A 55,262-nucleotide genomic window follows, 5' to 3' on the forward strand; every position below is an offset into this window, starting at 1 on the left:
GGCACCAGGCGATGGCGCCTGCTGCAGCCAGATCTCACCCGGCTGCGGCGGCGATTCGCGCGTGCGCGGCGGCGGTTGCCAGACCGGCTGACGGCGTGCGGAGACCGCCTCGAAACTCTTGTGGCGCTGCGTCGGTTCGTTCCAGCCCGGCGCGCGATCTGCCGCCGACGGCACATAGCCGCCCGCATTGCCGGACTCGCGGTAGTCCGGCTCGCGCGGCGCGGGCCCCGGCCGTTCGTCCGGCTCGGCCCGCGCGGGCCTGGGCTGGCGCAGGAACAGGCTGCGCCAGCTTTCGCCGAACACCATCGGCGCGGCCAGCGCCAGCACACCGAGCATCAGCAGCAGCGCGCCGGTCCAGCCAACCGCATGGCTGGCCAGCCCTGCCAGCGCGTGGCCGGCGGCGCCACCGCCGGTCTCGCTGCCCTGCGCCGCCGTCAGCGCTTCGAGCGAAGCGCTGGCGCACAGCACGATCGAGGTACCGACGGCCACGCGCAGCGAACCGGGACCGAACACGCGCTCACGCGCCAGTGCGCGGGCGCCCAGGCGCCAGAGCAGCGGCAGCAGCCACAGGATGGAGAATCCGAACCAGCCTAACACCATCGTTACCTTGTCTTCTTCAGAACTACGGGCAGCGATTGTAGCGGGTATAGGCAGGCGGCTGCCCGGACCTCGCCTATGCTGGGTATGAAATATCGCAGAATAGAGGCTACGACAACGCCGCCGGGGGGTACCCCGCCCCGCGCCGCCGGCCCATCCCTTCCCCATGCCGAACCCCTACGCCACCCTTGCCGTCCTCGTCGTCGACGACCACCCCTTCCAGCGCGCCGCAGCCGAGCTCCTGCTGCAGCGCCTCGGCGTTACCGACGTCCGCTGTGCCGCGGACGGCCGCGAAGCCGTCGACCTGCTGGCCACCCTGCCCTTCGACCTGGTGCTGTGCGACATCGACATGCCTCGCCTCAACGGGCCGCAGTTGATGAGCGAACTGAGCCGGCGCGGGGCGCAGGCCTTCGCCGGACGGGCGCCGGCCTGGTCGTGGATGAGCGCCGTCGACGAGGGCATCCTGGCTTCGCATGCCGACCTGGCAGGCGCGATCGGGCTGCCGCGCGTGCATGCCCTGCGCAAGCCCTTGTGCGCGGAATCGCTCGACGGCATCCTGCAGGATGCCGTGGCGCTGCGCAGCCAGGATGCGTCCGGCGCACCGCCTGAGCTGCCGGACGACCGGCAATTGCTGGACGCTCTGCGCACGCGAAGCGGCTTCTTCATCCTGCTGCAGCCCCAGGTCAGGATCGACACAGGCACCCTGGCCGGCGCGGAAGCTCTGTGCCGCTGGCAGCACCCGGACTTCGGGCTGGTCCCGCCCGACCACTTCATCGCGCGGCTCGAAGCGCTTGGCGAGACCGACGCCATCTTCTCGCTGGTCACCGAGCGCTGCCTGGCGGTGCAGGCCCGCCTGCAAGCCGGCGGCGCCAGCGTGCCGCTCAGCATCAATGCCTCGGCACAGACGCTATGCAGCAGCGGCATGCTTGAACGCTTCGATGCCCAGGTCGCCGCCAGCGGCATCCCGCGCGGGCTGCTCACCGTCGAACTGACCGAGACCTTCCCCGTGCACGACGCCGTCACGCTGTCGGTGGCGCTCAACCGGCTGCGCCTGATGGGTTATGGCGTGGCCATGGACGATTTCGGCGTCGGCATCACCACCCTCAAGCTGCTTGCCGACCTGCCTTTCACGCAGATCAAGCTGGACCGCTCGTTCGTCGGCAACGTCGATGGCAACAGCCAGCGGGCGCTGATCTGCCGCAGCATGATCGCGCTGGCGCGCGAATTGAACCTCGAGTGCGTCGCGGAAGGCGTGGAAACCGAGGCCCAGCGGGAAGCGCTGCTGGCGCTTGGCTGTCCTGTCGGCCAAGGCTACCTGTGGTCGCGGCCGCTGTCGGAGGATGCCTTCGTCGGTGACGTCCTGAGCAGACGCTGATCCACCGCCTCATGCGAAAGTCCCCCGATCGACAGCGCCTTCGGGCCGCAGGCGACGTTGCCAAGGCTCGCCATCGCAGTGCGATGGCTGCGCGTTGCGCCTGACCCGCGGCCTTGAGGCACCGCCGCTCGGGGACGGTTTCTCTGACGCAATCGCCTGGCGTCTCGATAAGACCAAGGCAGCGGTCGACTAACACGAAGTGCCAATGGGCGCTGACGACAGCGCCCATTATGCTCGCTCCAGGTTGCCATCCGGACGAAGACACCGATCGTCGGCCCCTGTTCCGGGCCGCCCCGACACGGCGCTGCCGTAACAGCTCGTGCCGGCAGCAACCCTATTCTCGTCCGCAACAGGAGCCATTCCATGTCGAACCCGAAGCTTGAAGTCCTGACCCCGCAGAACAGCCAGCTGATCTTCATCGACCAGCAGCCCCAGATGGCGTTCGGCGTCCAGTCGATCGACCGCCAGACCTTGAAGAACAATGTGGTGGGCCTGGCCAAGGCAGGCAAGATCTTCAACATCCCGACCACCATCACCACGGTCGAGAGCGAGTCCTTCTCCGGCTTCACCTACCCGGAACTGCTCGATGTCTTCCCCGGCCAGAAGACCCTGGAACGCAGCTCGATGAACTCCTGGGACGACCAGAAGGTGCGCGATGCCCTGGCCGCCAACGGCCGCAAGAAGATCGTCGTCTCCGGCCTGTGGACCGAGGTCTGCAACCTCACCTTCGCCCTGTCGGCCATGCATGACACCGACTACGAGATCTACATGGTGGCCGACGCCTCCGGCGGCACCAGCAAGGAAGCCCACGACTACGCCATGCAGCGCATGATCCAGGCCGGCGTGGTGCCCGTGACCTGGCAGCAGGTACTGCTCGAATGGCAGCGCGACTGGGCGCACCGCGACACCTACGACGCCGTGATGCAGCTGGTCAAGGAGCACTCCGGCGCCTACGGCATGGGCGTGGACTATGCCTACACCATGGTGCACAAGGCACCCCAGCGTACCGCCACCACCCACGAGTCCATCGCGCCGGTGCCGGCACGCTGATCGCCGCGCCGCCGGCAGCCCACGTCTCAACGGCGTGGTGCCGGTGTCCAGCCATCTCATCCATCTCATTCATCCAGGATTTCGAGCCAACCTACAGGTGGCCCTGACCATGCAAAAAGAAGACACCCAGGACTCAGTTCAACACATCCATACCTCGCGCCGGCAGCTGCTGGTCGGCAGCACCGTCGGCGTCGCGGCCGCGTCAGTGGCTTCTATTGCCGCCCTGACGCCCACCGCCGCGGAATCCGCGCCAGCCGGCAGCCGTGCCACGAAGCAGGGCCACTACGTTGCGGCCAAAGACGGCACGCGCATCTTCTACAAGGACTGGGGTGCAGGCCGCCCGGTGGTGTTCTCGCACGGCTGGCCGCTCAATGCCGACGCCTGGGACGCCCAGATGCTGTTCCTGGCGCAGAAGGGCTTTCGCGTGATCGCCCATGACCGTCGCGGCCATGGACGTTCGGACCAGCCCGCGCAGGGCAACAACATGGACACCTACGCCGACGACCTGGCCGCGCTGCTGGATGCGCTCGACGTCAAGGACGCAACGCTGGTCGGCCACTCCACCGGCGGTGGTGAAGTGGCGCACTACATCGGCCGTCATGGCACGAAACGTGTGGCGAAGGCGGTTCTGATCGGCGCGGTGCCGCCGATCATGCTCAAGACCGCGGCCTATCCGAACGGCCTGGCGATGGAAGTATTCGATGGTATCCGCAAGGGCGTGGCGGAAAACCGCTCGCAGTTCTATAGAGACCTGGCCACGCCATTCTTCGGCTTTAATCGGCCCGGCGCGAAGGTCTCGCAAGCCACCATCGATGCCTTCTGGGCGCAGGGCATGACCGGTGGCATCCTGGGCCAGTACGCCTGCATCAAGGAGTTCTCGGAAGTGGACTACACCGAGGACTTGAAGAGAATCACCGTGCCGACGCTGGTCCTGCACGGTGACGACGACCAGATCGTGCCCATCGACAATTCGGCCCGCCTCTCGGCCAAGATCCTCAAGAATGGCACGCTCAAGGTCTATCCGGGAGCGTCGCACGGCATGTGCGTGGTCAACGCCGATCAGGTCAATGTCGACCTGCTCGCCTTCCTGAACGCCTAAGCTGCCATTTTCGGTCCTTTGGCCGTGCTGGCAGTACAGGTGAAGGCCGGTTTCGTCCTCGCCGCTACGGCGGCGGATGGCCGGCTTTCCTCGCAGCTTCGGCCAGCCTAGTGGCCCCGGCAGCGGCGCCACTCCCCGGGACTCGTGCCCACGAGCCTGGTGAACGTCCGGGTGAAGTGGCTTTGATCCGCGAATCCGCATAGCAGGGCGATCTGGCCGAGCCGGAACGCCGGCTTCTCGAGAAGTTGTTTTGCCCGCTCCACGCGCTGGAGCACCAACCATCGGTGGGGCGGCATGCCGGTAGAACTGCGGAAAGCCCGAGCAAAATGCGCGCGCGACAAGTTGCACGCTTCTGCCAGCAGCTGAAGCGAGATGTCGCCTTCCAGGTTATTCATGATCATCTCCTTCGCTCGAGCCTCCTGCCACGGCGCCAGGCGCGTATGCACCTTCCGGCTGGCGACGTGCACCCCCCCGTAGTAATGGACGAGATGGACCCGCAAGGCCAAGGCCATGTGGTCCACGAAAAGCGTCGATGCCCGCTCGGGATGTTCAAGGGCAGGAAGCAGCGCGAGGCTCAGCTGATGGACAACGGGGTCTGCGACACTCAAGTGCGGCGGGCAGCGGAGGTGCTCCACCTCCTTGATACCCAGATCCGCGGAAGTCTCTCGAAGAGCGCTCTGCGGTATATAGAACTGCATGCAGTCATAGGGACCGATCAGATCCGCCATCCACAGGCGTTCGAGGTCATGGATGGCCAGGTATCCTGCGCCATATTCGATATACGGGGCCTCCTTGCCAGCCACCCAAAGCCGCTGCTCACCAAATGGACGAAGCTGGAGAACCGCAAGGTAAGCATGCTCATGTTCGTAGCGGTCAGTGAGGCCGGAATTACGGTGATCACTGCGGACCCTGGAGATTCCGATCGGCGTGTAGCGCAGTGAGCGGGTGACGATCGATTGCTTGGTCTCCCCCGGCATGTACTCGGAATGCCTCCAGCCGGAACCGTGCTCTTCGGTGTGCATCTCTCGTTGCAAAAAAAGCAGCAGATTTTGCCATATTGCCGGAAGCTGCCACGTCTCGGAATGCTGGCGAAAGAATGCTCCCTGCACGCTCGACCTGCCCGCGGAGAGCCGCCGGGTCGGCTGCGGCATACGGTACCCGCATTTTCCAAGCGCTACCCTGGCGTGGGCCGCATCTGGTACAGGCCTCCCCATCGGAAATGGCACACTTGGTAACCGCCGGAGGGGTGAACCTCGGGCTTGCCACTGCCCTCAGTTCCTGCAACCGGACGCTCGCCAAGGCGGCGCAAGCGCGCGGCGTCGTACAGGTCACCGCGCCGGCGCCGACCGCCGACCGCCGATTGCCGATGACCTGGCGCACAACCTTGCGAAACCCGTGCGCCGGCACGAGACGATGCTGCTGGCGATCGCCTGCGATAGGCGCCTGGCGGTGGAAATGCCGCCTGGGGACGCACTGGCGCGGCTGGGGCGGCCGCTGTTTCCGAATGCCGTGTCGATGAGCCAGACCCACCCCGACAGTGTGCGAATCCTGGTCATGCGGGAAACGTGAGGGGGTGCTTGGCACCGCGACACAGGCACGGGACCGGTTCCACAAAACGATCTGCCGTTCGATCAGGGAGGCGCCCGAGCATGCGCGGAAGGTCCTAGTCGATGGGCGGCTCGATGGGCGGCCCGATCGGCGGCTCGATGGCCGGGCGGGCAGGCCCGGTCAGAGCACCCGCACAAGCTGTGCGCGCAACGGCCCGGCCGCCAGCGCGCACTAGTTCCAGCGCCCCGCGGCCCCGCCGAAGCTGAAACGGCCGGCGCCCAGCAGCAGCACGGCCACTCCGCCGGCAAGGTACAGCGCCTGCAGTTCGAGCGCCCAGCCGCCGGTGGGCGACATCTCGCCGAACTGCTTCATGTGCACGAGGCCCAGCGCGAACAGCATGTTGATCACCACGACCAGGCCCGCCAGGCGGGTCCAGATGCCAAGGATCAGCAGGATCGGCGCCACCACCTCGCCGATATAGACCAGGTAGGCCACCGCTTGCGGCAAACCCGCCTGCTGCACCATCTGCACGACGAAGCCAGGCCCGCTGATCAGCTTGCTGATGCCGTGGCAAAGGATCAGCGCGCCCAGCACGATGCGCAGCACCGCCTTGCCAAGATCCTGGGAAGCTTGCGAACTGCTCATGGCCTGCTCTCCTTGCCCGCTCAGGGCGGCGATGGACCGGTTGGCGCCGGCCGGCGTGCGCTCGCGGGCGCACGCTGACAGACGCCCTTGTACCTTAATGCGGCATGGCGTGAAGGTAAAGACGCCAGGCGCCCACGCCGGCGTCGCAGCGTGGTGGCGGCGCCACGTCTCAGGTATCGATGGGGCGGTGCATGCCCGGCGGCCCGCCGATCGGCTGCATGCCGGCCCGGTATGCGGTCTCCGGCAGGATTTCGGCCAGAAAATCCAGGAAACGGCGCAGCGCGGGAGTCATGCCCTTGCGTGAAGAGAATACCGCGTGCAGGGTGCCGACCGGCATCGCCCACTGCGGCAGCAGCAGTTCCAGATCGCCGTGCTCGATCGCTTCGCGGCAGAACATGCGCGGCAGCATGGCGACGCCGACACCGGCGATGGCCGCCTCGCGCAGTACCGCGAACTCGTCGGTGACCAGGCGCGGATCGTAGCTGATCTGGATCGACTGGCCGTCGGCGCAGGACAGCGTCCATACATGCTTGCCGTCATGCGGCTGCTGCCCCACTCCCGGCACGCCATTGAGCGCCTGCGGGGTGCGCGGCCGCCCGATCCCGTCGAGCAGGCGCGGGCTGGCCACCAGCATCACCGGGCTCTCGCCGAAGGTGCGCACCACCAGGCTGGAATCATCGATCACCTCGCGCACCCGCAGCGCCAGGTCGAAGCCTTCGCCGATCACGTCGACGCGGCGGTTGGTGGCCTCCAGTTCGATGCGCACCGCCGGATTGGCCTGCATGAAACGGCCGATGGCCGGCGCCAGCAGGCTCTGTGCGATCGGCACCGGGCAACTGACGCGCAAGGTCCCGCCAGGCTGCTCCCGTGCCAGCTCGATCACCTCGCGTGCTGCCTCCGCCTCTTTCAGCATGGCATTGCAGCGCTCGTAGTAGGCCTCGCCCACTGGCGTCACGCGGACCTGGCGGGTGGTACGGCGCAGCAGCTGCATCCCCAGTTCCTTCTCCAGTTGCGCGATGCGCCGGCTCAGGCGCGATTTCGGCACGCCCGTAGCCCGGCTGGCCGCGGAAAAGCTGCCATGGCGCACCACCTGCGCGAACAGCGACAGGTCGTTCAGGTCCTGCATTGGTCGGTTCCTCGTCGGCTCATGCCTCGTCTCTCCCCGGTCAGCCTGGCTTCCCGTTCCATTGATAGAACAATAATTTCCATTTTGCCTCACTACCGGCATCAATGGCGAGGCTCTATCTTTCCTACATCCAACCCCGACCACCTTGTGGAGCCAAATCATGAACATCCTGCAAATCGATTCCAGCGTCCTCGGCGACCATTCCGTTTCGCGCAGCCTGACCGCCAAGGTGGTGGCCGACCTGCGTGCCAGCCACCCGGACGCCAAGCTGACCGTGCGCGACCTGGATCAGGACGCACCCGCGCACTTGTCCGGCAACCTGCTGCCCGTGCTGGGCGGCCCCAAGGACGGCCTCAACGCGGTGCAACAAGCCGAACTCGAACGTACCGAAACCTGGCTGGCTGAATTCCTCGCCGCCGACGTACTGGTGATCGGCGTGCCGCAGTACAACTTCAGCATCCCGAGCCAGCTCAAGGCCTGGATCGACCGCATCGCGCAGGCCGGCCGCACCTTCCGCTACACCGAGAACGGCCCTGTCGGCCTGGCCGGCGGCAAGCGCGTGATCGTAGTGTCCTCGCGCGGCGGCGTGCGCCAGGACGATTCGAAGCTCGACCTGCACGAACAGACCGTCGACGTGGTCCTGCGCTTCCTCGGCATCACCGACATCACCTTCGTCCGCGCCCACGGCCTGGCCTTCGGCCCGGAAGCCCGCGAGGCCAGCATCGCCGCCGCCCGCACCGAAGTGCAGGCCCTGAACGACGGCGCCGCGCTGGCTGCCTGACGCCAGCAGCTGCCGCCCGGCCGGCACGCGCCGGCCCTCTCCGGGCAGCCGCACCCCTCTCCGATCCCCCGCCACCGCGGCTCGCGGTCGCGGGGGATCGCGTCTATGATGGAGCCAAGAGACGGCGGCGCGCCTGCTGCTGCGCCGCCGGCATCACGGGCGGGGCCTGCCGCGGCGCACCCCAGCAGGCAATCCAGCGTCCGTTCCAGGCACGGCGCCCGCACGCGGCGGGCGCTGCGCGCCTTCGTTACAGCGGCCTGGCCGTGGCGGCCATCGCTTCTGCCGCTGGCCCTCAGCCAAGTCCGAGTCCGGGAGCCCGCATGCCATCCGCCCTGTTGCCTGCCAGCGCCATCCCTCCGCCGCACGAAGCGCACTTGCTGGCGCGCTATCGGCATATCCGCGCCGCCACCGAGACGCTCGCCGCCGACCTCAGCGATGCCGACGCGACCGTGCAGTCGATGGAGGATGCCAGCCCGGCCAAATGGCACCTGGCCCACACCACATGGTTCTTCGAGGAATTCGTGCTGGCCGCGCGCCTGCCTGGCTACGCGCCCTACGACGAGCGCTTCCGCTACCTGTTCAACTCCTATTACGAGGCGGTCGGCGCGCGCCATCCGCGCCCGCGCCGCGGGCTGCTGACACGCCCCACGCTGGATGAAGTCCTGGCCTACCGCGAAGCGGTCGATGACGCCATGACGGCCTTGCTGGCGACGGCGCAGACCGATGCCGAGGCGGCGCTGATCGAACTGGGCCTGCATCATGAACAACAGCACCAGGAACTGCTGCTGACCGACATCCTGCACCTGTTCGCGCAGAATCCGCTGCGCCCGGCCTATGCGCACGAACTGGCAGCGGCGGTGGTCGCGGATCCGCGCCCGGCCCCCGAGTGGATCGCCTTCGAAGGGGGCGTGGCGTCGATCGGCCATGCCGGCGACGACTTCGCCTTCGACTGCGAGGGACCGCGCCACAGCGTGCTGCTGGTGCCTTACCAGCTCTGCTCCCATCCGGTCAGCAACCAGCAATGGTGCGAGTTCATCGACGATGGCGGCTACCAGAGCGCCGGCCTGTGGCTGTCGGACGGCTGGCGCTGGGTCGGCGAACAGGGCGTGCAGGCACCCCTGTACTGGGAGGAACGGGACGGCGCCTGGTGGCAGATGAGCCTGCGCGGCATGCATCCGGTGGACCCCGACAGCCCGGTCACCCACATCAGCTTCTACGAGGCCGAGGCTTTCGCCCGCTGGGCCGGCCGGCGCCTGCCGACCGAGGCCGAATGGGAACACGCGGCGCAGAAGCTGCCGGCCACCGGCAACTTCGCGGAAAGCCATGCGCTGCGGCCGCTGCCCGATCGCCAGAATACCTCGGGCGTGCTGCGGCAGATGTTCGGCGACGTGTGGGAATGGACCGGCAGCGCCTACCTGCCCTACCCGGGTTTCCGGCCCCAGGCCGGCGCGGTGGGCGAATACAACGGCAAGTTCATGAGCGGCCAGATGGTGCTGCGCGGCGGGTCCTGCGTCACGCCGGAATCGCACATCCGCGCCAGCTACCGCAACTTCTTCTACCCGCACCAGCGCTGGCAGTTCACGGGACTGCGCCTGGCCGACGACCTGTGAGCCGCCGGCCGGGCGGCACCATGCCTTACTTGCCGGCGCCCGCCTTGGCAGGGGCCGCCATCGGCAGGTCCGGATATAGCTTCTGCCAGCGCGACTTCAGGCCCGCGGCGATCTCGTCCTGATGGTAGCGCTCGGCAAAATCGATCACCGTCATGCCCTGCTGGTTGCGCAGGCGCATGTCGGCGCCCTCGTCGAGCAGCAGCTTGACCGTCTCGATATGGCCGCCGCGCGCCGCCATCATCAGCGGCGTGGTGGCATTCGGGCTCTCGGCGTCGATGTAGGCCGAATGGTCGAGCAGGTACTTGACAATCCCGGTGTTGCCATTGGTCGCCGCGTAGTGCAGCGGTGTCCAGCCGGTCTTGTTGATCTCGACCTCGTACTGCTCCACCAGCAGCTTGACCACGTCCGGCTCGTTGAGCAGGCAGGCCATCATCAGCGGCGTCTCGCCGGCGGCATTGGCCTTGTCGAAGTCGATGGTCTTGGCGGCCGACAGCGTCTTGATCACCTTGGCCGACTTCTCGCGCACCGCCACCACCAGCATCGGATCGCCCTTGGCATCCACCTGGTTGGGGTCCATGCCGCGCGCCAGCAGCTTCTGCACCGCGTTGACGTCGTCGAAGACCACGGCCTTGCGCATGTCGTCGACCGGCGTGGCGGTGGCGCAGGCCACCAGGGAGCCGGTCAGCAGCATGGCGCCGACGGCGCGCCGGAATATCTTCAGGTCAGGCATCGGGATTCCTTTTAGTGTGCTTGAAGAGGCGGAAGAAATTATCGCTGGTCTGCGCCGCCACCTCTTCCACCGGCACGCCGCGCAGCTTGGCGATGAACTCGCCCACGTGGCGCACCCAGGCCGGTTCATTGGTCTTGCCGCGGTAGGGCACCGGCGCCAGGTAAGGCGAATCGGTCTCGATCAGCATGCGGTCCAGCGGCACCTTGCGCGCGGTCTCCTGCAGATCGGCCGCGCTCTTGAAGGTAACGATGCCGGAGAAGGAGATATAGAAGCCCTCGTCCAGCGCCTGGCGAGCGATGTCCCAGGTCTCGGTGAAGCAGTGCATCACGCCGCCGGCCTCGCGCGCGCCCTCTTCGCGCATCACGCGCAGGGTGTCGTCGGCCGAGGAGCGGGTATGGATGATCAGCGGCTTGCCGGTCTGGCGCGCGGCGCGGATATGGGTGCGGAAACGCTCGCGTTGCCATTCCATGTCGGCAATGCTGCGGCCGTTGAGCCGGTAGTAATCCAGCCCGGTCTCGCCGGTGCCGACCACGCGCGGGTGCGCCGACAGCGCGAGCAGGCGCTCCAGCGTGGGCTCCTCGCCTTCCTCGTAGTCGGGGTGCACGCCGACCGAGGCGTACAGGTTGGGATGCTGCTCGGCCAGCGCGAGCACACGCGGGAAATCCTCCAGCGTGACGGCAATGCACAGGGCATGCGACACCTGGTTGGCGCGCATGTTCTCCAGCAGCTCGGGCAGGCGCGCAGACAGGTCGGGGAAATCGATGTGACAGTGGGAATCGACGAACATGATGAACAGGCGCTGGTCAGTCCGCCATCAGGCGGTGGCCGGGGATAAGAAGGTCGCGCTCGACACTGCCGGGCAGCGCGGCGCGCGGCAGCTGCGCTTCGCACCAGGCCTGGCGCGAAGCCGCGCTGACCGGTTCGGTGCCGGCGGTCACCATGCGCGCGGGCACGGTGCCGTTGTGGATCTCGGCGATGGCGGCCGGGTCGTCCTGTCGCGCCATACGCACGGTAAGCATGGTAAAGCCGGCTTGCGTCATAGAAAGCAAAGGTGAGGCGGTGAGGCGGCGGGCCGCCATCGTGGCGGCCCGCTGACAAGCTTACAAGGTCTGCGAGGGCCGCCCCGACACGATCGCCTTGCCGAGGATTTCCTCGATGGCCCGGCGCAGATTGCGGCCGTTGTCGTCGTCGGGGAAATGGATGCCGACCCCCGGGGTCTTCATCGGCGTGCCCGGCGGCGTGACCCATGCCACCTGCCCGGCGATCTGGAAACGCTGCGGCCGGTCCAGCAGCGACAGCACCAGGAACACCGTCTCCCCCAGCCGGAAGGCACGGTTGGCGGGCACGAAGATGCCGCCGCGCGCCAGGAACGGCATGTAGGCGGCATACAGGCCCGCCTGGTCCTTGATCGACAGGGACAGCACGTTCGGGCGTCCTTGGGGACTGCCTTGCGTCCCTCCTGCCGCCCCGGCCGTCGTCCCTCCTGTCGCCCTGATTCCGGTGGGCGCGCCTTCCGGCGCGGCCGCCGCGGCAGCCACGTTCATGTTTGACCCCTTGTTCATCGCGGCCCCTTTTTGCTGCAGGCCTTATTGAAAGAGCTGGCGGTAGTCCAGGAATACCGCTTCCATCACCAGCCGTGCCGCCAGCGGATGGTTCTCGCTGCGGCGGTGGGCGGCCAGGTGCCCCAGGAAACCCTGCAGGCGATGCGCATCGGTTGCCGCCGCGCAGCGGGCCAGCGCAGCAACTTCCTTCGGGAAGTAGCGCGGCACGCCCTGCGCCAGCCGCAGATTCAGCAGATCGTACGTCCAGCGCTGCACGATGCCAAGCATGGCCGGCACCGGCAGTTTCTGCAGGTGCTCGGCGGCGGCCAGCGCGTCGAAGCCAGCGCCCGCCCCGAGCTGGCCGACCAGCCAGCGCTGCAACGGCATCTCCTCCGCCTCGGCGGCGTGCAGCGCCGTCAGCGGCGCGCCGCCGGCCAGCGCCAACTGCGCCTGGGCGTCCGGCACGCCTTGCGCTTCCAGCCAGGCCAGCGCCTGGGCCGGCGCCGGCCGGTGCGCGGCGAACTGGCGGCAGCGCGACAGGATGGTCGGCAGCACGCGGTCGAGGCGGTCGGTGACCAGCAGGAACAGGGTCGACGGCGGCGGTTCTTCCAGCGTCTTGAGCAGGGCATTGGCGCCTTCGGTCTGCAGCGCGTCGAGCGGATAGACCAGAGCGACCCGCATGCCGGCGCGGTGGGTGCCGACGCCGACCGCCTCGATCAGCGCGCGCACCTGCTCCATGCGGATGATCTTGCTGGGCGCCTTCTTGCGGCCGCCCTCCTCGCCATCACCCTCGGCGCCGCCTTCCAGCGCCTCCGGCCGCACCACGCTGAAGTCGGGGTGGTTGCCCTGGCTGAACCAATGGCACGCCGGACAGCTGCCGCAGGGCTGGCCGTCGGCGCGCGGCGTCTCGCACAGCAGGCCCTGGGCGAAATGCAAGGCGAGATCGCGCTTGCCGATGCCCTGCTGGCCGTGGATCAGCAGGGCCTGGGGCAGCCGCCCGCGCAACGCGGCCAGCTGTTTCCAGTCTTCGGTCTGCCAGGGATAAAGCATGTGAATCAAGCCCTTGGAGGAGAAATCTCAGGTGAAGTCCCGGCCAGGTCCGCCGGGAAGGATGGCGCGCGGCCGGCTGGGCGGAGCGCCAACCTTACCATGGACTGCACCCCGTACCGGGCTGGCCGTTGCCATCGTTTTCCTTTGGCAATCAAAGCGTTGCCAGGATCTGTTCAAGCTCCGCGCGAATCGCTTCGATACTGCGCGTGGCGTCGACGATGCGGAAACGTGCCGGCGACTGGTGCGCCCGGCGCAGGTACTCGTCACGCGTGCGCGCGAAGAAGGCCCGCGACTCGGCCTCGAACTTGTCGGGCTCGCGCGCGCCGGCCAGGCGCTCCGCCGCGGTCTCCAGCGGCACATCGAACAACAGGGTCAGGTCGGGCTGCAGGCCGGCCTGCACCCAGGCCTCCAGGACTTCGAGGCGCGCCGTGGGCAGGCCGCGGCCGCCGCCCTGGTAGGCGAAGGTGGCGTCGGTGAAGCGGTCGGACAGCACCCAGTCGCCGCGCGCCAGGGCTGGCTCGATCACCTCGGCGATATGCTCGCGGCGCGCCGCGAACATCAGCAGCGCCTCGGTCTCCAGGTGCATCTTGCGATGCAGCAGCAGCTGGCGCAGGTCCTCGCCCAGCGGCGTGCCGCCTGGCTCGCGGGTGCTGACCACCTTCGCGCCCGCCGGCAGGCGCGCTGCGATACGTTCGGCCAGCCAGGGAATATGGGTGCTCTTGCCGGCACCGTCGATGCCTTCGAAAGTAATGAATTTTCCGCGCATGAATGCGATATCAGCGAGTCTTGCCGCGCTGGTACTGGTCGACCGCGCGGTTGTGTTCGGGAAGCGAGTTGGAGAACTGGCTGCTGCCGTCGCCGCGCGCGACGAAGTAGAGCGCATCGGATTGCGCCGGCGTCATCGCGGCCGCCAGCGAGGCCAGGCTGGGCAGGGCGATCGGCGTGGGCGGCAGGCCGCTCCGCGTGTACGTATTGTACGGGGTGTCTGCCTGCAGGTCGCGCTTGCGCAGGTTGCCGTCGAAGCGCTCGCCCAGGCCGTAGATCACGGTCGGGTCGGTCTGCAGCAGCATGTTCTTGCGCAGGCGGTTGATGAAGACCGCCGCGATCATCGACCGGTCGGCCGCCTGGCCGGTCTCCTTCTCGACGATGGAAGCCATGATCAGTGCATCGTAGGGGCTCTTGTAAGGCAGGCCGGACGCGCGCGCCGCCCAGGCGTCGGCGAGCCGCCGCTGCATGGCACGGTAGGCGTGCTTGTACAGTTCCAGATCGCTGCTGCCGCGGGTGAACAGGTAGGTATCCGGGAAGAACAGGCCTTCAGGCGCACTTTCCGGCGCGCCGATCGCGCGCATCAAGTCCGCATCGGACATGCCGCGCGTGTCGTGCTTCAGTGCCGGGCTGGCATCGATGGCGGCCCGCATCTTGCGGAATTCCCAGCCCTCGATCACCGTCACCACGTAGTGCGTGACGTCCCCGCGGGCGATTTTCTCCAGCACCGACAGCGGCGTGGCGCCCTGCTCGAAGGTGTAGCCGCCCGCCTTCAGTTCGCCGCCCTTGCCGGTCAGGCGCGCCAGCAGCAAGAACAGGCGCGGGTCCATGCCGACACCGCCGCGCGCGATCTGGCGGCCGACGCTGGCTACGCTGGAATTGGGCTGGATGATCACTTCGAGGGGCGACCCGCTCAGCGGCAGGGGATGCCTGGCCCACCAGGCGAAGGCACCGGTGGCGGCAAGCGCGAAGACCACGCAGGCCGCGGCCAGGCGTACAAGAACTCGTTTCATGTGAGGAATGCTGGCGGCCCGGGGGCCGCGCGGCCGGCTCCCGCCCGCTCGGCGGCCGCCGGCCAAAATGGCGACAGCCTCATATAATACCGGGAGCCCTGCTCCGCCACGAGCCCGGCCGCCCACCGGGCGCCGTCGGCGCCCCTTGCGCGGCGCCGCGCGCCCACCTGCCGCCAAGGCTGCAGGCGTGCGGTCCGCTCGTGCGGACCAGCCCCGATGCCACGCCCGGCGGGCCAGCCAGCCCGCCGCGGCAAGCCTGTTGCCACACCGATCCGCCATGCCTACCCCTACCCCGGACCTCGCCCATTCCGCCCCGCTCGCCGAACAGTACGAAGCCCTGCGCCAGCGCGGCATCGTCTGCGCCCCGGCCGGCCTGGGCCTGGTCCGCGTCGCCGGCGACGATGCCGCGACCTTCCTGCACAGCCAGCTCACCAACGCGGTGGAAGACCTCGGCGCCGGCCAGGCCCGCCTGGCCGGCTACTGCTCGCCCAAGGGGCGCCTGCTGGCCAGCCTGCTGATGTGGCGCGATGCCGACGGCATCGTGCTGCAGCTCGCGGCCGACATCGCCCCATCCGTCCAGAAGCGGCTGTCCATGTTCGTGCTGCGCGCCAAGGCCAAGCTGGCCGATGCCGGCGCCGCCCTGCGCGTGCTCGGCGTGGCCGGTCCCGAAGCGGCCCGCGCGCTCGCGCAGGCCGGCCTGCCGGCGCCCGAGGGCGTGTGGGACAGCGCCGGCGGTGCCGCAGGCGCCACCGTGATCCGCCTGCCGGACGGCGCCGGCCAGCCGCGCTGGCAAGTGGTGCTGGCGACCGACCAGGCCGAGGCCGTGCATGCCGCCCTGGCCGCCACGCTGGCGCCCGCCGGCAGCGCGCTGTGGGACTGGCTGGAGATCCGCGCCGGCCTGCCGCGCATCGGCGTGGCCACGCAGGAGCAGTTCGTGCCCCAGATGATCAACCTCGAACTGATCGGCGGTGTCAGCTTCCGCAAGGGCTGCTACCCCGGCCAGGAAATCGTCGCGCGCAGCCAGTACCGCGGCACGCTGAAGCGCCGCATGTGGCTGGTGCACGGCGACGGCGAGCCGGCGGCAGCCGGCGCCGAGGTGTTCCGCCCGCAGGAGCCGGAGCAGCCGTGCGGCATGATCGTCAACGCCGCGCCGTCGCCCGAGGGCGGCTGGGACGCGCTGGCCGAGCTGAAGATCGACGCCGCCGCCGGCGCGCTGCATGCCGGCAGCGTCGACGGCCCCGCCCTGGCGGTGCTGCCCCTGCCCTACGAGGTGCCGCTGCCCGGCGCCGAGCAGGCAGCGGGCTGATCCCACCCGGGTCAGCCAGCCAACGCAACGGAGCGCCAGCCATGAGCGATCATCTCTACGTGTATTTCCGCGTCGACGACGTGCAGGCGGCCGCCGCCCTGCCGCAATGGCACCGCTGGATGGAAACCGTTGCCGAGGCGACCGGGATTGGTGGTACGCTGATGCGCAGGCCGGAGACCCGTGCCGGCCTGCAGACCTGGATGGAGTGCTACGCGGACGTGCCGCCCGCCTTCGCCGACACGCTGGCCGGCTTGTGGCTGCAGAGCGGCCTCCAGCAATGGGTCAGCGGCGAACGCCAGGTCGAGCATTTCATCGACCTGGACCGGCTCTGACGCGGCGGCAGCCGGCGCGCGGAGCGCGGAGGACGGAGCAGAAGGAAGCGATATGTGCCTGATAGTGGTAGCCTGGCAATCCCATCCGGACTATGCCCTGGTGGTGGCCGGCAACCGTGACGAGTTCTATGCGCGCCCCGCCGCTCCCGCGCACTGGTGGCAGGATGCGCCGCAGGTGCTCGCGGGCCGTGACCTGGCCGAGGTGATCGGCGAGGCCGGCACCTGGATGGGCATGACCTCCGGGGCCCGCTTCGCGGCCCTGACCAACTACCGCGCCCCCTCCGAGAAACGGACCGACACCCGCTCGCGCGGCGAGCTGGTGGCCGGCTTCCTGCGCGGCGAGAGCGGCCCGCACGCCTACCTGGACACCGTCTCGCGCGAACAAGGCGCCTACAACGGCTTCAACCTGCTGGCGAGCGACCTGCGCGAACTCTGGTGGTACAGCAACCGCAGCGCCACGCGCCGCCCGCAGCGGCTCGCACCCGGCATCTACGGCGTCTCGAACGCCTTGCTCGACACCCCCTGGCCCAAGCTGCGCAGCCGCGTGGGCGCCCTGGCCGAGGCACTGGCCGCCGACCCGGGCCAGCCCGGCGCGAGCGCCGAGCCCTACCTGCAACTGCTCGCCGATGCACGCCAGGCCGCCGACTTCGAGCTGCCGCAGACCGGTGTGTCGCAAGAGTGGGAGAAGCTGCTGTCATCGGCCTTCATCCGCTCGCCCGCCTATGGCACGCGCGCCAGCACCGTGCTGCGCGTGCGCCACGACGGGCGCTTCGACCTGTGCGAGCGCAGCTTCGATGCCAACGGCCGCATCGGCGAGGTGGCCTACCAGGGCCGCATGATGCTGCCGCACGACGCCGGCACCGAACCGGCGCCGCGCTGAGCGGGGCCGGGCTCAGGCCCGCAGCCGCTTGCGCATCTCCACGTGCGGGATGCCCGCCTCTTCGAAGGCGTCGCCGACCTGGGTAAAGCCGGCGCGCGCGTAGAACGGCGCAGCGTGGGTCTGCGCGTTCAGCACCAGTTCCGGATAGCCCAGCTCGGCGGCCTTTTCCATCAGTGCGTCGAGCACGCGCGCGCCGACGCCGGTACCGCGCGCGGACTTGAGCACGGCCATGCGCCCGACATGGCCATCCGGCAACAGGCGGCCGGTGGCCACGGCCGAGCCGTCCTCGCCCAGCGCGAGCGCGTGCCAGCTCGGCTCATCCCACTCGTCCCATTCCAGCTCGACCGGCACGCCCTGCTCCTCGACGAACACGGCATAGCGGATGGCACGGGCGCGCTCGCGCGCCTCGGCCCATTGGCAAAGGAGGATGGCAACGGTCATGACGGAAGGCAGTAACGAAAGATGATGATGAAAGACGGAGACGACAGGCAGGGCAGGCAGCCGAGGGAAAGCAGCGCATCCGGCTGCGCGCCGTGCAGCGCCGTGTCCAGCCACGATGATAGGGCCTCGGGAGCGGAAATGCGAAGGCCCGCGCCTCGCCGCCCCACCCCGCCACCGATCGCATCGCTGGTCGCGACAGATGGCGGTGCCGCGGATTTGCGGGACAATAGCGCCCTTGCCGCCCGGCCATCGCGCGGCGCGGCCATTGCCTGTGCTGCCGGCGGCGCCTCGCGACGGCCGGGCGGGCGCACTTGCAGTCGCTGCCGGCCATCCTACCGTTCCTGAATCTTCATGCGCCTTACCCGTTTTCCCTTGCTTCACCCCTTGCTGCGCCCGTCATCCGCCCTGCCCGCCCTGCGTTCCCTCTGTACCCGCCTCGGCCGCACCGCCACCGCGCTCGCGCTGGCTCTCGCCGCCGGCAGCGCCTGCGCCGCCGGCCAGGTGTTTTCCGACGCCGCGCCTTCACCCACGCTCGGCCGCGAGCTGAAGTTCACCGTCTATGTGCCCGACGGCTACCAGGCGGGCGCGGCCGCCTATCCGGTGATCTATCTGCTGCACGGCGCCGACGAGGATGAAAACAGCTGGCGCGTCAAGGGCGGTGCCATCGAGACCATGGACGGCCTCATCGCGCGCGGCCAGATCCGTCCCTCCATCGTGGTGATGCCCAGCGAGGGGCCGTCGTCGTGGTGGACCGACGGCGCCGTGGCCAAGGCCGACACCGCGCTGGTCAAGGACCTGCTGCCCTATGTGGAATTGCACTACCGGACGCAGAAGGAGAGGCGCGCGCGCTCGGTGGCCGGCCTGTCGATGGGCGGCTACGGTGCGGTCAGCCTGTCGCTGCGCCATCCGGACCTGTTCTGCGGCGCCGCCGCGATCAGTCCCGCCGCCTACGACCCGCTGCCGCCCGAGACCTCGGCCGCGCGCCGCGCGCCGCAGTTCATGCGCAACGGCAAGTTCGACCCCGATGCCTGGAAGGCGCTCAACTATGCCGGCCAGCTCGATGCCTACCAGGCCGGCAAGCTGCGCGTGCCGATGTGGATCGCCTCCGGCGACCACGACCGCCTGGGCATCGCGGTGGTCTCGGCCATCATGTTCTGGCGCCTCTACCAGATCCAGCCCAAGCAGGTGGAGCTGCGCATCATGGATGGCGACCATGAATGGATGCTGTTCCGCGACGCGCTGCCCGATGCACTGCGCTATGTCGACCAGCAATGCGTGCGCAGCTGAGGCGCACAGCCTCGATGTGCAGCCTCAGCTGCGCCGGCCCGGCTCCGTCATGACGCGGGCTTGACCACCTCGTAGGCCTCGATGATTTCCCGCACCGGCCCCGGGATCGGCGCCGATTTCTGCGCCGCGGGATCGGCGCAGACGTAGACGATCTCGCCGGTGATCAGGTGCTCCTCGCCGCGGAAGATCTCCACGCGGAACAGCATGCTCGAACGCCCCAGGCGCGCCATGCGCCCCCGTACCTCGAGCTCGTCGTCGAAGCGGGCCGAGGCGTGGTATTCCAGCGTGGACTTGGCGACGAAAATGTCCACGCCGTGCGCGCCCAGCACGTCCTCCGGGTAGCGGACGCCGAGCGCGCGCCAGTATTCGGTCACGCAGATATCGCAGTAAGTCAGGTAGTGCGCGTTGAAGACGATGGACTGCGGGTCCACCTCGGCCCAGCGCACGCGCAGCGGCACGCTGTGGCGGAAATCGGTCTTGGCCATTGCCGGTTCTCTCGTGGGCGATGCAAGGCGGCCGCGCCGGGCCCGGCGCGGCCGGCCACCTTACTGCGGTCGGGCCAGGCCGAGCTTCTCGATGATGGCCTTTTCCTTCTTGACCGTCTCGGCGGCGAACTGCGCATACTGCTCGCTGCTCATGTAGTACGGCTCCATGTCGAACTTGGCCAGCTCCTGGCGGTAGTTCGGCATTTCCATTGCCTTTTTGAAGGCGTCATGCAGCTTCTTGACGACCTTCGGGTCGGTGCCCTTGGGCGCCACCAGGCCGAAGGGCGAGGTCTGCACGATGCCGTAGCCCAGTTCCTTCAACGTCGGGGCGTTGGGGAAGCGCGCCGAGCGCTTGTCGCCCCAGGTCGACAGCAGGCGCAGCTTGCCGCTCTCCACGTACTGCGCCCAGCCCGGCGTGTCGGCCACCGACATCACGTGTCCGCCCAGCAGCGCCTGCAGCGACTCCGAGTTTCCCTTGAACGGCACATGCGAGAACTGCACGTTCTGCTTCAGCGCCAGTTCTTCCATGGTCAGGTGCAGCGTGGTCATCGAGCCCGGCGAGCCATAGGTCAGCTTGCCCGGATTGGCGCGCGCGTAGGCGATGTACTCCTGCATCGACTTGATCGGCGAGTCGGCCGGCACCACCACGCCGAAGGAATAGCCGGCCAGGTTGATCACATAGGTCAGGTCCTTGACCGGGTCCCAGTTGATCTTGGTGGTATAAGGCAGGCGGTACACCGGCATCGCCACCTGCGCCAGCGTGTAGCCGTCGGGGGCCGTGGCCTGCATCATCTGCGCCGGCAGCACCCCGCCCGCACCGGGCTTGTTCTCGACGATCACCGGCTGGCCGAGGATCTTGCTGGCGTTCTCGGCCAGCACGCGGAACGGGATGTCGGTCGAGCCGCCGGCCGTGTAGCCGATCACCAGCCGGATCGGACGTTGCGGGAACTTGTCCGCGGCGGAATCCGCGCGGGCCGGCGCGGCGGCGAGGCCGAAGGCGGCGGTGGCGGCTAGCGCGCTGGCGCGGACGATGAAATGGCGGCGTTGCATCGGTTCTGTCTCCTTGTGCTACGAACTGCGAAAAAAGGGGGTCGGGGAAGCCCGTCTTGTGCGCGGGCCTGGGCCGGGCCGGCAGCGCTAGGCGGCGCCGAAGGCGCCGCGCAGCGCGGCCACGGCATCGTCGTGGGCCTGCCCCACGGCCGGCACGAAGCGGCCCAGTTTGAAAAAGTCATGGATCATGCCCGGATACTCGGCCAGCTCGGCCGGCACACCCGCGGCGCGCAGCTTGGCCGCGTAGGCCACGCCCTCGTCGTGCAGCGGATCGTAGCCGGCCACGGCGATCCAGGCCGGGCAGCAACCGGCCACGTCGGCACCGCTGCCGCCGCCGTCCAGCGGGGCAAAGCGCCAGTCGTCGCGGCTGGAGTCCTGGTCCAGGTACTGGGCGAAGAACCACTGGATCATCTCGGCGGTCAGCAGGTAGCCCTCCGCCAGCGCCCGGTGCGACGGCGTATCCTGGCGCGCGCAGGTGCCGGGATAGATCAGCATTTGCAGCACCGGCGCATGGCCCAGGCGGCGCGCCTCGACCGCGCAAGCGGTGGCCAGGGTGCCGCCGGCGCTGTCGCCGCCCAGTGCGATGCGCGCCGGATCCGCCCCCAGCGCGCCGGCCTCGGCGTAGGCCCAGGCCAGCACGTCGAAGGCATCGTGGACCGCCGTGGGAAAGCGCCACTGCGGCCCGAGCCGGTAATCCACCGACAGCACCATGCAATCGGCACGCATGGACAGCAGCCGGCACAGCGGATCGTGCGAAGCCGGGCTGCCCACCGTGAATCCGCCGCCATGGAAGTACAACAGCAGCGGCAACGGGTCGGCCCAGCTCGCCTCACGCGGCGCATACAACCGCGCGCCGATGGCATGGCCGTCGCGTGCCGGCACGCTCAGGTCCTGCACGTGATGCACGGGCAGCGGCGCGATATCGAGGATGGGGGCGCTCTTCTCGTAGGCGATCTTCGCATCGAGCGGATCGAGCGCGTTGATGGGCGGGCGCTTGGCGCGCGCGATCAGGTCCAGCAGCTGCGCCACCTGCGGATCCAGCGCGGCGGCCGGCCTGCCGGCCTGGGGCCGCGGGTCGGAAGAAGCCTGGGGGGAGCCGGGGGTGGCGGAGGAGGCAGCGGACATGGGAAGCGAGGTCAAGCGGATATACGGGACAAGCTGCAAACGGAAATCTGATCACGCAAACGTCATCGGCGGGATGCGCACCGGCACACCGGCCGCCCCGGGATCGGCATCTCGCCTCCATACCGGAAGTTCGAATTATGAACGATCGTTCGATTTTTTACATCATGCCAGTGAACGGCGCGGCGGGCATTACGAAATAACCCCGATTCCGGCCGCTGACGCAGATTTTGCGCGATGATCGCGCAAAACGCGAACGGAGCCTTGACAGCCCGGCCGATGCGCCGCAGGCCTGCAAGAACAACGCCCCCTGGGCCGCGAAGCCGAGGGGGCGTTGGTCCGGGGCCTGCCAGGCACCCGGGGAAACAGCGGAGAAAGGGAAAGACGGGTGCTCTAGAAGTCGAGCCCGGCGCCGGCACCCGGCCCTTGTGCCACGCTCGGCTCCTCGCCCTTGGGCAGCTCGAACACCGCCGCATCGGTGGTCAGGATCAGGCCCGCCACCGACGCCGCGTTCTGCAGGGCGGTGCGCGTCACCTTGGTCGGGTCCACCACGCCGCCCTCGACCAGGTCGCCGTACTCGCCGGTGGCGGCGTTGTAGCCGAAATTGCCGCTGGCTTCGGCGACACGCGCCACCACCACGCTGGCTTCCTCGCCGGCATTGGCGACGATCTGCCGCAGCGGCTCTTCCAGCGCCCGCAGCACGATCTTCACGCCGGCTTCCTGGTCGGCGTTGGCTCCCGCGACGCCGCGCACGGCCGCCCGGGCACGGATCAGCGCCACGCCGCCGCCGGGGACAATGCCTTCTTCCACGGCTGCGCGGGTAGCGTGCAGCGCGTCCTCCACGCGTGCCTTCTTTTCCTTCACTTCGACTTCGGTCGCGCCACCCACCTTGAGCACGGCCACGCCGCCGGCCAGCTTGGCCACGCGTTCCTGCAGCTTCTCGCGGTCATAGTCCGAGCTGGCTTCCTCGATCTGGGCACGGATCTGCTGCACGCGCGCCTGAATGCGCGCCGCCTCGCCTCCCCCGCCGATGATGGTGGAGTTCTCCTTGCCGATCTCCACGCGCGAGGCCTGGCCCAGGTCATGCAGCCCGGCCTTCTCCAGCGTCAGGCCGATCTCCTCGGAAATGACGGTACCGGCGGTCAGGATGGCGATGTCTTCCAGCAGGGCCTTGCGGCGGTCGCCGAAGCCCGGCGCCTTCACCGCGGCCACCTTGAGGATGCCGCGGATATTGTTGACCACCAGCGTGGCCAGCGCCTCGCCCTCGACGTCTTCCGCCACGATCAGCAGCGGCCGGCCGGCCTTGGCCACCTGCTCCAGCACCGGCAGCAGGTCGCGGATGCTGGAGATCTTCTTGTCCACCAGCAGCAGGTAGGGCTGCTCCAGCGCGACGATCTGCTTCTCCGGCTGGTTGATGAAATAGGGCGACAGGTAGCCGCGGTCGAACTGCATGCCCTCGACCACCTCCAGCTCATCGCCGAGCGACTTGCCGTCTTCCACGGTGATCACGCCCTCCTTGCCCACCTTGTCGATGGCCTCGGCGATGCGCTCGCCGATGGCGCTCTCGCCGTTGGCCGAGATGGTGCCGACCTGGGCGATCTCCTTGCTGGTGGTGGTGGGCTTGCTGATGCGGCGCAGCTCCTCGATGGCCACGGCCACCGCCTTGTCGATGCCGCGCTTGAGATCCTGCGGATTGAGTCCGGCCGCCACGTACTTCACCCCCTCGCGCACGATGGCCTGGGCCAGCACGGTCGCCGTGGTGGTGCCATCGCCGGCGTTGTCGCTGGTCTTGGCCGCGACTTCCTTGACGAGTTGCGCGCCGATGTTCTGCAACTTGTCCTGCAGCTCGATCTCCTTGGCCACGGACACGCCGTCCTTGGTCACGGTCGGGCCGCCGAAGCTGCGCTCCAGCACCACGTTGCGGCCCTTCGGGCCCAGCGTGACCTTGACCGCGTTGCCCAGGATGTTGACGCCTTCGACCACCTTGGCCCGTGCTGCGTCGCTGAACACTACGTCTTTCGCTGCCATCTCTGCTTTCCTTTGTCCTTTCTTCCTGATCCGGTTCCGATCGTGCCGATGTTCTCCATCGTGCCGATGATCCCGATCGCTTCTTTCGTTCTGCGTGGGGCTTGCCGCTGCGCGCGACGCGCTCAGCGCTCGACCACCGCGACCACGTCCTCTTCGCGCAGCACCAGCAGCTCCTCGCCGCCGATCTTCACCGCCTGCCCGGCGTACTTGCCGAACAGCACGCGATCGCCCACGCGCAGGTCCGGCGCAATACGCTCGCCGGCTTCGTTGCGGCGGCCGGGACCGACCGCCACCACCTCGCCCTGGTCGGGCTTCTCGGCGGCGTTGTCCGGGATGACGATGCCGGACTGGGTACGGGTTTCGTTTTCCGACCGCTTGACGATCACGCGGTCATGCAATGGGCGAAGGCTCATCTGTTCTGGGCTCCAGGGAAATCGGGCGGGCGCGGGAGGCCGGGATCGGCGCGGTGCCGGCCATCAGCACTCCCTGCGAACGAGTGCCAAAGTATAGGAAGCCCCCCCGGCACGCGCGAACTGATCATTTCGCATTTACATAGGCGCCCGTCGCGCAGCACACAGCACGGCATGGCACCGTGCAGCAGGTGCCTTCTTGCCGCCGTGCACCGTTCGAAGGATTCCTCGCAAGCTCATGCGGATTTCCCGCTTCCCTTTTGCACGGGCTTGCGCAAGGCTCCCACCTGCACGGTAACCGCGGCAGCGATCGAAGCCACAGCAGCAGCGACCGCCGCCCTATCCCTCATCCGCCCCAAGGAGCCTCCATGACCCAGCCACGCCAAGCCGACCACGACATCGATCCGCTGTTCCTGCAGCGCTGGTCGCCCCGCGCCTTCACGGCGGAAGCCATCGCGCCGCAGACCTTGCTGCGCTTCTTCGAGGCCGCACGCTGGGCACCGTCCGGCTACAACGCGCAGCCCTGGCGCTTCATCTATGCGCGGCGCGACACGCCGGACTGGCAGCCGCTCTTCGCCTCGCTGTCGGAGTACAACCAGGGCTGGGCCGCGCGCGCGGCCGTGCTGGTGGCGGTGCTGTCGCGCAAGACCTGGACAGCGCCGGGCAAGAGCGAGCCGCAGCCGGTCGCCACGCATTCCTTCGACGCCGGCGCCGCCTGGGCCAACCTGGCGCTGCAGGCCACCGCGGCGGGCTGGCACGCCCACGGCATCGGCGGCTTCGACAAGGCGCGCCTGCGCGAGGCGCTCGGCATTCCCGAGGACTACGCCATCGAAGCGGTGGTGGCCATCGGCCGGCAGGGCGACAAGTCCTTGCTGCCCGAGGCGCTGCAGGCGCGCGAGCAGCCCAACGAGCGCCTGCCGCTGGCGCGGCTGGTCAGCGAAGGGCGCTTTGCCTTCGCCGAAGACTGAGCGGCGGCCAGGTTGCCTCGCACCGCGCAGGCAGCCTGGCACGCGCGGGCTCAGGCGGCATCCGCGGCGCCGGCCCGTCGCCGCGCGGCCGGATGCGGCGGCCGTCGCAGGCCGAGATGCTCGCGCAGCGTGGTGCCGCTGTAGTCGGTACGGAACAGGCCGCGCCGCCGCAACTCCGGCAGCACCAGTTCGATGAAGTCGGTGAGGCCGCCGGGCAGCACCGGCGCCATCACGTTGAAGCCGTCCGCGCCATAGGCCTGGAAGCGCTCCTCCAGCGCATCGGCGATCTGCGCCGGCGTGCCGACCAGTTGCCAGTGGCCGCGCGCGCCTGCCACGCGCTGGTAGAGCTGGCGGATGGTCAGGTTCTCGCGCCGCGCCAGGTCGAGCATCAGGCCCTGGCGGCTCTTGCTGCCGTTGGTGGGCGGCAGCTCCGGGATGGGCCCGTCGAGCGGATACGCGGACAGGTCCGCCCCGGTCAGGGCCGACACCAGCGCCAGCCCGACCACCGGATCGATCAGCGCCTGCAACTGCTCGAACTTCTCGCGCGCCTCGGCCTCGCTGTGCCCCACCACCGGAAACACGCCCGGCAGGATCTTCAGGTCCTCGGGCCGGCGGCCGTGGCCGGCCAGCCGCCCCTGCAGATCGGCATAGAAAGCCACAGCATCTTCCAGGGTCTGCTGGGCGGTGAAGACCACCTCGCCGCGGCGCGCGGCCAGTTCCTTGCCGGGCTCGGAGGAGCCGGCCTGCACCACCACCGGCTGCCCCTGCGGGGGACGCGCGACGTTGAGCGGCCCCTGCACGCTGAAATGCCGGCCGCGGTGGCCCAGCACGTGGCGCCGCGCCGGCTCGTAGTAGCGCCCGCTCGCCTTGTCGCGCAGGAAGGCATCGTCCTCCCAGCTGTCCCACAGGCCGCTGACCACGTCGGCGAATTCTTCGGCACGCTGGTAGCGCTCCTCGTGGCTGAAGTGCCGCACCCGGTTGAAGTTGCGCGCCTCGTGCTCGCTGGACGAGGTCACCAGGTTCCAGCCCGCGCGGCCTCCCGAGAGATGGTCGAGCGAGGCGAACTTGCGCGCGATGTGATAGGGCTCGTTGAAGCTGGTCGAGGCGGTGCCGACCAGCCCGATGCGCTCGGTGACGGCAGCCAGCGCCGACAGCAGGGTGATGGGTTCGAACTGGGCCTGGTAGCTGTGCGCGGTGCGGCTCAGGAACTCCACGTCGTCGCCGCGCGTGCCGACACCGTCGGCGAGGAACACCAGGTCGAACTTGGCCGCCTCGGCGGCCTGGGCGAGCGCGGCATAGTGACGGAAATCGATTCCCGCGTCGGCCTTGGCCTCGGGATGCCGCCACGCGGCGATATGGTGCCCGCTGGGGTACAGGAATGCACCGAGGCGCATCTGCTCATTGCGTCTTGCCATGGTGGCCGCGCTCCTTTGGTCCTTGGGTTCTCAGGCGGGCCGCCCGGGCAGGCGCCGCCGATTCGGTACGCGCGCCACCGCCCGGGCAAGACCTGGACGGCCATCGCGCGCGCTGCCGGAGGCCGTTCCGGCACGGTCCTCCCGCCGGCGTCCGGGCCGGCTGCTGCGCGCCAACATAGCGCCTGCCGGCACGCGCCGGCAACGAAGCAAATCGCGCTTGCATATGCGCGGTGCGCCGCGCCCGGGCGCATATCGATATCCGCAATGCTTCCTTCGTGGCAGGGCCCGGCGGCACTAGCATCGCCCCTCCTGCATCTGCTTTTTCTTGCTCGCCACCATGCCACGCTCCCCCTCCCTGCCCCGCCGTGCCGCCGCGCTGCTCGCGCTCTCCCTGCTGACCCTGGGCACCGCCCGTGCCGACGCCACCCTCGACCGCATCAAGCAGCGCGGCAAGGTGGTCATCGGCGTCGGCGCCAGCGGCGGCCCGTTCGGCTCGGTCGACCCCGCCACCCAGCAACTGGTCGGCTGGAACCCGGAACTGGCGCGTGACCTGGCCAGGCGGCTGGGCGTGGAGGCGGAACTGGTGCAGGTCCAGCCCTCCAACCGCGTGCAGTTCCTGCAGGCCGGCAAGGTCGACCTGCTGATCGCCTCGATGGAATACAACCCCGAGCGCGGCGAGCTGCTCGGCTACGCGCCCACGCCCTTCTACCGCGTCGGCGGCACCGCGGCCGTCCTCAAGCGCAGCGGCATCCACCAGTGGGAAGACCTGCGCGGCAAGACCGTGTGCGCATCCCAGGGCAGCAGCTATATCAAGCCGCTGCAGGAGCAGTACGGTGCCAGCGTGCGCGGGTACAAGACCGCCGCCGAATCGCTGCTGGCCCTGCGCGGCGGCCAGTGCGTCGCAGCCGTGCACGACGCCACGCTGATCCACCCGCAACTGCGCGGCAATCCCGAGTGGGCCGACTACGCAGCGCCAATCCCCAGCGAGATCCTGCCGGCGCCCTCGGTAGTGTGGACCCGCAAGGGCGAGGCCGACACCATCGCCGCGGTCGACAAGATCGTGCGGGAATGGCACCGCAGCGGCTGGCTGATCGCCACCGAGAAACGCCTGGGCATCGCGCCGCCGCAGCCCCTGCTGCCCGAACTGCAGGCCCGCTTCAAGCAGTCCTCCTAATTCGCGTCCGCCTGCATGTCCGCCTGCACGTCCGCTGACGCCTGCCGCGCCGTCCACGCCGGCAGGCCGCCTCACCCCGCAGCCATGACCGCCTCCCGTTTTCTTTCGCCCCTTCTCTGCGCCGCGCTGGCGCTCTGCGCCGGCGCGGCCCATGCCGACGCCACCCTCGACAAGATCAAGCAGCGCGGCAAGCTCTCGGTCGGCATCGACGGCGCCAGCCCGCCTTTCGGCCAGCTCGACACCGCCACCGGCAAGACCGGCGGCTACCAGACCGAGCTCGCCGCCGACCTCGCGCGCCGCCTCGGCGTGACGCTGGAAACCGTGCCCGTCACGGCCTCCACGCGCGTGCAGTTCCTGCAGGCCGGCAAGGTCGACCTGCTGGTGGCCAATATCCAGTGGACGCAGGAACGCAGCGAGATCCTCGACTTCGCGCCGACCCCCTACGACCTGGTCGGCGGTGCTGCCGTGGTGTCCAGGCGCAGCGGCATCCGGCGCTGGGAAGACCTGCGCGGCAAGGTCGCCTGCGTCTCCCAGGGCAGCAATTTCGCCCGTCCGCTGGCCGAGCGCTACGGCGCCATCGTCAAGGGCCTGCGCGGCATTCCGGAATCGCTGCTGGCGCTCAAGGGCGGCACCTGCGCGGCCTCGGTCCATATCCAGCCTGCCCTGTACCACACCCTGCACGGCCCCAGCGCCGAGGAATGGAAGGACTTCACGCTGGCCACCGAGGAACAGCTGATCCCCTCGCCGACCGTGGTCTGGACCCGCCGCGGCGAGAAAGACACCGTGGCTTTCGTCGACCAGGCGATCCGCGACTGGCACCGCTCGGGCTTCCTGCTCGCCACCGCGCGCAAGTCCGGCGTGCCCGACGGCGCCTACATCAAGCCGGCCAATGCACGGGCGCAGCAGGGCAGGTACGACACCGCGCCCGCTGACTTCGCCGTCTTCACCGAGGGCAAGAAGCCATGACGCGCCAGGACACCTGAAGCATGACGATGGAAGAACTGCTTCCCAGCCTGCGCCACGCGCTCGGCGCAGCGCATGTGCTGACCGCGCCGGAGGATACCGCCGGCTACCTGACCGACCGCCACGGCCGCCTGCACGGGCGCGCGCTGGCCGTGGTCCGTCCCGCCGACACAGCCCAGGTCGCCGCCGTGGTGCGCCTGTGCCGCGCGCATCGCGCGCCGATAGTGCCACAGGGCGGCAATACCGGCCTGGTCGGCGGCGCCACGCCGGATGCCAGCGGGCACGCGGTGCTGCTGTCACTGGGCCGCCTGAACCGCATCCGCGCGGTCGATACCGACAACGACACCATCACCGCCGAGGCCGGCGTCGTGCTGGCCCGGCTGCAGGAAGCGGCACGCGAGGCCGGGCGGCTGTTCCCGCTCAGCCTCGGCTCCGAGGGCAGCTGCACGGTCGGGGGCAATCTCGGCACCAATGCCGGCGGCACCCAGGTGCTGCGCTATGGCAATACGCGCGAGCTGGCGCTGGGCCTGGAAGTGGTCACCGCCGACGGCGAGATCTGGGACGGCTTGCGTGGCCTGCGCAAGGACAATACCGGCTATGCCCTGCGCGACCTGTTCATCGGCAGCGAAGGCACGCTGGGCATCATCACGGCAGCCACGCTCAAGCTCTACCCACAGCCCGCGCTCCAGCTCACCGCGCTGCTGGCCTTCCCCGCCATCGGCGACACCATCGGCTTCCTGTCGCGGGCGCGCGCCGGCTTCGGCGCCGCGCTGACCGCCTTCGAGCTGATCTCCGACACCGCGCTGGGCCTGGTCGCCCGGCACGTGCCCGAGCAAGCCATCCCGCTCGATGCCACGCAGCCGTGGTACGCCTTGCTGGAGCTGTCCGACAGCGAAGGCGAGGCGCACGCGCGTGCGCGCTTCGAGGCGGTGGTCGGGCAGGCCATCGAGGATGGCCTGGTGGCCGATGCCGCCATCGCCGCCAGCGTGGCGCAGAGCCAGTCGCTGTGGCGCCTGCGCGACCAGGCGCTGGGTGTGGCCCAGCAGCGCGACGGCGGCAACCTCAAGCACGATATCTCGGTGCCTGTCTCGCGCATCCCCGCCTTCCTGCAAGCCACCGCCACCGCGCTGCAGGCCGCCTTCCCCGGCGTGCGCCCGGTCGCCTTCGGCCACCTGGGCGACGGCAACCTGCACTACAACGTCTCGCACGCCCTCGCCTCCACCCCGGCCGCGCTGTTCGCCGACGAGACCGCCATCCATCGCCTGGTGCATGACAGCGTGCATGCGCACGGCGGCTCGATCAGCGCCGAGCACGGCCTCGGCCAGCTCAAGCGCAACGAACTGCCGCGCTACAAGAGCGCGGTCGAACTCGACCTGATGCGACGGCTGAAGCAGGCCTTCGACCCGCTCGGCCTGCTCAACCCCGGCAAGGTGCTGCCGGAGTCCCAACCCGACACCTCGACACCATGACCTTCCCGCTTTCCCAACGCGCACGCCGGGTGCGCCTGTCGCCGATCGCCGCGGCCGGCCAGCGCGCCGCCGCCCTCGCCGGCGCAGGCCGCGACGTCCTGGCCCTGACCGCCGGCGAACCCGAGTTCGATACTCCCGAAGCCATCAAGCAGGCCGCGGTGGCAGCGCTGGCGCGGGGCGAGACCAGGTACACGCCCACCGCCGGCACCGCCGCGCTGCGCCGCGCCATCGCCAACCGCTATGCGCGCGAGCCCGGCCTGGCCGTCACGCCCGCCGAGGTCTTCGTTTCCAATGGCGGCAAGCAGGTCATCTACAGCGCCTTCGCCGCCACCCTGGATGCCGGCGACGAGGTCCTGCTGCCGGCCCCCTACTGGCCGTCCTTCCCCGACATCGTACGCATCAACGACGGCTCGCCGGTGATCGTGCCCTGCGACGAGCGCAGCGGCTTCAAGCTCGACGCCGCCCGCCTGGAGTCCGCCATCACGCCGCGCACGCGCTGGCTCGTGCTGAACACGCCCGCCAACCCGACCGGCGCCGTCTACGGCAGCGAGGAGCTGGCCGCACTGGCGGCGGTGCTGCGCCGCCACCCGCAGGTGCTGGTGCTGCTCGACGAGATCTACGAGCAGATCCGCTTCGTCGCGGCGGGCCCGCACTGGCTGCAGGTAGCGCCCGACCTGCGCGAGCGCACGCTGCTGGTCAACGGCGCGTCCAAGACCTATGCCATGACCGGCTGGCGCATCGGCTGGGGCATCGCCCCCGCCGAACTGGTGCAGGCCATGACCGCGATCCAGTCGCAGGTGTCGTCCGGCGCCAGCGCCCTGGGCCAGGCCGCCACGGCGGCCGCGCTGGAGGCCACCGACCAGGCCTTCGTGGTCCAGGCGCGGGAGGCCTACGCGCGCCGCGCCGCACTGACCGCGCAAGCCATCAACGCCATCCCCGGCCTGCGGCTGCTGGCCCCGCAGGGGGCGTTCTTCGCCTATGTGAACTGCGCCGGCCTGATCGGCAAGGTGCGCCCGGACGGGCGCCCGCTGGCCAGCGATGGCGATGTCGTCGAATGGCTGCTCGACAGCGAGGGCGTGGCCGTGGTCGACGGCGGCGCCTATGGTTTGTCGCCCTACTTCCGCCTGTCCTTCGCCGTCGCCGACGCGGTGCTGGAGCAAGCGCTGCGCCGCATCGCGCGCGCGGTCGCGGCGCTCTCGTCCCCGGCGAATGCAGCGGATGCGGCGGGCACGGTCGATGCGGACGCGCTCACCGCGCCGCTACCGCAGGAGGCCGCCGCATGATCGACCAGTGGCTGGCCACCGCCGTCGCGGCGCTCAAGCCGCTGGGGCTCAACTACGCCTTCGTGCTCGACGCCGGCGAACGCTCGGCCTTCCTGCATGGCCTGGTGGTGACATTGCAGCTCTGCCTGCTAACCATTCCCTGCAGCCTGCTGGCCGGCGTCGCACTCGCGGCGATGCTGACCTCCGGCCGCGCCGCGCTGTCCCGCCCGGCGCGTGCCTTCGTCGAGCTGACGCGCAACACGCCGACCCTGGTGCAGCTCTACTGCGCCTTCCTGGTGTTGAACATGCTGATCACCCAGCATCTCAACGGGCACGGCAGCAGCAATCCACTCACGCCCTTCTTCTGGGTGGTCGCGGTGGTGGCCCTGCACAAGGCCGTGTTCCACGCCGAAGCGCTGCGGGCCGGCATCGAGGCGGTGCCGCGCGTCATGCTGGAGGCGGGGCGCTCGCTCGGCTTCTCGCGCCGCCAGCTGCTGCTGCGGGTGGAACTGCCGCTGGCGCTGCGCTTCGCCCTGCCCGCGCTGGTCAACAACCTGGTCGACCTGGTCAAGATGACCGCCGTGGCCTCCGCCATCGCGGTCGGCGACGTGACCTACGAATCGATCATGATCTGGACGCAGCGCGACAACGTGCTCGAGCTGCTGCTGCTGATCCTGGCCTGGTTCGGCCTGCTGACCTGGGTGGTCAGCCGCGCCGGCCGCTGGCTGGAACAACACCTGAGGATGCCCGGCTATGGCCAGTGATTCCCTTGCCCAGGCGCCCGCACGACAGGCCCGGCCGCGCGCGCTGCGCCTGCTGCGCGATCCCTGGATGCCGTTCCTGGCCGTGGCCGCGGCGCTCGTGCTGTACTGGAACGCGAGCGGCAGCGCGCCGGCGGCCCTGCGCCATCTGTGGACGTGGACGCCGGCGCTGCTGCGCGGCCTGTGGGCCAACATCGAGATCAGCGTGCTGGCCATGGCGCTCGGCACCGCGGCCGGCCTGCTGATCGGCGCGCTGTCGCTGTCGGCCAACCCGCTGCTGCGCGGCGCCACGCGCGCCTGGGTGCAGGCCTTCCGCAACGCGCCGGTGCTGGTGCTGGTCTATTTCACCACCTACGTGTTTCCCTTCGAGCTGCACCTGGTGCAGTGGACACTGCCCTTCCCCGACTGGATCAAGGTCGTGCTGGGCCTGGCCCTGCCGGCCAGCGCCAACGTCGCCGAGATCTTCCGCGGCGCCATCCTGTCGATCCCGAGCGCGCAATGGGAGGCCGCCCACTCGCTGGCCTTCCGGCGCAGCCAGATCTTCCGCCTGATCGTGCTGCCGCAATGCCTGCGGCGCATGCTGCCGCCGTGGATGAACCTGTACGCCAGCATCACCATGAGCACCTCGCTGGCCTCGCTGGTCGGCGTCCACGACGTGGTCGACACCGCCCAGGTCGCCAGCAACACGGTGGCGCGCACCGACTTCACGGTGCTGGTCTATTTCACGCTGCTGGCCCTTTTCTTCGCCTATTGCTATCCCATCGCGCGCGCCACGCGCGCCCTGGAACGCCGCCATGAACGCCACTGAATCCTTCCTGCGCCGCGAGCCCGGCGCCACCGAGGCCGCGCCGCTGGTGCGGCTGCAGGACGTCCACCTGCGCTTCGGCGCCAATGAAGTGCTCAAGGGCATCGACCTCGAGGTCAAGCGCGGCGAGGCCGTCACCATCATCGGCCCCTCCGGCTCGGGCAAGAGCACCATCCTGCGCTGCATCACCGGCCTGCTGCGCCCGCAGCAAGGCCATATCGGCGTGGGCGGGACCGCGGTCGAAAGCCTGCGCGGCGAGGACGAGCTGATCGCGCTGCGCAAGCGCGTGGGCTTCGTCTTCCAGCAGTACAACCTGTTCCCGCACCTGACCGTGCTGGAGAACCTGGTGATCGCGCCGACCCGCGTGATCGGCCGGCCGCGCGCCGATGCCGAACGCGAAGCCCATGCCCTGCTGGCGCGGGTGCGGCTGGCCGACAAGGCGCGCGCCTATCCCGGCGAGCTGTCGGGCGGCCAGCAGCAGCGCGTGGCCATCGCCCGCGCCCTGGCGATGCGGCCCGAGCTGATCCTGTTCGACGAGGTCACCTCGGCGCTGGATCCGGAGACCGTGGGCGAGGTGCTGACGGTGATCCGCGAACTGGTCGAGGATGGCATGACCTGCGTGCTGGTCACGCACGAAATGCGCTTCGCCGCGGAGATCAGCGACCATATCTACTTCACCGAGGCCGGCCGCATCGTCGAACACGGGCCGGCGGCGCAGATCTTCGGCCAGCCGACGCAGGAGCGCACCCGTGCCTTCCTGCGCCGCGCGCTCGGTGCGGTGCCGCGCCTGCCGCCGGAGTTCGACGCCGCCTTCGCCCCGGTGCCGGCGGCTGCACCCGCCGCACCTGCCGCCTCTACCGGATCCACGGCTTCCACCGCTTCCACCGCCTCCCTTCCCCGCTGACGGAGTCATCGAACATGAGCCTCACCGCATCTTCCGACCGCCTGGCCGCCCGCCGCGCCGCGGTCGCCACCGCCCTGGCCGACATCCGCGCGCTCGCCGCCGGCACGCCGGACCGCGCCGCCCTGGATGCCATCGCCACGCGCCTGCAGGCATTGGCCAGCCAGCGCGAGCTGTTCCCGCGCGAGGATTTCCCGCCGCCGGCCGATACCGCCAGCGGCGCCTCGACGCGCTACTGGCTGAACGGCGACGGCAACACCGGCGACGGCATCGCCCTGTACCTGAACTCGATCCGCCCGGGCAAGACCACCATCCCGCACAACCATGACACCTGGGCCGTGATCGTGGCCATCGAAGGCCAGGAGTTCAACCGCGTCTACCGCCGCACCGACGACCGCAGCAACCCTGCCTTCGCCAGTCTCGAGCTGGTGCGCGAACAGACCGTGGAAGCGGGCGCGCCGATCGCCTTCCTGGCCGACGACATCCACAGCATCCACGTGGCGGGCGACACCCCCACGCTGCATTTCCATTGCTACGGCCGGCCGCTGGAGGCCTTGACCGGCCGCTACGGCGTGCGCCTGGAGAGCGGTGAGGTGGTGAACTACAACGCCACCCAGATGCAACCGAGCCAGGTGGCGGCATGAGCGCGCCCGGCCATCACAGCGACCGCGCCGCCACCCGGCTGCTGCACGCCGGCGCGCCGGCGCTGCGCGACGGCGCCGGCCCGGTCAACGTGCCGGTGGTGCGCACCAGCACCGTGCGCTTCGCCAGCCAGCAGGAGCTGGACGCACGCCACCACCGCCGCGCGGCCGGCGAGCGCATCGCCACCTACGGCCGCCACGGGCTGGACACCCACCAGGCGCTGGAAGACGCGCTGACCACGCTGGAAGGCGGCCATCGCGCCTTCCTCGCGCCGTCCGGGCTGTCGGCCATCACGCTGGTGCTGCTGGGCCTGCTGGGACCGGGCGACCACGCCCTGGTCTCGGACAGCGTCTACGCACCGGTGCGGCGCGTGGATAAGACCCTGCTGCAGCGGCTGGGCATCACGCTGGAATACTTCTCCCCGGCGCATGACGACCTCGACGCGCGCATCCGTCCCGAAACCCGCCTGGTCTACCTGGAGTCGCCCAGCTCGCTGCTGTTCGAGGTGCTGGACCTGCCGCGGCTGACGGCCATCGCGCGCGCCCGCGGCGTGCCGGTCGCGGTCGACAATACCTGGAGCGGCGGCTGGTTCCTGCAGCCGCTGCGCCTCGGCGCCAACCTCTCGATCCAGGCCTCGACCAAGTACATCGCCGGACATTCCGACGTGATGCAGGGTGCGGTGGTGGTCGACAGCCCGGCGCTGGCCGAGCGCATCGCCAGCGCCCACGAAGCGCTCGGCCTGACGGTCGGCGCGGACGACGCCTACCTGGCGCTGCGCGGCCTGCGCACGCTGCCGGTACGGCTGGCCCAGCATGAGCGCAACGCCACCGAGGTCGCGCAGTGGCTGCAGGCGCATCCCCAGGTCGGCCGGGTGTTCTATCCGGCCCTGCCCGAGGATCCGGGCCATGCGCTGTGGCGGCGCGACTTCAGCGGCGCCAGTGGCCTGGTCTCGTTCGCCTTGCGCGGCGGCGACGCCAGCCGCGCGGCGGCCTTCGTCGATGCCCTGCGCCTGTTTGCCCTGGGCGCCTCCTGGGGCGGCTACGAAAGCCTGGCCCTGATCGCCGCGCCGGAGCGGCTGCGCGAGCATCGCAGCTGGCAAGGCGACGCCCCGGTGATACGGCTGCACATCGGCCTGGAAGACCCGCGCGACCTGCTGGCCGACCTCGACCAGGCCTTTCACCTGACCCTTGCCTGAGGACGGCGGCATGAGCGACCCTGCCAACAACGATCCCGACCAGGCCGCGCGCGAAGCCCTGCGCCTGCTCGGTCCCGCGCCGGAAAACTGGGTGCCGCAGCGCGCCGGCTTCGACCACAACGTGCTCGTCGTCGGCGGCGGCCAGGGCGGCAGCGCCTTTGCGTTCGCCTTGCGTCGTGCCGGCATCGGCGGCGTCGCGGTGATCGACGCCGCGCCGGATGCCTCGCAGGCGGGCGTCTGGCTGACGCGCGCGCGCATGCATCAGCTGCGCACCGTAAAGAACCTGGTAGGCCCCGAGCTCGGCCACACCGCGCTCGGCTTCCAGAGCTGGTACGAAGCCCGCCACGGCCAGGCGGCCTATGCCGGCCTGGACCGCATTGCCCGCACCGACTGGGCCGGCTACCTGGCCTGGTTCCGCCGCTTCCTCGGCATCGAGGTGCGCTATGGCACTCGCCTGCTCGGCATCGCGCCGGTCGAGGGCGGCGAGGTGCCCGGGCTTGCGCTGCAGATCGAGGCCGGCGGCGTGGTGCGCACCGAAACCACGCGCAAGCTGATCCTGGCCAACGGCGTGGCCGGCAACGGCGCACCGCTGGTGCCGGCCTGGCTGCGGCCGGCGGTGGCGGCGGGACTGGCGGCCCACACCGCCGACCCCATCGATTTCTCCGCGCTGGCCGGCAAGACCGTGGCCGTGATCGGCGCGGCGGCCTCCGCCTTCGACGCTGCCGCGGTAGCGCTGGAAGCCGGCGCGCAAGCGGTGCACCTGTTCGCCCGCCGCGACCACCTCGCCGCCCGTGCCGTGGCCAAGCCGCGCGGCTATGCCGGCTTCTACGACCACTTCCCGGCGCTGCCGGACGCGCATCGCTGGCACCATGCCTGGCGCTACCGCCGCGCCGGCTCCACCCCGCCCGCCGACGCGGTCAAGCGCGTGCTGGCCCATGCCGGCTTCCACCTGCATCTCGGCGCGCCCTGGGAGACCGCCCGCATCGAGGACAGGCGCGTGCTGGCGGACGTCAACGGCCGTGCCTTCGGTTTCGACTTCGTCATCGCCGGCACCGGCTACAGCAGCGATCCGGCCCAGCGGCCCGAACTGGCGGCCATCGCGCCGCTGATCGCACGCTGGCGCGACCGCTATACGCCGCCGGCCGCGGAGCATGACGACGCGCTGGGCGCCTCGCCCTACCTGGGCAGCGGCCTGGAGTACTGCGAGAAGACGCCCGGCTCGGCGCCGTGGCTGAGCGCCATCCATGTGTTCAACCCGGCCGGCTATGCCAGCGTGGGCGCCCCCCTGGGCGACATCCCCAGCATGCGGCGCGACATCCCCGCCATCGTGCACCGCATCGGCCGGGACCTGTTCCTGGCCGACCTGGACCTGCACGAAGCGCGGGCGCGGGTCGAGGTGGCGCCGGACTTCGGTCCCGAGCTGTACGCCAACGCCGTCTGGCGCGCGTAGGGGTCGACAGGCACGGCCAGGCAAGCTCCCTCGCACCGCGGCCCACGCGGTGCGAGGCGCTTACTTGCCGCCGTACTGCCGGTGCAGCTGCGCCAGCAACGGCGAGCGCGGCACCAGTTCGAGCCGCGCCTCCAGGCCGAGCAGCCAGCCGGAACCGTGCAGGCGCTGCAGGATACGGTCCACGCTGGCCACGGTGTCCTTCTCGCCCTTGCGCACCCAGGCCACCTGGGGCGCCGGATCGACCTCGTCGGGCAGCACGGCGTAGTCGCGCCATTCCGGGTCGTGCGCCACCAGCTGGTTCAGGGTCAGGCTTTCATGCACCGCCGCCACGCAGGACGCGCCGCCGCGCAATGCCAGCAGCGATTCGGACATGCCCTTGAAACCCTTGACCTCCCCCCCGTAGACCGACGCCACCGGCTTGGCATAGCTGCTGCCCTGCGACAGGCAGACCGCCTTGCCGCGCAGATCTTCCCAGCGGCGTATGCCGCTGCGCTTGAGGAAGATCGCGGTGCCGCCGTTGCGGTAGTACGGGGTCGGCACGTAGTCCAGCAGCGCGGCCCGCTCCGGGGTCAGCAGCATGCTCGCCACCAGCAGGTCGACCTTGCCTTGCTGCAGGAACTGCACGCGGTTGGTCGGCAGCACCGGCACCAGGTCGGCCTGCACCCCGAGCTCGCTGGCCAGCTTGCGCGCCAGCTCCGGATTGAAGCCGACCGGCTGGCCGGTGGCCGGATCGATCGAGCCGAAGGCGCTGTTACCGTTGACGATGACGCCGATGCTGATGCGCCCGCGCGCGTGGATCCGCTCCAGCGTGGCATCGGCCTGCGCCGAAGGTGCGGCGGCCAGCCAGGCCAGGGGAAGCACGGCATGCAAGGCTCGCGCGGCGAGGCCGCGTGGCCCGGGAAGTCTGCTCATGGGAAAGTCCGTCGGAAGGGATGGGATACCGCGCCGGCAAGGGCCCCAGGTCCTGCCGGCGCGGCGTGCGCAACGCGTTGGCCGTTGGTGACAGGGGCGTTGGTTACAAGGGCGTTGGCTACAGGTCGTCGGCAAGCTGGTACAGGCAGTCTCCGCGCTCGGTCAGCGCCGGCACGCGGCGGCACACCACGATGCCCCCGGCGGCGAAGCGCACCAGCGCGGGCTCGCGCTCCGGAAGGTCCGGCGCATGCAGGCGGGCGGCTGGCTGCCCGGCCTCGACGCGTTCGCCCAGGCGGACCAGCGGCTCGAAGATGCCGTCGTCGCGGGCGTAGACGTAGTGCTGTGCCCGGTCCACGCGCAGCAGCCGCGTCTCGCCCGGCGGCGCCGCCGGCACCAGCGCGCCCTGCAGCACGCCGAGGTGGCCCAGCAGATGCAGCAGGCCATGCCAGGCCGTGGCCAGGACTCCGGCGTCCACGCTGCCGGCTCCGCCCAGTTCCGTGAGCAAGCCGAGCACCCCGTGGCGGCGCGCGGCGGCCAGCAGGCCGACCGGATTGGGACTGTCGTTGACAAAGCCGAGCGGCAGGCCGAAGGCCCGGATCGCCTCCAGCACGCGCTGCTGGCGCGCCGGATCGGGATCGCGCTGCGCGAACAGGGTGGCGCCGTGATACTGCAGCGAGCTGCCGCCCGAGTGCAGGTCGATCACCACTTGCACGCGCGGCAGCAGCGCCCGCTCGATGTAGTCGGCGATCACCTGCGTGGGCGTGCCGCGCGGGTCGCCCGGAAAGCTGCGGTTCAGGTTGCCGCCATCCAGCGGCGAGGTGCGCAGGCCGGCCCGGGCGGCCGGATAGTTGGCCATCGGCAGCAGGATCAGGCGGCCGCGTACGGCGGCCGGCGCCAGTTCGCGGATCAGGCGTGCGACCAGGATCTGCCCTTCGTACTCGTCGCCGTGGTTGCCGGCCATCACCAGCACAGCCGGCCCGTCGCCGTCGCCGATGGTGGCGACCGGGATCGGCAGCCAGCCATAGGCGGAACGGTGCGACGAGTGCGGCAGGCGCAGGTAGCCCACCTGCTTGCCGCTCGCGCGGTCGAAGTCGATCTCGCTCTGCACCGGCGAGGCGATCGCCGCCTTGTGTTCCACCGCCATCGCTCAGTCAGCCAGCAGGCGGATGCCGATATCCCCCTCCCGCTCGAGTTGGGCGACCAGGCCCACCTCCCAGTCCAGGTAGGTCTGGAAGCCGGCATCGCGCAAGGCCACGTCGGCATGCAGGTAAGGGCTGTACCAGTGGTCATCGTCGCCGGTCAGCACGCCCTTGCCCCCGTTTTCGACGGGCAGGCCGGCGGCCACCCAGGCATTGGTGCCGCCCGCCAGCGCACGCACGTCGCGGCCGCTGCGCGCCGCCAGCTCGGCGGCGACGACACGCGCCAGCACGCCATCCGATGAGGTCAGCAACACCGCCTGCCCGGCCGGCAGGTCGGCCGTCAGGGCCTCCAGCCGGTCCGGCACGGCGAACCAGGCGCCGGCCACGTGGCGTTTTTCGTAGGCCGCGCGGCGTTCGACGTCGTAGAGGCGCGCGGCGCCGGACTTGAGCAGGCCCTCGGCCTGGCGCGGCGAGACCAGCGCGGCCGCTGCGCGCGACCGCAGCACGCGCAGCGGTTCAGGGCCGGTGACCACCTCGGCGTAGTCCGGCGGCGAGTAGACATAGACCTCATGCGCACCGAGTTGGGCCAGCCAGGCGCCGGTGGTCAGCGCGCGCACGCCGTCCCAGTCGGCCAGCACGATGCGCGCGCGGCGGGTGGCGGCATACTCGTCGGTGGCCTGCACCAGCTGGCCGCCCGGCGCCCAGCGCCAGCCCGGCAGGTGGCCGGCTTCGTATTCGGCGCGCGAGCGCACGTCGAAGCGGTACAGGGTGCGCGCCGCGGCCTCGGCCTCGAGGCGCGCCAGCCCGGCGGCGTCGAGGCGCCGTACGCCGGCGCGCGCGGCAACTCGCTCGGCACGCTCGCGCGCCGCGCCGAGCGCCGTCTCGCCCGGCTCCGGCAAGGGCGTATGGCGGCCGTGCGCCAGCTTGCGGCCGGCCAGCAGCCAGGCCATGGTGCCGTCCTTGAGCGAGACCACCCGGTTCGGCACGCCGGCGTCGATCAGCGTCTGGGCGCCGACGATGCTGCGGGTGCGGCCGGCGCAATTGACCACCACCAGGGTCTCCGGCCGCGGTGCCAGCTCGCCGATGCGGTAGACCAGCTCCGCGCCCGGCAGGCTGTGCGCGAACGGCAGGCTGAAATCGGCGAATTCCTCGGTGGTGCGGCTGTCGACCACCACGATGTCCTCGCCGCCTTCGACGAGCCGGTGCAGTTCCTCGGTATCGATCCAGGGCGTGCCGCGCTCGTGCTCGATCACTTCGCCGAAGGCCTTGCTGGGCACGTTGCTGCCGCTGAAGATCTCATAGCCGGCCTCGGCCCAGCCGGCGCTGCCGCCTGCCAGCACGGAGACGTTGCCCCAGCCCAGGCGCACCAGCTTGGCCGCCGCTTCATGCGCCAGCCGGTCGTGCTCCGCGCCGCCGTCGGTCAGCACGATGCGGGCATCGCGCCGCGGCACCAGGCGATCGATCAGCAGCTCCAGCCGCCACAACGGCGCGGAGGCCGCCAGCAGCAGGTGGCCGCGGATAAAGACACCGGTCTCGCGCACGTCCAGCAGCGCGATCTCCTCACCGTCGGCCAGCGCCGCCTTCAGCGCGGCGGGCGCGATCACCGCATGGGCGATGCGCTTGGGCGGGCCGAAATGCCGGTAGCTGCCGCCCTCGGCGCTCTCGAACACCACGCGCCGCGCCAGCCGGTCCAGCGCCAGGCCGTAGAAATGCAGATGCAGGCCGGCCTCGCCGCCGATCAGCTCGATGGTGTGCACATCGTCGCCCAGCAGGGTGACCGACGTGCCCGGCACGACCTCGCTGCGGCCGGTCTCGACCAGCTTGTCGCGCGCGGGGTCCTCGGTGCGCTCGCGACGGTAGAAGACATTGCGTTCGTTGCCGGCGATGCCGGCGATGATGGCCCAGGTGGTGTGGTCGTGCGGCGGCTGCGCCTTGCCCGGCTGTCCGGCCGAGACGTAGAGCGCATAGCGTCCATCGACGTCCTCGGCCAGCCGGTAGACCTGGGCCGGATTGTCGGCGGACACGGGGAAATGCTCGGCCGGAAACAGCTCGCGCTGCAGGCCGAGGCGCTCCAGCGCCTGCGCCACCGGCTGCAGGCTGGCGCGGTCGGCCGGCGCGGCCTCGAGCAGGCGCTTGGCTTCGGCAAGGAAGGCGGCCACGGCCGCATGGCGCCGGCTGGCCACATCATGGCCGGCCGACAGTGCGAGAGGAGGAATGGGAGCGTTCATGCGACGACTCTAGCAGCGGCCCCGCCGGCGACCAACGAAGGGATTCGAGTAACCTCATGCGCACGCTACGGCAGGGCGATGACTGGTGCTATGCTGCCGGAGACCTTCCGTGACAGCCCGCCGCACCGCCCGCGCCGCCCCTCGCGCGGCATGGCCCAGGGCGGGCGGCGGCGGCAGGAGCGACAAGAACGGCATAGCAACGCCCGCGATACGAGCCCGCCCCGGCATGCGGGCCGACCCCACAGACAAGGAGACGGCGCACATGGCATACATCTACTACCTGACCCATATCCACCTGGACTTCGGCACGGTCAGCCTGCTCCAGTCCGAATGCGAACGGATCGGCATCACCCGGCCGCTGCTGGTCACCGACCGGGGCGTGGTCGCGGCGGGTGTGGCCGCACAGGCCCTCGACGCGCTGGCCGGGCTGCCGGTGGCGGTCTTCGACGAGACCCCGTCCAATCCGACCGAGGCCATGGTGCGCAAGGCCACCGAGCAGTACAAGGCGGCCGGCTGCAATGGCCTGGTGGCGGTCGGCGGTGGTTCGTCGATCGACCTGGCCAAAGGCATCGCCATCCTGGCCACCCACCCCGGCGAACTGACCACCTACGCGACCATCGAGGGCGGCAGCGCCAAGATCACCGAACGCGCCGCGCCCCTGATCGCGGTGCCGACCACGGCCGGGACCGGCAGCGAGGTGGCGCGCGGCGCCATCATCATCCTCGACGACGGCCGCAAGCTCGGCTTCCATTCCTGGCATCTGCTGCCCAGGTCCGCCATCTGCGACCCGGGCCTGACGCTGGGCCTGCCGGCCGGCCTGACCGCCGCCACCGGCATGGACGCCATCGCGCACTGCATCGAAACCTTCCTTGCGCCGGCCTTCAACCCGCCCGCCGACGGCATCGCGCTGGACGGCCTGGAGCGCGGCTGGGCCCATATCGAGCGCGCCACGCGCGACGGTGCCGACCGCGAGGCGCGCCTCAATATGATGAGCGCCTCGATGCAGGGCGCAATGGCGTTCCAGAAGGGCCTGGGCTGCGTGCACTCCCTGTCGCATCCGCTCGGCGGCCTGAAGATCGACGGCCGCACCGGCCTGCATCACGGCACCCTCAACGCGGTGGTGATGCCGGCGGTACTGCGCTTCAACGCGGACGCGCCGAGCGTGGTGCGCGAGCAGCGCTTCGCGCGCCTGCGCCGTGCCATGCACCTCCCCGCCGATGCCGACGTGGCGCAGGCCGTGCATGATATGACGGCCCGCCTGGGCCTGCCCACCGGCCTGGCGCAGATGGGCGTGACGGCGGCGATGTTCGACCAGGTGATCGCCGGTGCGCTGGCTGACCACTGCCACAAGACCAATCCGAAAACGGCCAGCGCCGACGACTACCGGCATATGCTCGAGGCATCGATGTAGTACATCGATGCAGTGCGCCGCCGCCGCGGTGCGACCGCCGGCGACCGAGCGACCCATCCAGAGACAGGGAGACCGCGTGATGCCCGACTCGCGCGGCCTCACGGTCCATCCGGCGGGCGGTATCCTGGCATACGTTCAACCAGCACCTTCGCCACCAGAGCCCGATGCTCCCGCTCTGCGGCCACGGCCCCGCATAAGACATGGAGGAACTGGAGCGCCAGGGTCGTGTCGTGACCATCTGCGCGCAATTCGCGCACAAGACCGATCTGGCGGCGAATGCGTTGCCGTCCCTCGGTGATATGCCGGGTGCTCATTTCGAAATCCCGAAGCTCCGCGTTGACATCGAGCATCTGACTTCTCCCGACTGAACCCTGGGAATCAGGCTCTTGCATACTCCAAGCCCGCTCTTGATGCGGCTCGCCGCGCCCCGCGCTTCGGGCGCGCGCTTTGCTTTGATGCGCGTGATGCGCGATCAGCAGATTGCCAATTCAAGAGAAATCTCGCCGGAGCAGCAAAAGCTCCAAGTATCTGCGGTGCATATAACGAAGTACGAGCAGTGCTAACTCCACGTCTCCATCATGAAGCTTTGCTTCTCTTACGCGCCCAATCTGGTCGCGGACCCGGGTGCGCGACGCGGCGATGTTGCTGTCGAGTCTCTCCAGCCGTCTAGCCTTGGCCCATATGAGCGGCAATTGCATTCGAGGCTTCCCAGAACGATCCCCCAACTTGATTGTAGGGCAGCGCACGTAACATCGCTTGGCCGATACCGCCGCCTTTCGGACGACGTTGTCGGGAAACAGCACAGCGGTACGCCGCGGTTGCATCGCTTCGTGCCTGGCCAAGCCCCCGCCCTCTTCGGTGCGGAGGCCTGACAACGCCCTGGAGCCCTCCACGCATGCACTCGTCAGGCGGCTGCGCTCAGCACCTATACTGTTCATGTATTGGACAAATCAATACGGGAGGGAACAAGCACCTGGTGCAGAAGGAGGTGAAGGATGCCCTATGTGCGGCCCCCGCGGATGCAACAGCCGCAGTCGATGCCCGAAGCAAAAGTCCCACTACCTGGAAAAAGTATTGCTGAAACCGCTGCGCAGACTGCCTTGTTGGTCAAGAAGAGTCGTGACCTTCTTGATGGTGTACGTTCCAGAGTGAAGGAAGAAGCAATCTCCCGTCGTGCTGTCAGCGACCAACTGCGTACGGCCAACGTGGAAGGCAGTCCTCCCCTCCGTGCGCCATGCATCGAATCGCCCCCCCAGGGCGCCCCGCCGCCCGGCGACACGCCCCAGAACATGAGCAACCGTCTCCAGGCCGACGCGCCAGTGGCAACTGCAACGGCCGCATCATGAGATGTCAACTGGCTCTCAGGCCTGGGCTGGCGACAGCAATACGCGCAATACGCTGGTTATCCTCCGCTCCGGCGCCGCAGGTTCACCTGCTAGCCTGCTCCGCATCCCTTTCGGCGCCCCCGCGAGCATTCGATCCGCACTCGGCGTCGCCACCTGCTTCACCTGCTTGGCCAGGACCCGGTTCGTCACCTTGATCGGCGACTCCGGGTTCTCCTCGTTCCAGTCCTGCAGCCAGGCGGCCACGAACGTCCGCCTGTCCCCCACCGCGACAGACAGGGGCTGGTCATCGTGAAGGGCCGGGTCAGGTTGAGCACCGCCGAGGCCACGGCGGCGCGAGGGGGCGTGAGATGCCAGTCCTAGGAGTCCAGCTGCGCCAGCACAATCGGGTCGTCGTCACCCTTTCCGCCCACGTTCACGAGAACATTCCGCTTGCCGCACGAAGGGCACATGAAATGGCAACCCTGCTCATCGATCGACGGATTGGCAAGCTCAAACGACAATTCGAATCCACACTGTTTGCAGGTCCACATGGCCGTTGCTCGCTCGCTGGACCTGCCCTACAAGCCGATCAGGTTTTCGCCCTCGACCAGCCCATCGACGATGTCGCGACCCGACTGAATTGCAGCTCTCTTTGCCACACCCAGGCTTTCCCATTGTTCGGCGCGGACTTTGAAAATCCTCGCCACGGCCGTCACCGGATCGAGTCCTTCCCGGCATATCACGACAGACGCGTTGTAGGAGCGATCCGGCCGACGCTCATGCCACTCGCGCGGAGGGTCGTATCGGTAGACCAGCGGGTACAGGTCGAAACCCTTGTACGTCGAACTCGGGAACGTGTCCACGATTGGCTCCGGTTGGCATTGATAGCCCACTGTACGCCCTTCCAGTCCCGAACATCGAACTTATTTGCACACCGGGCAAGGACTGGATCGATACCGCTCAAAGGACCGTTGGAGATACACGCTTGAGCGACCCATCGGCGCCGGATGACCCACGACATCGCCAGCAAGATCCGGGCGCGTCAGGCGCAGGTACGAGAAGCCGTGCGCCGAGGGCCGCCGCGATCGCAGCGCAGCACACCAAAACGAGAGAGGGGGAAACAGTGACGCCCTTGACGCTCAAGCGCTCAAGTTAGACACTAGGCGTCAAGTTGCACAGACCATCGCATCGTCATAGACCGGAAACCCAATACAGGAGCCGACTCATGGGAATGCAAGTGGTTCACGGTGACATCACCCGCATGGAAGTCGACGCCATCGTCAACGCCGCCAACAGCGGACTGCTGGGCGGCGGCGGCGTGGACGGCGCCATCCATGGCGCGGGTGGCCCGGCCATCATGGAAGCCTGCCGCGCGATACGCGACAGCCAGGGCGGATGCCCGACCGGCGACGCGGTGATCACCACCGGCGGTCTGCTGCCGGCGCCCTACGTCATCCACGCGGTCGGACCGGTCTGGCGCGGCGGTGGCGACAACGAGGAGGAACTGCTGGCCAGCGCCTACCGCAACAGCATCCGCAGGGCAGCGGAAAAGGGCTTGCGCACCATCGCTTTCCCCAATATCAGCACAGGCATCTACGGCTTCCCGCGCGAGCGCGCGGTGGACATCGCCATTGCCGCGGTGCGCGACAGCCTGCCGCAGGCACCCTCGATCGAGCAGGTCACTTTTGTCTGCTTCGACGACGAGAACTACCAGTTGTACCGCGCGCGGCTGCTCTAGCTCTAGCTCTAGCTCTGGCTTGCCGCAGGGCCTGCGCCGCGCGGTCCCAGCGGCGCGGCGGCTTCCACCGCGGCCAAGGCGTGCAGGCGCGTGGTGTCGAACACTGGCAGCGCCACGTCGCCCGCACCGATCAACAGCGTGATCTCGGTGCAGCCCAGGATCACGCCTTGCGCGCCCTCCCCGGTCAGTTCGTCGACGATGCGCCGGAAGGCATCGCGCGACGCCGCGCGCACGGTGCCGTGGCACAGTTCTTCGTAGATGATCTCGTGCACGCGGCGGCGGCCGGCCTCGCCGGGAACCAGCACTTCGATACCGTGCCGCCCGGCCATGCGCGCCCGGTAGAAATCCTGTTCCATGGTGAAGCGGGTGCCCAGCAGGCCAACGCGGCCGATGCCGGCCGCGCGCAAGGCCTGCGCGGTCGGATCGACGATATGCAGCAGCGGAATCGACACCGCTTCCTCGATGGCCGGCGCCACGCGATGCATGGTATTGGTACACAACAGCAGGAAGTCGGCGCCGCCGGCCTGCACCTGCCGTGCCGCCTGCCGCATGCGCACGGCCAGTTCGTCCCAGCGCTGCGCGTGCTGCAGCGCATGGATCTCCTCGAAGCAGACCGTCACCATCACGCTGCGCGCATTGGCATGGCCGCCCAGCCGTGCCTTCATGCCCTGGTTGACCAGGCGGTAGTACTCCGCCGAGGATTCCCAGCTCATCCCGCCGATCAGGCCGATGGTCTTCATGCTCGCGCTCCCTTGCCATGCGGCCCCCGCGGCCGTCCGGGCCGCGCCACGCCGGCGCGACCCGGGGCGAACTCTAACGGCGAGCGCCCACCGCCCGCCAGGGACAATCGGCCCGCTTGCCGCCGGGCCAGCCGCGGCGCGCGGACCGTGGCAGTGCGGCGCGCTTCCTGTCCGCGGTCAATCTGCACGGACGCGGCTGAAGCAAGTCATGGTGGAGAAGAGCCTGGGCAAAGCGCGTCGATCGGCCACGAGGCGGCTTCGACCGGCCTGTCTCCTGGACCACCTGACGCACACTCCACTCAATGGAAGCCCCAGCGCAGGTTCAACCTGCCGCGATGCTCTCGGTTGTTGCCGGCATGCTGCCCGGCATATCCCAGGCTCAGCGTGGCATTGCGGGAAATCGCCACTTCCCCGCCAACTTCGATCAACGCCGCATTGCGCGCGATCGGCGTTCCAGTCACCGTGAAGGTTTCGCTACCCCGGAACGCCAGTGTGCTTTCCGGGGTCACGCTGCCCAGGGCATGGCGCCAGCCCAGGCTTGCCGTGACACTGCCCTTGGCAGCCCCCAGTTCAAACGGTGTGCGTCCACGAACACCGAGCGTGGTGCTCGTCTGGTTGTCACGCTTGCGCTGGCCGTCCAGTGCGGCCGACCCGCCCGATTCGGAAAACCCGCGTGTACGGGTGTCGCTCCAGGCGATGCCGGCGAAGGGCTCAACCGTCGCGTCACGCACAGGAAGGGCGTAGCCGATTTCAGCGAAGAGCTGGCCGGTGCCCGCACCGTAATCGGCCGTAAGCGTCTGATCCAGGCCGGCGCCCGCCACCTTGCGCTCGGTATCGATGCCATGCCAGGTGTAGCCTCCGCCCATCATCAGGTTGAGCTTGCCTGAGCCGGCTTCAAAGGCCTTGCCGCCATACAGCAGTGCGCCGTAGCTCTTGACACTGGCCTTGGACGCGCGGGCATCGGTGTGGATGCTGCTATCCGTAAAGCCCAATGTGCCGCCGACACGCCAGCCGTCGCCCACGGCACCATCGGCACCCACGGAAATTCCGTACAGGGATTGCTTGATGCCCGCGGTGTCGCTGGTGCCATCGATGATCTGCCGGCCGCCGCTCACTTCCGCCCAGAATGGCTGTGCTTCCGGCACAGGCAGCGCGCCGCCCGGATCTGGCGCATCGACCGTGCCGGCGTCGGCGATCGTGGTGTCAGCTTCAGGAGACGCGCGGAAATGGCTGCGCATGGAGTTGAGCGACGCCTTATGCATCGAGAATAGCCGGGCTCCCGAGGCAGTGGCGCCAGCCTGAGGGGAAGCGCTGAGGTTGTTGCGCAGATGGTTGAGCGACAGGGTGCGCATCGAGCCGACGCCGCTGTGCAAGACCGCGCCGAGGCTGGCATGCGCCTCGCCGGAGAGGCTGTTGAACACCCCAGGCGGCGCTCCATTCGGCATGGTCAGCAGTTGCTGATAGAGCTCGCTGTTGGTGGGCAGGCTATCGAGGGCGCGTGCCACGGCACGCTGGTTCGGGGATTGCGCGAGCGAGGCAAAGCGTCCGCTTTGCCCGAATCTCAGCAGCACGGCAGTCGGGGTATAGGTCAGATTGGGTTCCAGGATGGCGAAGTCGGACTTCACCTGATCGAACTTGCCGTTGACGCCGCCGTCCGCGGTCAGGATCGTATAGTCGTGATTGGCCTTGAAATCCGTGCCGGTGTGCAGTGCCGTGCCGCCTTGCAGATCGGCTTTGCCGCTGGCGCTGACCCTGGTGTTCTGGTAGCCGTTCGAAGCCAGCTCGAGCGTCGACCCGGGCAGCATCGTCAGGTCTCCGGCAATCTTCAGGCTGCCGGGGTTGGCGGCCTGATTCCCAGGAGTGGGAACGTAGTATCCGGGAGAGAGAATGCCACCCGCGCCGACGACGGTCGAACCCACCGTTCCATACCCTGCCAGCTTCGCGCCTTCCGCGACATGCACGGGTCCGGAAACGCGCGCCTGTGCCCAGGACCCATCGTGTTGGCCGACTACCAGCGTACCGGCACTCACTGTTGTGGTGCCGGTGTAGGTATTGCTGCCGTCCAGTATCACCTTCCCGGCGCCAGTCTTGACCAGGCTGCCACCCGTGCCTTGGCCCTCGCCGCCATCCGCAATCACGCCACCCAGCACGCTGTCGTGGCCGAGTCCGCCGATGATCAGCGTCTTGCTGCCGAGGAAGACGTCCCCCTCGCCGCTGAGCGCGCCGATCGCCGTGCCAGCCGATGTCAAGCCGCTGATATCGACGCGTCCGCCCGCTTTGTTGGCGATCCGGGCAGTGTCCGCACTGGCTTGATCGCGCAAGAAGATGCTGCCTTGGAACTCGTTGGTCATCCTGGCTTCCCCGGCAGACGCCTGCGCGGAAAAGACCGTCGCGCCTTGCCCCTGGTTGACGATGGAAGCCGTGCCGGCGCTTGTCTGTTCGGAGAACGACGTGGCGCCGCCATGGTCGTTGTGGATCGACAACGCCTGGGCATCGGCGTTTGCCTCGAAACGCAGAAGCGAGCCGCTTCCCGTGACACGGACCGGACCGCTGCCCAGCGCGCCGGTGGCCTCTGCCGCCAGGGTGCCTGCCTGCACCGAGGTGCCACCCTGGTAGTCGTTGGCGCGCGCGATCTTCAGCGTTCCAGCGCCTGTCTTTTCCAGTACCCCGTTACCGCTGATATCGCCTTTCAGGTCGAGCACCGTGGACATCTGCGTGTCGAAGGTGCCGCGCCCCTCCAGCAGGACGGAGCGGACCGTCGCCATATCGGCGGTCGTGCGCAAGGCGCCGCCGTTGAAGTGCAGCCCGTTGTCGGAGGCCCCCAGCGCGGTGTCGGCGGACACCGCAAGCGTACCGGCGGAGAGCTTGTTGCCACCGCTGTAAGTGTTGGCGGCGGTGAGGACCAGGGTCCCGGCCCCGGTCTTGTTCAGGCCGTCCGTGCCCGCGATGACGGCGTCGATCGTGGCGGTGTGCTGCGCTCCCGCCGCAGAACCGTCTCCCACGCGGATCTCCACCGGTGCCGGGTGCTCGCCATCGGCGACAAGGTGCAGCGCATCTCCGCGGAGCGTGTAGCCGTCGGTCGCGAACTGGATTCCCCTTGCCTGCACGGTGCCCTCGGCGCTGCTGAGGGTGACATCGCCCCGCTCACCCGAAAAGATGGCGAATCCCGGCTTCGGCTGCATGGGCCCGCTCTGTGTCCCCATGGCATCCGCCCACATCGGCGATGCATTCGACCAGATGCCGGAACCCCCGCCGAGTTGCGTGGCGCTGGCGGCACCATTGGCGTTCCAGAAGTTGAGCGTGGCCCCGCTGCTGTTGACCAGGTTGATCTGTTTGGCCGAGTCCAGGTACTGCAAGGACAGCGATGAGCCTGCCGGACTGGCCCCCAGCACCAGCCCGCCATGGCGTTGCGTCAGGATGCCGTCATAGTCGAAGAGGCGATACAGCCCCACCCCCAGGCCGCCTGCATTGCTGGTATTGACGGTAGCGCCCTCGAGGGTCAGGTCCCCATGCACGCGGACGCTGCCGCTCTGGCCGGCGGATCCTGATGCACCCGGCGCGCCAAGGACGGAGGCGACGATGCTGCCCGAAGCCAGGGTCAGGTCACCGTTCACGGTCAATGTCCCGCCCTGGGCACCGCCCGGCGCCAGGATCCCTGCTGCGGCGACAGTGGTGCTGCCCACGCTGCCGTGCCCACCGAGCGTGCTGTCGCTCGCCACGGACACGGCGCTGGCCACGGAGGCGTCGACTCCTTCGGCGTCGCCCACCAGAAGCGTTCCCTGACGGACTTCGGTGGGACCGCTGTATGTATTGGCGCCGTTCAGCGTCAGGGTGCTGGCGCCTGCCTTGACGATGCCGAGCCTGCCTGCGCCGCCATCCCGGATCTGGCCGCTGTAGAACGAATCACCGTGGATGCTGCCATCGACCACCAGCGCCGCATCGTCGGTACCGGTGTTCTGGATGAAACTGTCGTGCGGCTTTGCCCATGGTGCCGTTGCCGGGATGGAAGTGATCTTCCCGATGGTCGTGCTGTGACCATTCAGATGCAGCAGGCCCCCGTTTGTGTATTCGGTTCCGAACTCGATGACCGCATTGGTGCTGAGGGCATTATGGGCTTCGACCTCGATGCGGCCATCTTCTTCGGCCACGATCCGTCCGCCATCCACGGCATGGGTTGCGGTGGCGTGCAGCACGCCACCGATTATCTGCTGCCCACCGGTGATCGCCCGCGGCACCAACGCATTCAGATTGCCGCCTACCCTGATTCGTCCGCCACTGACGGCCTCCGCAGCCTTGGCATTCAGGGCGCCGCCAATGGTGAAATACCCATAGATTGAATCCGCAACATTGGCATTTATCGTTCCGCCCCGCGCCATTGAGACGTTGGCGCCGTGGAGGAGCTCTCGATCATCATGGAAATTCTGGGCCGCGTTTATATTGAGCGTAGTGCTATCCTTGAAGTATATATCCCACCAATTGGCGGTTCTAAGCACATCCTCGCCATTCAGGTTGAGGGTACTGCTGTCCTGAAACCAGAGGCGATCCCAGATGGGCACGTCAGGCTTATACCCGGCGGGCCCTATCGCTCGCGGCGCATTGATCTCCATCGTGCTGTTGTCGTGGAAGTCAATGCTCGAGACGAAGTAGCCTCCACCTGTTGAAGCCCGAAAAGGACTTTCCACCAGGGCATTTTCGCTGGCGAGCACGAACTTGCTGCCGTCATAGAACCTTGGCCTTGCGCTCACCGCCTGCGCGGCATTGGCATTCAACGTGCTGTTGTCGTGAAATTCGAAGGTAGGGGAGTAACCGCCTTCGCTGCCGAGCGCCTCCGCAACATTGGCGTTCATGACGCTACGGCCACGCATGTAAATATAAGCCGCTGCACGCTCAGCATTGAGGTTCAGTGTACTGTCGTCGAAAAAACTGGAGTTCGTGAAGGCGCCGGTTGCATTTGCCATGGCAACACTGCTGCCATAAAAGGTGGCGTCCCACAGTCCATATTCGGCGTTTCCATTTGCCACGCTTTGGTCAAGAAACTCTATGCTTGCTGGCAGGTACTCTTCTCCTTCCGTTCCCGGCCGAGCGGTACTCGTACCGAGGACCGCGTTCTGTGCATTGATATTGAAAGTGCTTTGATCCCGGAACGTCAGTTTTGGAGGCCGCGCCGAAGGCGTGTAACTCTCTTTCCCCAAGATGCCATTGGTCTCCGATACTGTCAGCGTACTCGCCCCGGAGAAGTCAAGCGTTCCGACGAACATGCCACGGTATCTTCGAACATCGAGCTTGCTGTTATCGGTAAACCGGGCACTCTCTGCATTGAATATGCCGTCCTCGAGAGAGATCGTAGTGCCGTCGAGAATCATGGCGCTGTTGTCGTGGAAGCTCTGCTCACCACCGGTGATCGCGTTGCTCACGCTCGACTGGAGCACGCTGTTGCCATGGAAGCGCTGCACCCCTCCTGTCAGGGCATGCGCGGCGTTGATGTCCAGGCGAGACTCGTCGCGGAAGGTCTGTTCACCGCCACGAATGGAATTTTTCTCATTCGCTTCAAGGCGGCTATTTTCTAGGAAGAGCTGCTCGCCATCGGCAAACGGCCCATGAACGACCTCATTTCCGGCGTAGACCTGTGCCATTGCACGCTCGGCAGGATGCACCAGCAGGCCGCCGACGGCGATCGCGAGAGCCAGGCTCCGACACTGTGAACGCCCGTTTTTAGAGTGTCCCTTGGCGACCTCGCTGACAGCCTGCCAGATTCCGATACTCCGATTGAAAATAATCCGATAAGTGTGATTCATGGCTTCCGTGTGTTCTTGCGTTGCTTTTCCAGCCGAGCTGGCGCTGGGGCAGCACGATCTGATAGCGACCCACGGAAATTGTCGAGGCTTGACTATTGGGAAATATGTGGGAATACCTCATTCTCCACAAGGAATAATCCCAACCTCCCTGGCAATATGCATCCAAATCCGAATAATGCGACCTGACATGAGAATTGAGGACGCAATGGAAATAGGAAAGCTCAGTGAAAGTCAGATCTTGGTGATCTTGAAGGAAGAAACGTGCGACTTGAGGGGAAACCGGTGTGCCGCAAGCCTGGGATTAGCGCTGCCACCTATTCCAGCACACCTGCTCCGGCGCGACGCGCATGCGCGAACTTGAGGCAGAGAACGCGCGGCACAAGCGGATGCATGCCGGCTCGGCGCTGGAGCGCGCTGCCATGAAGGACATGTTGTCCCGAGGAGGTGACGCCGTCCGCAAAGCGGCGGCCGCTGCGACTGAAGGCCAAGGAACGCCGCACGCCGAGTCACGACGCGACATTGCCACCGAACTCACACGCCGCGCCGAGCCTCACGCTGGCGGCAGCGGCAAGAGTGGCTGAGTTATCGAACGAACAACCGCGATCGGACGTTCGCAAGGGGCACTTCGCAGTTGAAGACTCAAGACACTAACGGCAAGCACCCACCGCCCGCCAGGGACAATCGGCCCGCTTGCCGCCGGGCCAGCCGCGGCGCGCGGACCGTGGCAGTGCGGCGCGCCTCAGGACAGGAAGCCGCGGATGAACCGGTTGATGCGCTCCGGCTGCTCATGGATGACCCAGTGCGTGCCCTCCGGGATGCGCTCCAGCCGCATGCCGGGCACGAAGCGATCCAGGCCCTCCACCAGCGACTTGGGCAGGGCGGTATCGCGCTCGCCCCAGATCACCAGGGTCGGCACGCGCACGACGAAGTCGTCGGGATTGAGGCGCGACACATCGGGCGCCGCTTCGCCCGGCTGCGGCGGATGCATCGGCGAGGCCCGGTAGAAGTTGACGCCGCCGGTGAGCGGATGCGAACCCGCCGCGCCCGGCTGCGACCAGGCGGCGTGGTACTTGGCGCGCGTCTCGCCGGCGAACCAGGGCGCCGGCTGTGCACCCTTGCCGGTCAGCATCGCCTCCAGCATGGCGAAGTTGTCGGCGGCCAGCGCCTGCTCGGAACCCGGCTTGCGCAGCCAGTTCATATAGGCCGAGGCCGCTTGCTGGGCGGGGTCGTGCGCCAGCGCCTGTGCGAACAGGTAGGGGTGCGGCGAATTGACGATGACCAGCCGTTCGACCAGGGCGGGATGCTGCAGCGCCAGGTTCCAGCAGATGGCGCCGCCCCAGTCGTGTGCCACCACGATGGCGCGCTGGTAGCCGAGCACGCCGATCAGCTGCACCAGGTCTTCGACGATATGGCGCGGCTTGTAGGCGTCGACCTCCGCCGGCTTGCTCGACAGGTTGAAGCCGCGCAGGTCTGGCGCGACCGCATAGTGCGTCTGCCCGAACTCGGCGAGCTGCGCCTCCCACTCGTACCAGAACTCCGGGAAGCCATGCACGAAGAGCATCAGCGGCTTGCCCGGCTCGCCGGCACTGGCGTAGTGCAGGCGGGTGCCGTTGGGCAGGTCGGCGAACTGCAGGTGGCGGATCACGGCGGCAGCGGTCATGGCATCTCCCTCGGATTGGATCGGTAGGCGGCCCGGCGGCATCAGCCGCGCAAGGCCTTGCTCAGTTCCTCGCGCATGCCCGGCTTGTCGGCGAAGGGGTCGCCGGGATTGCGCTGGGCGATCAGCGCCTCGAAGCGCTGCTGCACCGGAGCCAGCGATTGCGGATGGGAATAGATGTAGAAGCGGTCCTCGCGGATGGCGTCGAAGGTCATTTCTGCGACGTGCTGGGCGGTCACCTTGCCCGAGCTCACGGCCTTGTCCGACAGCGCCTGCGACACCAGCTGCGAGCGCGTCGGCGGCGCGGCGTTGGCCAGGTCGGCGGGACGGTTGCGCTGCGACTGCGAAATGCCGGTCGGCACGAAATAGGGGCACAGCACCGAGCAGCCGACCTGCTCGGTGACCAGGCTCAGGTCCTGGTACAGCGTCTCGCTCAGCGACACCACCGCGTGCTTGGAAACGTTGTAGACGCCCATCGCCGGCGGATTGAGCAGGCCCGCCATCGACGCCGTGTTGACGATGTGCCCGCGGTAGGAAGGGTCGCGCTCGGCGGCGGCCAGCATCAGCGGCGTGAAGATGCGCACGCCGTGGATGACGCCGTACAGGTTGACCCCCAGCACCCACTCCCAGTCACGCTCGGAGTTCTCCCATACCAGCCCGCCGGCGCCGACACCGGCGTTGTTGAACAGCAGGTTGACCTCGCCGAAGGCCGCCATGGCGGCATCCGCCAGGGCCTGTACCTGCTCGGCCTTGGACACATCGGTACGCACGCCGATGACCTGCGCGCCCTGCGCCTTGCATTCCGCCACCACGGCGTCCAGCGCTTCCTGCTGCACGTCCGCCAGCACCAGCTTCATGCCGAGCGTGGTGCCAAGGCGGGCGAATTCCTTGCCGAAACCGGAGCCACCGCCGGTGATCACTGCGACCTTGCCTTCGAATTGCTTCATGTTTGCCGTCCGTTCCTGACGTGTGAATGTCGATCGTGTGAGTGTGGGATGCAGGCGCCCGCCTTCAGGCCGCGCGCTGCACGTGGAAGCCCAG

Annotated in this window: 53 protein-coding genes (2 of these 53 only partly in view); 24 read left to right on the forward strand and 29 right to left on the reverse strand. The window is 68.8% G+C overall.

What is annotated here, in order from left to right:
* Positions 1-600 carry the 5' end (the start) of a DNA translocase FtsK 4TM domain-containing protein gene (locus BKK81_RS36830; protein WP_083384062.1) on the reverse strand. Its footprint begins 3,372 nt before the window's first position, so 600 of the gene's 3,972 nt are visible here — the first part of the coding sequence; it begins with the start codon at positions 598-600; its stop codon lies beyond the left edge, outside the window.
* Between the two features lie 163 nt (positions 601-763).
* Between BKK81_RS36830 and BKK81_RS10930 the strand changes: the two genes are divergently transcribed.
* The 3 genes from BKK81_RS10930 to BKK81_RS10940 all read left to right on the forward strand — a co-directional run bounded on the left by BKK81_RS10930 (position 764) and on the right by BKK81_RS10940 (position 4,121).
* Positions 764-1,972 carry an EAL domain-containing response regulator gene (locus BKK81_RS10930; protein ID WP_071012783.1) on the forward strand — a complete coding sequence of 403 codons (1,209 nt, stop codon included), beginning with the start codon at positions 764-766 and terminating at the stop codon, positions 1,970-1,972.
* A gap of 363 nt (positions 1,973-2,335) precedes the next feature.
* Positions 2,336-3,022, forward strand: coding sequence for a hydrolase (locus BKK81_RS10935; RefSeq protein ID WP_071012785.1), 687 nt, complete (start codon positions 2,336-2,338; stop codon positions 3,020-3,022).
* A 109-nt stretch (positions 3,023-3,131) separates the two neighbouring features.
* Complete coding sequence (locus BKK81_RS10940; RefSeq protein WP_083384220.1) at positions 3,132-4,121, forward strand: alpha/beta fold hydrolase; 990 nt, start codon at positions 3,132-3,134, stop codon at positions 4,119-4,121.
* Positions 4,122-4,228: 107 nt separating this feature from the next.
* On the opposite strand, the gene BKK81_RS10945 is transcribed toward BKK81_RS10940, so the two are convergent.
* On the reverse strand, positions 4,229-5,272 hold the full coding sequence (locus BKK81_RS10945; RefSeq protein ID WP_231907908.1) for an AraC family transcriptional regulator: 1,044 nt from the start codon (positions 5,270-5,272) through the stop codon (positions 4,229-4,231).
* A gap of 262 nt (positions 5,273-5,534) precedes the next feature.
* On the opposite strand from BKK81_RS10945, the gene BKK81_RS35990 reads away from it, so the two are divergent.
* On the forward strand, positions 5,535-5,690 hold the full coding sequence (locus tag BKK81_RS35990) for a hypothetical protein (protein ID WP_197523909.1): 156 nt from the start codon (positions 5,535-5,537) through the stop codon (positions 5,688-5,690).
* A 210-nt stretch (positions 5,691-5,900) separates the two neighbouring features.
* Here the strand turns inward: BKK81_RS35990 and BKK81_RS10950 are convergent, their stop codons facing one another.
* Both BKK81_RS10950 and BKK81_RS10955 read right to left on the reverse strand, forming a co-directional pair.
* Positions 5,901-6,314, reverse strand: a complete 414-nt coding sequence (locus BKK81_RS10950; protein ID WP_071012787.1) for a DoxX family protein — start codon at positions 6,312-6,314, stop codon at positions 5,901-5,903.
* A gap of 169 nt (positions 6,315-6,483) precedes the next feature.
* On the reverse strand, positions 6,484-7,440 hold the full coding sequence (locus BKK81_RS10955) for a LysR family transcriptional regulator (RefSeq protein WP_071012789.1): 957 nt from the start codon (positions 7,438-7,440) through the stop codon (positions 6,484-6,486).
* A 160-nt stretch (positions 7,441-7,600) separates the two neighbouring features.
* On the opposite strand from BKK81_RS10955, the gene BKK81_RS10960 reads away from it, so the two are divergent.
* Both BKK81_RS10960 and egtB read left to right on the forward strand, forming a co-directional pair.
* Entirely contained in the window at positions 7,601-8,221 is a 621-nt protein-coding gene (locus tag BKK81_RS10960) for an FMN-dependent NADH-azoreductase (protein ID WP_071012790.1), read from the forward strand.
* A 320-nt stretch (positions 8,222-8,541) separates the two neighbouring features.
* A complete protein-coding gene (gene egtB, locus BKK81_RS10965) occupies positions 8,542-9,831 on the forward strand; it encodes an ergothioneine biosynthesis protein EgtB (protein ID WP_071012792.1) in 1,290 nt (429 codons plus the stop codon).
* Positions 9,832-9,856: 25 nt separating this feature from the next.
* On the opposite strand, the gene BKK81_RS10970 is transcribed toward egtB, so the two are convergent.
* From BKK81_RS10970 to mltG, 7 genes are all read right to left on the reverse strand, one after another.
* On the reverse strand, positions 9,857-10,561 hold the full coding sequence (locus BKK81_RS10970; protein ID WP_083384063.1) for an ankyrin repeat domain-containing protein: 705 nt from the start codon (positions 10,559-10,561) through the stop codon (positions 9,857-9,859).
* Complete coding sequence (locus tag BKK81_RS10975; protein ID WP_071012793.1) at positions 10,554-11,348, reverse strand: TatD family hydrolase; 795 nt, start codon at positions 11,346-11,348, stop codon at positions 10,554-10,556. The genes BKK81_RS10970 and BKK81_RS10975 overlap by 8 nt, the downstream gene beginning before the upstream one ends.
* A gap of 16 nt (positions 11,349-11,364) precedes the next feature.
* Positions 11,365-11,580 (reverse strand): GNAT family N-acetyltransferase, encoded by a 216-nt coding sequence (locus BKK81_RS36900; protein ID WP_335582866.1) that lies wholly within the window; start codon positions 11,578-11,580, stop codon positions 11,365-11,367.
* A gap of 81 nt (positions 11,581-11,661) precedes the next feature.
* Positions 11,662-12,105, reverse strand: a complete 444-nt coding sequence (locus BKK81_RS10985) for a PilZ domain-containing protein (RefSeq protein WP_071012796.1) — start codon at positions 12,103-12,105, stop codon at positions 11,662-11,664.
* A 42-nt stretch (positions 12,106-12,147) separates the two neighbouring features.
* On the reverse strand, positions 12,148-13,152 hold the full coding sequence (locus BKK81_RS10990) for a DNA polymerase III subunit delta' (RefSeq protein ID WP_071012798.1): 1,005 nt from the start codon (positions 13,150-13,152) through the stop codon (positions 12,148-12,150).
* A gap of 151 nt (positions 13,153-13,303) precedes the next feature.
* Positions 13,304-13,918 carry a dTMP kinase gene (gene tmk, locus BKK81_RS10995; protein ID WP_071012800.1) on the reverse strand — a complete coding sequence of 205 codons (615 nt, stop codon included), beginning with the start codon at positions 13,916-13,918 and terminating at the stop codon, positions 13,304-13,306.
* A gap of 10 nt (positions 13,919-13,928) precedes the next feature.
* Entirely contained in the window at positions 13,929-14,930 is a 1,002-nt protein-coding gene (gene mltG, locus BKK81_RS11000) for an endolytic transglycosylase MltG (protein WP_071012801.1), read from the reverse strand.
* A 277-nt stretch (positions 14,931-15,207) separates the two neighbouring features.
* Here mltG and ygfZ point away from each other — a divergent pair, with 277 nt between their 5' ends.
* The 3 genes from ygfZ to BKK81_RS11015 are packed head-to-tail and all read left to right on the forward strand — an operon-like array spanning position 15,208 to position 17,448.
* Entirely contained in the window at positions 15,208-16,236 is a 1,029-nt protein-coding gene (gene ygfZ, locus BKK81_RS11005; RefSeq protein ID WP_071012803.1) for a CAF17-like 4Fe-4S cluster assembly/insertion protein YgfZ, read from the forward strand.
* Positions 16,237-16,277: 41 nt separating this feature from the next.
* A complete protein-coding gene (locus BKK81_RS11010; protein ID WP_071012805.1) occupies positions 16,278-16,568 on the forward strand; it encodes a DUF4936 family protein in 291 nt (96 codons plus the stop codon).
* 52 nt (positions 16,569-16,620) lie between these two features.
* A complete protein-coding gene (locus BKK81_RS11015; RefSeq protein WP_071012806.1) occupies positions 16,621-17,448 on the forward strand; it encodes an NRDE family protein in 828 nt (275 codons plus the stop codon).
* A gap of 12 nt (positions 17,449-17,460) precedes the next feature.
* Here the strand turns inward: BKK81_RS11015 and BKK81_RS11020 are convergent, their stop codons facing one another.
* On the reverse strand, positions 17,461-17,889 hold the full coding sequence (locus tag BKK81_RS11020; RefSeq protein ID WP_071012808.1) for a GNAT family N-acetyltransferase: 429 nt from the start codon (positions 17,887-17,889) through the stop codon (positions 17,461-17,463).
* Positions 17,890-18,240: 351 nt separating this feature from the next.
* Here BKK81_RS11020 and BKK81_RS11025 point away from each other — a divergent pair, with 351 nt between their 5' ends.
* A complete protein-coding gene (locus tag BKK81_RS11025; protein WP_083384064.1) occupies positions 18,241-19,176 on the forward strand; it encodes an alpha/beta hydrolase in 936 nt (311 codons plus the stop codon).
* A 47-nt stretch (positions 19,177-19,223) separates the two neighbouring features.
* On the opposite strand, the gene BKK81_RS11030 is transcribed toward BKK81_RS11025, so the two are convergent.
* The 5 genes from BKK81_RS11030 to groES form a co-directional block, all read right to left on the reverse strand.
* A complete protein-coding gene (locus BKK81_RS11030) occupies positions 19,224-19,661 on the reverse strand; it encodes a YbgC/FadM family acyl-CoA thioesterase (RefSeq protein ID WP_071012809.1) in 438 nt (145 codons plus the stop codon).
* Between the two features lie 60 nt (positions 19,662-19,721).
* Entirely contained in the window at positions 19,722-20,711 is a 990-nt protein-coding gene (locus BKK81_RS11035; RefSeq protein ID WP_071012811.1) for a tripartite tricarboxylate transporter substrate binding protein, read from the reverse strand.
* An 87-nt stretch (positions 20,712-20,798) separates the two neighbouring features.
* Complete coding sequence (locus BKK81_RS11040) at positions 20,799-21,836, reverse strand: alpha/beta hydrolase (protein WP_071012813.1); 1,038 nt, start codon at positions 21,834-21,836, stop codon at positions 20,799-20,801.
* 390 nt (positions 21,837-22,226) lie between these two features.
* Positions 22,227-23,861, reverse strand: a complete 1,635-nt coding sequence (groL, locus tag BKK81_RS11045) for a chaperonin GroEL (protein ID WP_071012814.1) — start codon at positions 23,859-23,861, stop codon at positions 22,227-22,229.
* 122 nt (positions 23,862-23,983) lie between these two features.
* Positions 23,984-24,274: a co-chaperone GroES gene (gene groES, locus BKK81_RS11050; RefSeq protein ID WP_071012816.1), complete on the reverse strand. Its 291-nt coding sequence runs from the start codon at positions 24,272-24,274 to the stop codon at positions 23,984-23,986.
* Between the two features lie 365 nt (positions 24,275-24,639).
* Here groES and BKK81_RS11055 point away from each other — a divergent pair, with 365 nt between their 5' ends.
* The gene (locus BKK81_RS11055; protein WP_071012818.1) at positions 24,640-25,239 is read left to right on the forward strand and encodes a nitroreductase family protein; all 600 of its coding nucleotides are present in this window, start codon (positions 24,640-24,642) and stop codon (positions 25,237-25,239) included.
* Between the two features lie 50 nt (positions 25,240-25,289).
* Here the strand turns inward: BKK81_RS11055 and BKK81_RS11060 are convergent, their stop codons facing one another.
* Positions 25,290-26,654, reverse strand: a complete 1,365-nt coding sequence (locus tag BKK81_RS11060; RefSeq protein ID WP_071012820.1) for an LLM class flavin-dependent oxidoreductase — start codon at positions 26,652-26,654, stop codon at positions 25,290-25,292.
* A 337-nt stretch (positions 26,655-26,991) separates the two neighbouring features.
* Between BKK81_RS11060 and BKK81_RS11065 the strand changes: the two genes are divergently transcribed.
* From BKK81_RS11065 to BKK81_RS11110, 10 genes are all read left to right on the forward strand, one after another.
* Positions 26,992-27,828 carry a transporter substrate-binding domain-containing protein gene (locus BKK81_RS11065; RefSeq protein WP_071016363.1) on the forward strand — a complete coding sequence of 279 codons (837 nt, stop codon included), beginning with the start codon at positions 26,992-26,994 and terminating at the stop codon, positions 27,826-27,828.
* A gap of 84 nt (positions 27,829-27,912) precedes the next feature.
* Positions 27,913-28,794, forward strand: coding sequence for a transporter substrate-binding domain-containing protein (locus BKK81_RS11070; protein ID WP_071012821.1), 882 nt, complete (start codon positions 27,913-27,915; stop codon positions 28,792-28,794).
* A gap of 20 nt (positions 28,795-28,814) precedes the next feature.
* Positions 28,815-30,260, forward strand: coding sequence for an FAD-binding oxidoreductase (locus BKK81_RS11075; RefSeq protein WP_071012823.1), 1,446 nt, complete (start codon positions 28,815-28,817; stop codon positions 30,258-30,260).
* Positions 30,257-31,543: an aminotransferase class I/II-fold pyridoxal phosphate-dependent enzyme gene (locus BKK81_RS11080; RefSeq protein ID WP_071012825.1), complete on the forward strand. Its 1,287-nt coding sequence runs from the start codon at positions 30,257-30,259 to the stop codon at positions 31,541-31,543. Before BKK81_RS11075 ends, BKK81_RS11080 begins: the two co-directional genes overlap by 4 nt.
* On the forward strand, positions 31,540-32,286 hold the full coding sequence (locus BKK81_RS11085) for an amino acid ABC transporter permease (protein ID WP_071012827.1): 747 nt from the start codon (positions 31,540-31,542) through the stop codon (positions 32,284-32,286). The genes BKK81_RS11080 and BKK81_RS11085 overlap by 4 nt, the downstream gene beginning before the upstream one ends.
* Entirely contained in the window at positions 32,276-33,091 is an 816-nt protein-coding gene (locus tag BKK81_RS11090; protein WP_071012829.1) for an amino acid ABC transporter permease, read from the forward strand. Before BKK81_RS11085 ends, BKK81_RS11090 begins: the two co-directional genes overlap by 11 nt.
* Entirely contained in the window at positions 33,078-33,992 is a 915-nt protein-coding gene (locus BKK81_RS11095; RefSeq protein WP_083384065.1) for an amino acid ABC transporter ATP-binding protein, read from the forward strand. The genes BKK81_RS11090 and BKK81_RS11095 overlap by 14 nt, the downstream gene beginning before the upstream one ends.
* Before the next feature lie 14 nt (positions 33,993-34,006).
* Entirely contained in the window at positions 34,007-34,633 is a 627-nt protein-coding gene (locus BKK81_RS11100; protein ID WP_071012830.1) for a cysteine dioxygenase family protein, read from the forward strand.
* A complete protein-coding gene (metC, locus tag BKK81_RS11105) occupies positions 34,630-35,826 on the forward strand; it encodes a cystathionine beta-lyase (RefSeq protein WP_071012832.1) in 1,197 nt (398 codons plus the stop codon). Before BKK81_RS11100 ends, metC begins: the two co-directional genes overlap by 4 nt.
* Before the next feature lie 10 nt (positions 35,827-35,836).
* Positions 35,837-37,276 (forward strand): FAD-dependent oxidoreductase, encoded by a 1,440-nt coding sequence (locus BKK81_RS11110; RefSeq protein WP_071012834.1) that lies wholly within the window; start codon positions 35,837-35,839, stop codon positions 37,274-37,276.
* A gap of 60 nt (positions 37,277-37,336) precedes the next feature.
* Here BKK81_RS11110 and BKK81_RS11115 read toward each other — a convergent pair whose 3' ends face one another.
* From BKK81_RS11115 to BKK81_RS11125, 3 genes are all read right to left on the reverse strand, one after another.
* Complete coding sequence (locus BKK81_RS11115; protein ID WP_071012836.1) at positions 37,337-38,188, reverse strand: transporter substrate-binding domain-containing protein; 852 nt, start codon at positions 38,186-38,188, stop codon at positions 37,337-37,339.
* Positions 38,189-38,306: 118 nt separating this feature from the next.
* Positions 38,307-39,332, reverse strand: coding sequence for a succinylglutamate desuccinylase/aspartoacylase family protein (locus tag BKK81_RS11120; protein WP_071012838.1), 1,026 nt, complete (start codon positions 39,330-39,332; stop codon positions 38,307-38,309).
* Between the two features lie 3 nt (positions 39,333-39,335).
* A complete protein-coding gene (locus BKK81_RS11125; RefSeq protein WP_071012840.1) occupies positions 39,336-41,555 on the reverse strand; it encodes a rhodanese-like domain-containing protein in 2,220 nt (739 codons plus the stop codon).
* A gap of 262 nt (positions 41,556-41,817) precedes the next feature.
* Between BKK81_RS11125 and BKK81_RS11130 the strand changes: the two genes are divergently transcribed.
* Positions 41,818-42,966 carry an iron-containing alcohol dehydrogenase gene (locus tag BKK81_RS11130; protein ID WP_071012842.1) on the forward strand — a complete coding sequence of 383 codons (1,149 nt, stop codon included), beginning with the start codon at positions 41,818-41,820 and terminating at the stop codon, positions 42,964-42,966.
* 98 nt (positions 42,967-43,064) lie between these two features.
* On the opposite strand, the gene BKK81_RS35350 is transcribed toward BKK81_RS11130, so the two are convergent.
* The 3 genes from BKK81_RS35350 to BKK81_RS11140 form a co-directional block, all read right to left on the reverse strand.
* Entirely contained in the window at positions 43,065-43,316 is a 252-nt protein-coding gene (locus BKK81_RS35350) for a hypothetical protein (protein ID WP_071069454.1), read from the reverse strand.
* A 1,011-nt stretch (positions 43,317-44,327) separates the two neighbouring features.
* On the reverse strand, positions 44,328-44,555 hold the full coding sequence (locus BKK81_RS11135) for a hypothetical protein (RefSeq protein ID WP_156811227.1): 228 nt from the start codon (positions 44,553-44,555) through the stop codon (positions 44,328-44,330).
* Positions 44,556-44,869: 314 nt separating this feature from the next.
* Positions 44,870-45,154, reverse strand: a complete 285-nt coding sequence (locus tag BKK81_RS11140; protein ID WP_071012846.1) for a hypothetical protein — start codon at positions 45,152-45,154, stop codon at positions 44,870-44,872.
* Positions 45,155-45,516: 362 nt separating this feature from the next.
* Here BKK81_RS11140 and BKK81_RS11145 point away from each other — a divergent pair, with 362 nt between their 5' ends.
* Complete coding sequence (locus tag BKK81_RS11145) at positions 45,517-46,029, forward strand: O-acetyl-ADP-ribose deacetylase (RefSeq protein WP_071012847.1); 513 nt, start codon at positions 45,517-45,519, stop codon at positions 46,027-46,029.
* An 8-nt stretch (positions 46,030-46,037) separates the two neighbouring features.
* Here BKK81_RS11145 and BKK81_RS11150 read toward each other — a convergent pair whose 3' ends face one another.
* The gene (locus BKK81_RS11150; RefSeq protein ID WP_071012849.1) at positions 46,038-46,769 is read right to left on the reverse strand and encodes an aspartate/glutamate racemase family protein; all 732 of its coding nucleotides are present in this window, start codon (positions 46,767-46,769) and stop codon (positions 46,038-46,040) included.
* A gap of 299 nt (positions 46,770-47,068) precedes the next feature.
* On the reverse strand, positions 47,069-52,564 hold the full coding sequence (locus tag BKK81_RS11155; protein ID WP_083384066.1) for an autotransporter domain-containing protein: 5,496 nt from the start codon (positions 52,562-52,564) through the stop codon (positions 47,069-47,071).
* Between the two features lie 347 nt (positions 52,565-52,911).
* Between BKK81_RS11155 and BKK81_RS35355 the strand changes: the two genes are divergently transcribed.
* Positions 52,912-53,145, forward strand: a complete 234-nt coding sequence (locus tag BKK81_RS35355) for a hypothetical protein (RefSeq protein ID WP_156811229.1) — start codon at positions 52,912-52,914, stop codon at positions 53,143-53,145.
* 158 nt (positions 53,146-53,303) lie between these two features.
* On the opposite strand, the gene BKK81_RS11160 is transcribed toward BKK81_RS35355, so the two are convergent.
* The 3 genes from BKK81_RS11160 to BKK81_RS11170 form a co-directional block, all read right to left on the reverse strand.
* Positions 53,304-54,224 (reverse strand): alpha/beta fold hydrolase, encoded by a 921-nt coding sequence (locus tag BKK81_RS11160; protein ID WP_071012851.1) that lies wholly within the window; start codon positions 54,222-54,224, stop codon positions 53,304-53,306.
* 41 nt (positions 54,225-54,265) lie between these two features.
* Positions 54,266-55,168 (reverse strand): SDR family oxidoreductase, encoded by a 903-nt coding sequence (locus BKK81_RS11165; protein WP_071012853.1) that lies wholly within the window; start codon positions 55,166-55,168, stop codon positions 54,266-54,268.
* Between the two features lie 64 nt (positions 55,169-55,232).
* On the reverse strand, positions 55,233-55,262 hold the 3' end of the coding sequence (locus BKK81_RS11170; protein WP_071012854.1) for a glutathione S-transferase family protein. The gene runs 909 nt beyond the window's last position; the window shows 30 of its 939 coding nt (coding positions 910-939); the start codon falls outside the window, past its right edge — the gene reads right to left on this strand; the stop codon is at positions 55,233-55,235.

The organism is Cupriavidus sp. USMAHM13, from assembly GCF_001854285.1.
Taxonomy (GTDB): Bacteria; Pseudomonadota; Gammaproteobacteria; order Burkholderiales; family Burkholderiaceae; genus Cupriavidus; species Cupriavidus malaysiensis.

Coding starts and splice junctions, on each gene's coding strand:
- BKK81_RS11075 (WP_071012823.1), top strand. CDS start 28,815: ATGACGATGGAAGAACTGCTTCCCAGCCTGCGCCACGCGCTCGGCGCA.
- BKK81_RS11035 (WP_071012811.1), bottom strand. CDS start 20,711: ATGCAACGCCGCCATTTCATCGTCCGCGCCAGCGCGCTAGCCGCCACC.
- BKK81_RS11015 (WP_071012806.1), top strand. CDS start 16,621: ATGTGCCTGATAGTGGTAGCCTGGCAATCCCATCCGGACTATGCCCTG.
- BKK81_RS11060 (WP_071012820.1), bottom strand. CDS start 26,654: ATGGCAAGACGCAATGAGCAGATGCGCCTCGGTGCATTCCTGTACCCC.
- BKK81_RS10935 (WP_071012785.1), top strand. CDS start 2,336: ATGTCGAACCCGAAGCTTGAAGTCCTGACCCCGCAGAACAGCCAGCTG.
- BKK81_RS11110 (WP_071012834.1), top strand. CDS start 35,837: ATGAGCGACCCTGCCAACAACGATCCCGACCAGGCCGCGCGCGAAGCC.
- BKK81_RS11080 (WP_071012825.1), top strand. CDS start 30,257: ATGACCTTCCCGCTTTCCCAACGCGCACGCCGGGTGCGCCTGTCGCCG.
- groES (WP_071012816.1), bottom strand. CDS start 24,274: ATGAGCCTTCGCCCATTGCATGACCGCGTGATCGTCAAGCGGTCGGAA.
- BKK81_RS35350 (WP_071069454.1), bottom strand. CDS start 43,316: ATGCTCGATGTCAACGCGGAGCTTCGGGATTTCGAAATGAGCACCCGG.
- BKK81_RS11120 (WP_071012838.1), bottom strand. CDS start 39,332: ATGGCGGTGGAACACAAGGCGGCGATCGCCTCGCCGGTGCAGAGCGAG.
- BKK81_RS11055 (WP_071012818.1), top strand. CDS start 24,640: ATGACCCAGCCACGCCAAGCCGACCACGACATCGATCCGCTGTTCCTG.
- BKK81_RS11125 (WP_071012840.1), bottom strand. CDS start 41,555: ATGAACGCTCCCATTCCTCCTCTCGCACTGTCGGCCGGCCATGATGTG.
- BKK81_RS11155 (WP_083384066.1), bottom strand. CDS start 52,564: ATGAATCACACTTATCGGATTATTTTCAATCGGAGTATCGGAATCTGG.
- BKK81_RS11145 (WP_071012847.1), top strand. CDS start 45,517: ATGGGAATGCAAGTGGTTCACGGTGACATCACCCGCATGGAAGTCGAC.
- BKK81_RS11115 (WP_071012836.1), bottom strand. CDS start 38,188: ATGAGCAGACTTCCCGGGCCACGCGGCCTCGCCGCGCGAGCCTTGCAT.
- egtB (WP_071012792.1), top strand. CDS start 8,542: ATGCCATCCGCCCTGTTGCCTGCCAGCGCCATCCCTCCGCCGCACGAA.
- BKK81_RS10985 (WP_071012796.1), bottom strand. CDS start 12,105: ATGAACGTGGCTGCCGCGGCGGCCGCGCCGGAAGGCGCGCCCACCGGA.
- BKK81_RS10930 (WP_071012783.1), top strand. CDS start 764: ATGCCGAACCCCTACGCCACCCTTGCCGTCCTCGTCGTCGACGACCAC.
- BKK81_RS36900 (WP_335582866.1), bottom strand. CDS start 11,580: ATGCTTACCGTGCGTATGGCGCGACAGGACGACCCGGCCGCCATCGCC.
- BKK81_RS10955 (WP_071012789.1), bottom strand. CDS start 7,440: ATGCAGGACCTGAACGACCTGTCGCTGTTCGCGCAGGTGGTGCGCCAT.
- BKK81_RS10990 (WP_071012798.1), bottom strand. CDS start 13,152: ATGCTTTATCCCTGGCAGACCGAAGACTGGAAACAGCTGGCCGCGTTG.
- BKK81_RS11090 (WP_071012829.1), top strand. CDS start 32,276: ATGGCCAGTGATTCCCTTGCCCAGGCGCCCGCACGACAGGCCCGGCCG.
- BKK81_RS11020 (WP_071012808.1), bottom strand. CDS start 17,889: ATGACCGTTGCCATCCTCCTTTGCCAATGGGCCGAGGCGCGCGAGCGC.
- BKK81_RS11150 (WP_071012849.1), bottom strand. CDS start 46,769: ATGAAGACCATCGGCCTGATCGGCGGGATGAGCTGGGAATCCTCGGCG.
- BKK81_RS11070 (WP_071012821.1), top strand. CDS start 27,913: ATGACCGCCTCCCGTTTTCTTTCGCCCCTTCTCTGCGCCGCGCTGGCG.
- BKK81_RS10970 (WP_083384063.1), bottom strand. CDS start 10,561: ATGCCTGACCTGAAGATATTCCGGCGCGCCGTCGGCGCCATGCTGCTG.
- groL (WP_071012814.1), bottom strand. CDS start 23,861: ATGGCAGCGAAAGACGTAGTGTTCAGCGACGCAGCACGGGCCAAGGTG.
- BKK81_RS11040 (WP_071012813.1), bottom strand. CDS start 21,836: ATGTCCGCTGCCTCCTCCGCCACCCCCGGCTCCCCCCAGGCTTCTTCC.
- BKK81_RS11160 (WP_071012851.1), bottom strand. CDS start 54,224: ATGACCGCTGCCGCCGTGATCCGCCACCTGCAGTTCGCCGACCTGCCC.
- tmk (WP_071012800.1), bottom strand. CDS start 13,918: ATGCGCGGAAAATTCATTACTTTCGAAGGCATCGACGGTGCCGGCAAG.
- BKK81_RS11130 (WP_071012842.1), top strand. CDS start 41,818: ATGGCATACATCTACTACCTGACCCATATCCACCTGGACTTCGGCACG.
- BKK81_RS11030 (WP_071012809.1), bottom strand. CDS start 19,661: ATGGCCAAGACCGATTTCCGCCACAGCGTGCCGCTGCGCGTGCGCTGG.
- BKK81_RS11095 (WP_083384065.1), top strand. CDS start 33,078: ATGAACGCCACTGAATCCTTCCTGCGCCGCGAGCCCGGCGCCACCGAG.
- BKK81_RS10945 (WP_231907908.1), bottom strand. CDS start 5,272: ATGCCGCAGCCGACCCGGCGGCTCTCCGCGGGCAGGTCGAGCGTGCAG.
- BKK81_RS10975 (WP_071012793.1), bottom strand. CDS start 11,348: ATGTTCGTCGATTCCCACTGTCACATCGATTTCCCCGACCTGTCTGCG.
- BKK81_RS10940 (WP_083384220.1), top strand. CDS start 3,132: ATGCAAAAAGAAGACACCCAGGACTCAGTTCAACACATCCATACCTCG.
- metC (WP_071012832.1), top strand. CDS start 34,630: ATGAGCGCGCCCGGCCATCACAGCGACCGCGCCGCCACCCGGCTGCTG.
- BKK81_RS11025 (WP_083384064.1), top strand. CDS start 18,241: ATGCGCCTTACCCGTTTTCCCTTGCTTCACCCCTTGCTGCGCCCGTCA.
- BKK81_RS11085 (WP_071012827.1), top strand. CDS start 31,540: ATGATCGACCAGTGGCTGGCCACCGCCGTCGCGGCGCTCAAGCCGCTG.
- BKK81_RS35355 (WP_156811229.1), top strand. CDS start 52,912: ATGCGCGAACTTGAGGCAGAGAACGCGCGGCACAAGCGGATGCATGCC.
- ygfZ (WP_071012803.1), top strand. CDS start 15,208: ATGCCTACCCCTACCCCGGACCTCGCCCATTCCGCCCCGCTCGCCGAA.
- BKK81_RS11010 (WP_071012805.1), top strand. CDS start 16,278: ATGAGCGATCATCTCTACGTGTATTTCCGCGTCGACGACGTGCAGGCG.
- BKK81_RS11100 (WP_071012830.1), top strand. CDS start 34,007: ATGAGCCTCACCGCATCTTCCGACCGCCTGGCCGCCCGCCGCGCCGCG.
- BKK81_RS11065 (WP_071016363.1), top strand. CDS start 26,992: ATGCCACGCTCCCCCTCCCTGCCCCGCCGTGCCGCCGCGCTGCTCGCG.
- BKK81_RS10960 (WP_071012790.1), top strand. CDS start 7,601: ATGAACATCCTGCAAATCGATTCCAGCGTCCTCGGCGACCATTCCGTT.
- mltG (WP_071012801.1), bottom strand. CDS start 14,930: ATGAAACGAGTTCTTGTACGCCTGGCCGCGGCCTGCGTGGTCTTCGCG.
- BKK81_RS10950 (WP_071012787.1), bottom strand. CDS start 6,314: ATGAGCAGTTCGCAAGCTTCCCAGGATCTTGGCAAGGCGGTGCTGCGC.
- BKK81_RS11165 (WP_071012853.1), bottom strand. CDS start 55,168: ATGAAGCAATTCGAAGGCAAGGTCGCAGTGATCACCGGCGGTGGCTCC.
- BKK81_RS35990 (WP_197523909.1), top strand. CDS start 5,535: ATGCTGCTGGCGATCGCCTGCGATAGGCGCCTGGCGGTGGAAATGCCG.